Source organism: Methylobacterium sp. P1-11 (genome assembly GCF_008329595.1).
In the GTDB taxonomy this organism is placed as follows: Bacteria; Pseudomonadota; Alphaproteobacteria; order Rhizobiales; family Beijerinckiaceae; genus Methylobacterium.
Window position 1 is genome coordinate 1 of record NZ_NPKS01000042.1, and the last position, 46,965, is coordinate 46,965.

At 71.2% G+C, this 46,965-nt stretch carries 46 protein-coding genes and 3 pseudogenes; 31 read left to right on the forward strand and 18 right to left on the reverse strand.

Annotated features, from left to right (window positions below):
• Positions 1-186, reverse strand: a pseudogene (locus CIW48_RS28810) (porin family protein); the annotation flags it as partial.
• 423 nt (positions 187-609) lie between these two features.
• Here CIW48_RS28810 and CIW48_RS28815 point away from each other — a divergent pair.
• The 5 genes from CIW48_RS28815 (at position 610) to CIW48_RS28835 (ending at position 3,700) form a co-directional block, all read left to right on the forward strand.
• Positions 610-1,104 carry a GAF domain-containing protein gene (locus CIW48_RS28815; protein ID WP_149313887.1) on the forward strand — a complete coding sequence of 165 codons (495 nt, stop codon included), beginning with the start codon at positions 610-612 and terminating at the stop codon, positions 1,102-1,104.
• 123 nt (positions 1,105-1,227) lie between these two features.
• Complete coding sequence (locus tag CIW48_RS33570) at positions 1,228-1,377, forward strand: hypothetical protein (protein ID WP_173009436.1); 150 nt, start codon at positions 1,228-1,230, stop codon at positions 1,375-1,377.
• Between the two features lie 920 nt (positions 1,378-2,297).
• Positions 2,298-2,756, forward strand: a complete 459-nt coding sequence (locus CIW48_RS28825) for a MucR family transcriptional regulator (protein WP_149313854.1) — start codon at positions 2,298-2,300, stop codon at positions 2,754-2,756.
• A 369-nt stretch (positions 2,757-3,125) separates the two neighbouring features.
• Positions 3,126-3,392: a hypothetical protein gene (locus CIW48_RS28830; protein ID WP_244514185.1), complete on the forward strand. Its 267-nt coding sequence runs from the start codon at positions 3,126-3,128 to the stop codon at positions 3,390-3,392.
• Positions 3,393-3,421: 29 nt separating this feature from the next.
• Complete coding sequence (locus tag CIW48_RS28835) at positions 3,422-3,700, forward strand: adenylosuccinate synthase (RefSeq protein WP_149313855.1); 279 nt, start codon at positions 3,422-3,424, stop codon at positions 3,698-3,700.
• 9 nt (positions 3,701-3,709) lie between these two features.
• Here the strand turns inward: CIW48_RS28835 and CIW48_RS34635 are convergent, their stop codons facing one another.
• Entirely contained in the window at positions 3,710-3,838 is a 129-nt protein-coding gene (locus tag CIW48_RS34635; protein ID WP_280141091.1) for a hypothetical protein, read from the reverse strand.
• Between the two features lie 193 nt (positions 3,839-4,031).
• Between CIW48_RS34635 and CIW48_RS28840 the strand changes: the two genes are divergently transcribed.
• The gene (locus CIW48_RS28840; protein WP_149313856.1) at positions 4,032-4,568 is read left to right on the forward strand and encodes a DUF3016 domain-containing protein; all 537 of its coding nucleotides are present in this window, start codon (positions 4,032-4,034) and stop codon (positions 4,566-4,568) included.
• A gap of 84 nt (positions 4,569-4,652) precedes the next feature.
• Here CIW48_RS28840 and CIW48_RS28845 read toward each other — a convergent pair whose 3' ends face one another.
• Positions 4,653-4,925: a hypothetical protein gene (locus CIW48_RS28845; RefSeq protein WP_149313857.1), complete on the reverse strand. Its 273-nt coding sequence runs from the start codon at positions 4,923-4,925 to the stop codon at positions 4,653-4,655.
• A gap of 404 nt (positions 4,926-5,329) precedes the next feature.
• Here CIW48_RS28845 and CIW48_RS28850 point away from each other — a divergent pair, with 404 nt between their 5' ends.
• Positions 5,330-6,817: an HWE histidine kinase domain-containing protein gene (locus CIW48_RS28850; RefSeq protein ID WP_149313858.1), complete on the forward strand. Its 1,488-nt coding sequence runs from the start codon at positions 5,330-5,332 to the stop codon at positions 6,815-6,817.
• A complete protein-coding gene (locus CIW48_RS28855; RefSeq protein ID WP_149313859.1) occupies positions 6,814-7,179 on the forward strand; it encodes a response regulator in 366 nt (121 codons plus the stop codon). Before CIW48_RS28850 ends, CIW48_RS28855 begins: the two co-directional genes overlap by 4 nt.
• Before the next feature lie 206 nt (positions 7,180-7,385).
• Here the strand turns inward: CIW48_RS28855 and CIW48_RS28860 are convergent, their stop codons facing one another.
• Positions 7,386-7,583 carry a hypothetical protein gene (locus CIW48_RS28860; protein WP_149313860.1) on the reverse strand — a complete coding sequence of 66 codons (198 nt, stop codon included), beginning with the start codon at positions 7,581-7,583 and terminating at the stop codon, positions 7,386-7,388.
• 535 nt (positions 7,584-8,118) lie between these two features.
• Between CIW48_RS28860 and CIW48_RS28865 the strand changes: the two genes are divergently transcribed.
• Both CIW48_RS28865 and CIW48_RS28870 read left to right on the forward strand, forming a co-directional pair.
• Positions 8,119-9,174, forward strand: coding sequence for a helix-turn-helix domain-containing protein (locus CIW48_RS28865; protein WP_149313861.1), 1,056 nt, complete (start codon positions 8,119-8,121; stop codon positions 9,172-9,174).
• Position 9,175: 1 nt separating this feature from the next.
• The gene (locus tag CIW48_RS28870) at positions 9,176-10,354 is read left to right on the forward strand and encodes a transporter substrate-binding domain-containing protein (protein ID WP_246695465.1); all 1,179 of its coding nucleotides are present in this window, start codon (positions 9,176-9,178) and stop codon (positions 10,352-10,354) included.
• On the opposite strand, the gene CIW48_RS28875 is transcribed toward CIW48_RS28870, so the two are convergent.
• The 6 genes and pseudogenes from CIW48_RS28875 to CIW48_RS28900 form a co-directional block, all read right to left on the reverse strand.
• Complete coding sequence (locus CIW48_RS28875; protein WP_149313862.1) at positions 10,342-11,721, reverse strand: LLM class flavin-dependent oxidoreductase; 1,380 nt, start codon at positions 11,719-11,721, stop codon at positions 10,342-10,344. The genes CIW48_RS28870 and CIW48_RS28875 overlap by 13 nt on opposite strands.
• Positions 11,721-12,958 (reverse strand): annotated as a pseudogene (locus CIW48_RS28880) (SfnB family sulfur acquisition oxidoreductase). Before CIW48_RS28880 ends, CIW48_RS28875 begins: the two are co-directional and overlap by 1 nt.
• A 10-nt stretch (positions 12,959-12,968) precedes the next feature.
• Complete coding sequence (locus CIW48_RS28885; protein ID WP_173009437.1) at positions 12,969-14,213, reverse strand: SfnB family sulfur acquisition oxidoreductase; 1,245 nt, start codon at positions 14,211-14,213, stop codon at positions 12,969-12,971.
• 131 nt (positions 14,214-14,344) lie between these two features.
• Positions 14,345-14,998 (reverse strand): methionine ABC transporter permease, encoded by a 654-nt coding sequence (locus CIW48_RS28890; protein ID WP_091788758.1) that lies wholly within the window; start codon positions 14,996-14,998, stop codon positions 14,345-14,347.
• A 66-nt stretch (positions 14,999-15,064) separates the two neighbouring features.
• Complete coding sequence (locus CIW48_RS28895; protein ID WP_149313863.1) at positions 15,065-16,216, reverse strand: ATP-binding cassette domain-containing protein; 1,152 nt, start codon at positions 16,214-16,216, stop codon at positions 15,065-15,067.
• Positions 16,216-17,016 carry a MetQ/NlpA family ABC transporter substrate-binding protein gene (locus CIW48_RS28900; RefSeq protein ID WP_149313864.1) on the reverse strand — a complete coding sequence of 267 codons (801 nt, stop codon included), beginning with the start codon at positions 17,014-17,016 and terminating at the stop codon, positions 16,216-16,218. Before CIW48_RS28900 ends, CIW48_RS28895 begins: the two co-directional genes overlap by 1 nt.
• A gap of 566 nt (positions 17,017-17,582) precedes the next feature.
• Between CIW48_RS28900 and CIW48_RS28905 the strand changes: the two genes are divergently transcribed.
• From CIW48_RS28905 to CIW48_RS34315, 5 genes are all read left to right on the forward strand, one after another.
• Positions 17,583-17,774 (forward strand): hypothetical protein, encoded by a 192-nt coding sequence (locus CIW48_RS28905; RefSeq protein ID WP_149313889.1) that lies wholly within the window; start codon positions 17,583-17,585, stop codon positions 17,772-17,774.
• Positions 17,775-18,069: 295 nt separating this feature from the next.
• A complete protein-coding gene (locus CIW48_RS28910) occupies positions 18,070-19,293 on the forward strand; it encodes a metallophosphoesterase (RefSeq protein WP_149313865.1) in 1,224 nt (407 codons plus the stop codon).
• A 66-nt stretch (positions 19,294-19,359) separates the two neighbouring features.
• On the forward strand, positions 19,360-20,628 hold the full coding sequence (locus CIW48_RS28915) for an arsenic transporter (RefSeq protein ID WP_149313866.1): 1,269 nt from the start codon (positions 19,360-19,362) through the stop codon (positions 20,626-20,628).
• A 30-nt stretch (positions 20,629-20,658) separates the two neighbouring features.
• Complete coding sequence (locus tag CIW48_RS28920; protein WP_149313867.1) at positions 20,659-21,582, forward strand: DMT family transporter; 924 nt, start codon at positions 20,659-20,661, stop codon at positions 21,580-21,582.
• A gap of 599 nt (positions 21,583-22,181) precedes the next feature.
• Positions 22,182-22,688, forward strand: coding sequence for a hypothetical protein (locus CIW48_RS34315; RefSeq protein WP_246695466.1), 507 nt, complete (start codon positions 22,182-22,184; stop codon positions 22,686-22,688).
• A gap of 43 nt (positions 22,689-22,731) precedes the next feature.
• On the opposite strand, the gene CIW48_RS28940 is transcribed toward CIW48_RS34315, so the two are convergent.
• From CIW48_RS28940 to CIW48_RS28965, 6 genes are all read right to left on the reverse strand, one after another.
• Entirely contained in the window at positions 22,732-23,049 is a 318-nt protein-coding gene (locus CIW48_RS28940; protein WP_149313868.1) for a cytochrome c, read from the reverse strand.
• Positions 23,050-23,084: 35 nt separating this feature from the next.
• Positions 23,085-24,293 carry a molybdopterin-dependent oxidoreductase gene (locus CIW48_RS28945; RefSeq protein ID WP_149313869.1) on the reverse strand — a complete coding sequence of 403 codons (1,209 nt, stop codon included), beginning with the start codon at positions 24,291-24,293 and terminating at the stop codon, positions 23,085-23,087.
• Between the two features lie 96 nt (positions 24,294-24,389).
• Positions 24,390-25,331 carry an NAD(P)-dependent oxidoreductase gene (locus tag CIW48_RS28950; protein WP_149313870.1) on the reverse strand — a complete coding sequence of 314 codons (942 nt, stop codon included), beginning with the start codon at positions 25,329-25,331 and terminating at the stop codon, positions 24,390-24,392.
• Between the two features lie 115 nt (positions 25,332-25,446).
• Positions 25,447-27,855, reverse strand: a complete 2,409-nt coding sequence (locus tag CIW48_RS28955) for an EAL domain-containing protein (protein WP_246695467.1) — start codon at positions 27,853-27,855, stop codon at positions 25,447-25,449.
• Entirely contained in the window at positions 27,845-29,254 is a 1,410-nt protein-coding gene (locus CIW48_RS28960; protein ID WP_149313871.1) for a cytochrome P450, read from the reverse strand. The genes CIW48_RS28955 and CIW48_RS28960 overlap by 11 nt, the downstream gene beginning before the upstream one ends.
• Before the next feature lie 120 nt (positions 29,255-29,374).
• The gene (locus tag CIW48_RS28965) at positions 29,375-30,226 is read right to left on the reverse strand and encodes a serine protease (RefSeq protein ID WP_149313872.1); all 852 of its coding nucleotides are present in this window, start codon (positions 30,224-30,226) and stop codon (positions 29,375-29,377) included.
• Between the two features lie 368 nt (positions 30,227-30,594).
• Here CIW48_RS28965 and CIW48_RS28970 point away from each other — a divergent pair, with 368 nt between their 5' ends.
• The 14 genes from CIW48_RS28970 to CIW48_RS29035 all read left to right on the forward strand — a co-directional run bounded on the left by CIW48_RS28970 (position 30,595) and on the right by CIW48_RS29035 (position 42,984).
• Complete coding sequence (locus CIW48_RS28970; RefSeq protein WP_149313873.1) at positions 30,595-32,478, forward strand: methanol/ethanol family PQQ-dependent dehydrogenase; 1,884 nt, start codon at positions 30,595-30,597, stop codon at positions 32,476-32,478.
• 151 nt (positions 32,479-32,629) lie between these two features.
• Positions 32,630-33,538 carry a methanol oxidation system protein MoxJ gene (moxJ, locus tag CIW48_RS28975; RefSeq protein ID WP_149313874.1) on the forward strand — a complete coding sequence of 303 codons (909 nt, stop codon included), beginning with the start codon at positions 32,630-32,632 and terminating at the stop codon, positions 33,536-33,538.
• A gap of 98 nt (positions 33,539-33,636) precedes the next feature.
• Complete coding sequence (moxG, locus tag CIW48_RS28980; RefSeq protein WP_149313875.1) at positions 33,637-34,224, forward strand: cytochrome c(L), periplasmic; 588 nt, start codon at positions 33,637-33,639, stop codon at positions 34,222-34,224.
• A gap of 86 nt (positions 34,225-34,310) precedes the next feature.
• Positions 34,311-34,601, forward strand: a complete 291-nt coding sequence (locus CIW48_RS28985; RefSeq protein ID WP_149313876.1) for a methanol dehydrogenase [cytochrome c] subunit — start codon at positions 34,311-34,313, stop codon at positions 34,599-34,601.
• Between the two features lie 133 nt (positions 34,602-34,734).
• The gene (locus CIW48_RS28990; protein ID WP_149313877.1) at positions 34,735-35,766 is read left to right on the forward strand and encodes a MoxR family ATPase; all 1,032 of its coding nucleotides are present in this window, start codon (positions 34,735-34,737) and stop codon (positions 35,764-35,766) included.
• 11 nt (positions 35,767-35,777) lie between these two features.
• A complete protein-coding gene (locus CIW48_RS28995) occupies positions 35,778-36,617 on the forward strand; it encodes a DUF58 domain-containing protein (RefSeq protein WP_149313891.1) in 840 nt (279 codons plus the stop codon).
• A gap of 2 nt (positions 36,618-36,619) precedes the next feature.
• Positions 36,620-37,564: a nonribosomal peptide synthetase MxaA gene (locus tag CIW48_RS29000; RefSeq protein ID WP_246695468.1), complete on the forward strand. Its 945-nt coding sequence runs from the start codon at positions 36,620-36,622 to the stop codon at positions 37,562-37,564.
• Positions 37,561-38,613: a vWA domain-containing protein gene (locus CIW48_RS29005; protein ID WP_149313878.1), complete on the forward strand. Its 1,053-nt coding sequence runs from the start codon at positions 37,561-37,563 to the stop codon at positions 38,611-38,613. The genes CIW48_RS29000 and CIW48_RS29005 overlap by 4 nt, the downstream gene beginning before the upstream one ends.
• Positions 38,610-39,242 (forward strand): MxaK protein, encoded by a 633-nt coding sequence (locus CIW48_RS29010; RefSeq protein WP_149313879.1) that lies wholly within the window; start codon positions 38,610-38,612, stop codon positions 39,240-39,242. Before CIW48_RS29005 ends, CIW48_RS29010 begins: the two co-directional genes overlap by 4 nt.
• Positions 39,239-40,282: a vWA domain-containing protein gene (locus CIW48_RS29015; protein ID WP_149313880.1), complete on the forward strand. Its 1,044-nt coding sequence runs from the start codon at positions 39,239-39,241 to the stop codon at positions 40,280-40,282. The genes CIW48_RS29010 and CIW48_RS29015 overlap by 4 nt, the downstream gene beginning before the upstream one ends.
• 2 nt (positions 40,283-40,284) lie before the next feature.
• A complete protein-coding gene (locus CIW48_RS29020) occupies positions 40,285-40,839 on the forward strand; it encodes an SRPBCC family protein (RefSeq protein WP_149313881.1) in 555 nt (184 codons plus the stop codon).
• Positions 40,840-40,847: 8 nt separating this feature from the next.
• The gene (locus tag CIW48_RS29025) at positions 40,848-41,777 is read left to right on the forward strand and encodes a YncE family protein (RefSeq protein WP_149313882.1); all 930 of its coding nucleotides are present in this window, start codon (positions 40,848-40,850) and stop codon (positions 41,775-41,777) included.
• A complete protein-coding gene (locus CIW48_RS29030) occupies positions 41,774-42,295 on the forward strand; it encodes an MxaH protein (RefSeq protein ID WP_149313883.1) in 522 nt (173 codons plus the stop codon). Before CIW48_RS29025 ends, CIW48_RS29030 begins: the two co-directional genes overlap by 4 nt.
• Positions 42,292-42,984: a response regulator transcription factor gene (locus CIW48_RS29035; protein ID WP_149313884.1), complete on the forward strand. Its 693-nt coding sequence runs from the start codon at positions 42,292-42,294 to the stop codon at positions 42,982-42,984. Before CIW48_RS29030 ends, CIW48_RS29035 begins: the two co-directional genes overlap by 4 nt.
• A gap of 26 nt (positions 42,985-43,010) precedes the next feature.
• On the opposite strand, the gene CIW48_RS29040 is transcribed toward CIW48_RS29035, so the two are convergent.
• Complete coding sequence (locus tag CIW48_RS29040) at positions 43,011-43,376, reverse strand: hypothetical protein (protein ID WP_149313885.1); 366 nt, start codon at positions 43,374-43,376, stop codon at positions 43,011-43,013.
• A gap of 122 nt (positions 43,377-43,498) precedes the next feature.
• On the opposite strand from CIW48_RS29040, the gene CIW48_RS29045 reads away from it, so the two are divergent.
• Positions 43,499-43,768: a hypothetical protein gene (locus CIW48_RS29045; RefSeq protein ID WP_246695469.1), complete on the forward strand. Its 270-nt coding sequence runs from the start codon at positions 43,499-43,501 to the stop codon at positions 43,766-43,768.
• Positions 43,769-43,789: 21 nt separating this feature from the next.
• Here the strand turns inward: CIW48_RS29045 and CIW48_RS29050 are convergent.
• A pseudogene (locus CIW48_RS29050) lies at positions 43,790-43,888 on the reverse strand (glyoxalase); the annotation flags it as partial.
• A gap of 335 nt (positions 43,889-44,223) precedes the next feature.
• Here CIW48_RS29050 and CIW48_RS29055 point away from each other — a divergent pair.
• Positions 44,224-46,335 carry an EAL domain-containing protein gene (locus CIW48_RS29055; RefSeq protein ID WP_149313886.1) on the forward strand — a complete coding sequence of 704 codons (2,112 nt, stop codon included), beginning with the start codon at positions 44,224-44,226 and terminating at the stop codon, positions 46,333-46,335.
• Positions 46,336-46,965: the final 630 nt, after the last annotated feature.

Sequence of the window (46,965 nt, forward strand, 5' to 3'; positions counted from 1 at the left end):
GGTGTTGCGGTCGCTGGCGTCGAAGGCGTAGCCGGCGTTGATACCGAAATAGGCGCCGGTCCAGGTGAAGACCGGGACGGGGGTGAAGACAGGCGGCGGAGCGGCGCGGCGCGGAAGGTCGGCAGCCGAGGCGGCGCCGGTGAGAAGTGCGGTAGCAGCGCTCGCGAGAAGAAGCTTCTTGATCATCTGGTCCTCTGTCTCCCGTTGGACGGGATGTGTGCGGAGCGGACAGGACGTCAGGATGTGCGGGTGCGATAGTGCATTGTTGCAACAGCGTCGGCGGCGGTCCCGAGCCGATGATCTGGAAGGTGCGCTGGAGCACATCATCGCAGCGTTGTGATTGGGCGGTCGGAAACTATTCCGAGACGTCTGCGGGTCGTTGCGCTGCGATCACCAATACGTGCGCCCTTCTCCAGCTCTTCTGCACGTGGGCGCGCGATCCCGGCCCGATCCCCTGCAGTGAAACGCTTGATCCAGGTTGTTGCTGGCTATGGCCGCTGTGGTCAGGCTTGGGACAGTGGCAGGTTCCAGGGGATGTCGGACCCCGAGGCGACGCCGCTGGCAATGTGGCATCGCCTGAATTCGGAGTGCTCGCGCGACGCGCCTCGTATGGCTGAACTCTCCCTGGATCCCGCCGCGGGTCTGGTTCGGGCATCCTGCCGTTTGGCGACCGCCCGTTCCATCGCGGACATCGTCATGATCCTTCGGGAGACCGCACGGGAGATCGCCGGTTCCGACGGGATCGCCGTGGTGCTGCGGGAGGGCGACGTCTCATTCTACGCCGCCGAGGATGCCATCGAGCCACTGTGGCGCGGCCGCCGGTTTCCACTGACGACCTGCATTTCGGGGCGGGCTATGCTCGACGACGAGACCATCGTCGTGCCGGACGTCGAATGTGATCCCCGGGTGCCGATTGCCCTCTACCGCCTGACCTCGATGCGCAGCCTCGTGATGGTGCCGATCGGTTCGCCTGAGCCGGTCGCCGCACTCGGTGCCTATTGGTGTGCCTCGGTCATCCCGGATGACGGGACTGTGCGCCGGCTCGAAGGGCTGGCTCGACACGCAGCGGCGGCCTTGACCCGCCTCCGCCCGGACGGGCCGTAGAGCGGTCGGAGCCACGCGGATCGGCGCGCCCCGTCGGGGATCCTGCATGGGGCGGGATCGAACGGTCGGCCCGGCCGTTCCCAGCCCTCAGCTCCCTCCGCTCGGAAGTCTCAGACCGCCCCCATGAAGCGCCTCACCCTCATCGGCATCTTCGTCGCCCTGCTGCTCGCCATCGCGGCGATCGCGGCCACGTGGTCGAAGGTCACGCCCATCAATCCGGCGGTCGCGCCGGACACGTCGGCGACGCCCAATCCGACCGGGCAGCGGAAATAAGACCGCGATGACGTGTCGACCGGTACCTCAGGCCCGATCGGCCGGCCGATCCGTGCACGCGGCTTCATCCGCGACATCGGGGAAGTAAGCGAGGCCCGCCGCCATGTCCTCACCAGCAAGGGGGCGCCGGTCGATCTCTTGAGCCGCGGCCGCCAGGCCGTCGATGAGCCTCGGCCGCACCGCCGACGACCGGTCGGCCGGTGCTGACCGGATCCGGGTGACCGGAGGCCGCGCCCGGCCATGCCACCATCCGGGGAACATGCGGCCGCCTTCTGCCTTGGCCCTGCACGAAGGTCTGCACGGCTGTTGGGGGGACGCATGGGACAGGATGTCGACGCTGCACGCGAAGCGCTCGGAACGCTCCCACCGGACCGGCCGGCCAGCCCGGCGAAGCAGCCTGATCCCACATCCGGCGGCAGCGGTCCGCACGCACCCGGTCCGGTGAATCCAGGATCCGACGAAGCGCCCGAGAGCGGCGGCTACGACAGCCGGCCGCCTGCGCCGCAGCCGGATAACCGGAAGGGCGGGTACGGGGCCGGCTGAGCCGCTCAGGCTTCGTTCCCGGTCGTCGCAGCCCGCCGCGCGGCCGCCCTTTTCGCTGCGCAACGCACGAGCCTCGCAGGCACCCGATGGCGATCACCGGGACGGACCGGTGCTGTCGTACCCTTGGCCCGCCCGATTGCGCTCCGTCACGCCGGCGAGGGCGGCAGAAATCCCCAAGGATCCTCAGCGATCTTCGACGGTGAGCGGCCAATCGTCATCCGGCTGCACAGACGGAGGCAGATTTATCCCCTGCCGACTGCTACTCGACGCGAGAAAATTTGCAGTTATTCGTCGAGTCTTCGTTTCATATTTACTTTGTTTAAACCATTATTAAGCCCAAACGATCAGCACGTAAACCGCTATCTGAAAGCCCGACCATGACCGAAACCTTCGATGAGGTATCCGACACCTTGGCCGTGATGACCGCCGAGCTTGTTGCCGCCTACGTGTCGAACAATCCAGTGCCGGCCTCGGAGCTTCCGGCGCTGATCACGCGGGTGCACGGCGCGATCAGCGGGCTCGTCGCCGGGAGCCTGACGGCGGAGACCGGGCTGGCCCCACAGGCCGATGTCGAGAAGCCGAGCGCGACCCAGATCCGCAAGTCGGTCCGCCATGAGGGGATCGTCAGCTTCATTGACGGCAAGATCTACAAGACCCTGAAGCGTCACCTGGCCAGTCATGGCCTCGATCCGCGCAGCTATCGCGACAGTTACGGCCTGCCAGCTGATTATCCGATGGTCGCCCCAGGCTATGCCGAGCAGCGCTCCGCCCTCGCCAAGGCGATCGGTCTGGGTCAGCCCGGCGCCATGGCCCGCCGCGGCGGCGCGGATCGCTGATCCCCGCCAGGACCATCGCCGTCCAGGCGGCGATGGTCCTGGCTCTCCGGGGCGTCATCCACCTGCGCGAGGGGCCTCGATCCGGCGCGGCGCCCAGACGTGGCCCGCTTCCGTCCAGTCCCGGGCATAGTCCGGAGATGCCAGGCTGCCTTGCGGGGTGAGGCGCTGCGTCACCGTGCCGACGTCAGTCCGTATCCCCGTAACGGCCGCGATGCGCGCGTGTCGCCGTTCGCGGCCGGGCGACAGCGGTCGCTTCGGCGGCCCTGAGGCGAATCTCCGCAGGGGGCGTCTCGAGATCCGGGTGCATTGCGATCCCGGGTCATCTAGAACATATCATGAACGAAGCGGATTGCCGTGGAGCGCTGTGGCTTGATCGAGAGACCCTCAACACCGACGCGCCTTTACCGCTTCCATTGCACGGACGGCCACGAACTGGTGACCGATCTGCGCGGCAGACGGTTTCCGAATGCGGGCCAGATGCGGGCCCATGCCGACGGCGTCGCGCTCGCTCTGATGGAGCGGGTCGTGGAGCGGTTCGATTGGTCGGACTGGCAGGTCGAGGTCTACGACGCCAAGGGGCGCCGGGTCTGGATCCGGGCCTTTCCCGATGTCAGCGTCGACCGGGAGGCCGCCTGAGGCGGGCGGTCGTGCACAAGGAGAAGCAGATGGCCTTCAAGCCGAAATCCGCCGCGGAGACCAAGGCGCGGGATCTGGGGCTCGCCCTCGCCCGGATCGCGGAGGGCGCGGGCCTGCCCGCGAGTATCGGAGTCGACCAAGTGCGGCGCGCAAGTCCCCGGCTGACCCCTCTGGCGGTTGGCCAGATGGTGCGGAAGGAGCGGGACACCGTCGAGGCAACCCTGGCCGAGCGTGGCTTGGCGCTCGTCGATTATTCCGATCAGGGGCCGGGTCGCGGGATGGAATTCATCATCGACGCGGCAGCCTGAGCGGCGCGGTCAGGCCGCCGCCGGGCGGCTCCGCAGGAGACGGCCCACAAGGCGGAACGGCAGGAGCGGCAGCTTGATCAGCGCCGTGACCAGCAGAACCGCCACGACGGTAAGAAGCGCCAGAACAGAGTTCATCATGCGCATCGGACTCCCATAACCGGCTCGTCCCTCGGGCCGGGTGCGATACGAGGCGCCCGGAACACGGCGAGACTATGAACGGGCAGGAGCCATTCGGTCGCAGCCGGCCATGCGCGGCGACGCGGGATACGGGCCTTTGACCGGGCGGTTCCACCCGACAGGCCTGCCCGGATCGGGCGGGAAGGAGTTGGATATGCGCACGCGTTTCGCCGGCGGCTTGGCCGCCCTCGCGGTCATGGCCGCGCTAGCGATGGCCGGACCGGCCTCCGCCCAAGTCCCCGCCCAAATCCAGGCACGGGTCCAGGTCCGCTATGCTGCGCCGGACCGGTTCACCGATGCTGAGAACCGGTTCGGCTCCGGGCAGCCGCTCCGGCTCACCCTCGCCGAGCTGACGCGGATCTTCCAGGATCTCGGCACGGCACGGCTCCGCCCGGATGAGCGCCTCGACATTACAGTGCTCGACGTCGATCTCGCCGGCTTCGACCGCCCCGGCTTTGCAGCCCCGACGGGCGTGCGGGTCGTGACGGACGCGACGCCGCCGCGGATCCGTCTCGCCTACAGACTGCGCCGGACCGGACGTCTCGTCGCGCAGGGCGAGGACACGGTGACGGATATCAACTTCCTGCTGACATCCAATCCTCGCTTCTCCACCGGCGGCTTGTATTACGAGCGGCAGATCCTGCGCGACTGGTTTGCCCGGCGCTTTCCGGAGCCCATGGGGCGCGGCTAAAGTGCGTGCCCCCGTTGTCGGTCCGAAACTCCTCGGGTGGACTCGGGGAAGGCCGGGCCGGCACTGGGCCGGTCCGGCGCAATCCTAACGGCCGCTCGGGGCCGCCGTGCTCCCCGTGACGGCGTTGCCGCCGCTGTCACCGCCGATGGCGCCGCGTGTGACGTTGTTGAACCGGCTGCCGCTCGGCATCCGGGTGCTGCGCCGGGCGCGGTGGCGCTTGGCCCGCACAGTGGTCAGCAGGCCGTCAGACGCGGCGACGGACGGGGACGGACCGGTGGGCGCCGCGGTGGCGGGACCTGCCAACAGGGCCGTCGTGATCCCGGTCAGAAGGGCGGCGGCAATGGTCGATGCGCGCATGATGGATCGGTTCTCCCTGGGCCGTAGCAAGGCTGCCCCGGCCCTCCGCTGTAGAAGTCCGGCAGGCCGACGGAAGTTCACGGCGGCGCTCGCAGCCCTGCCGGGATCGGTCCTGCGGACCTGAAACCGCCATGCCCCGGGGTTCACGGCCTGAAGACCGCTCCACGCTGACGCATCCACCCATCCGAACCCGACGGATGATGTCGACCGCGCATCGCCGGCCGAATCGGTGAGACGGAGCGCCCCTATCAAGGGCCCGAGCGGTGTAGTAGCCTCGTCGTGGCGCGCCTGAGGGGCGGGCCGCCCGTGGGTCGCCCGTGGATCGCCCCTGGGCCGATCGGGGGAGGTCTCCCGCCATCCGCGCTGCCCTTGCCCGAGCCGCAGCCTCACGAGTCGGTCACCGCATGGGCGAGGCCTGCATCTTCTCGGCCGGCTGCAGCGAACTGGCCGACCTCGTCCGGACCTACGATTGGGCGGAGACGCCGCTGGGGCCACTGGCGAATTGGCCGCAGAGCCTGATCTTCGCGGTCAGCACGCTGCTGCAATCGCCTGTGCCGATCGTGCTGCTGTGGGGTGAGGACGGCATCATGATCTACAACGATGCCTATTCGGGTTTTGCAGGCGGGCGCCATCCTCAGCTCCTCGGCTCCAAGGTGCGCGAGGGCTGGCCCGAGGTCGCCGACTTCAACGACAACGTGATGCGCGTCGTTCTGGCCGGCGGGACGTTGTCCTACAAGGATCAGGAACTCACCCTGCACCGCTACGGACGGCCCGAGGCCGTCTGGATGAATCTCGATTACTCTCCGGTGTTCGGCGAGGATGGCCGGCCCGCCGGGGTCATCGCCATCGTGGTCGAGAGCACCGAGCGCGTCTTGGCCGAGCGCCGCCTGCGCGCGAGTGAGGAGCTGTTCCGCACCCTCGCCCAGGGTATTCCGCAACTCATCTGGCGCGCCGGAATCGATGGGGCCTGCATCTGGTCGAGCCCGCAATGGCACGCCTATACCGGCCAGACTAACGCGACGAGCCTGGGCTGGGGCTGGCTGGCCGCGGTCCATCCGGATGATTACGCGGCCGCCGCCACGGCTTGGCACGAGGCGCCGGTGAGTGGCCACCTCTCCTTCGAGCACCGGCTCTGCAACGCGGCCGAGCAACGCTTCTGCTGGTTCCAGACCCGGGCTGCACCGGTCCGCGACGCGCAGGGCCGGATCGTCGAGTGGCTCGGCACCTCGACCGACATCGACGATCTGCGTCAGCTTCAGGAGCGGCAGCAGGTCATGGTCGCCGAGCTGCAGCATCGGACCCGGAACCTGCTCGGCGTCGTACGTTCCATCGCCAAGCAGACGATGGCCCAGACCGGGCCCGGTGAGACGTTTCGCGAGCGGTTCAACGACCGCCTGTCCGCTCTTTCCCGGGTCCAGGGCCTGCTCTCGCGCTCGGACCAGGAACCGATCACGCTCCAGGCCCTGATCGAGACGGAACTCGCCGCCCTCAACGCGCCGGCCATGCGGGAGCGCATCCGTCTCCATGGGCCGGTGGTGCGGCTGCGCAAGGCCACGGTCCAGACCTTCGCGCTGGCCCTGCACGAACTCGCCACCAACGCGCTGAAATACGGCGCCCTCACCACCGCGCAGGGGCGCCTGACGGTGACATGGCGGACCTATCTGGCGGATGACGGCGGCCGGCTGCTGGTCGAGTGGATGGAGGAAGGTCTGGTCCGTAGAGCGGATCTGCCGGACGCGGCGCCGCGGGGCGGCTATGGCCGGGAATTGATCGAGCACGCCCTGCCCTATGCCCTGAAGGCGACCACCCGCTACGAACTCGGCGACACGGCGCTACATTGCTCGATCAATATCCCCCTCCCGGAGGGAGAAGTCGCAGGCAACCCCGCATGAATCCGACCCTACGCGCTCTGTCCGGCCGGCGGGTTCTGCTGGTTGAGGACGACTACTTCATCGCCGTCGATCTCAAGTCCGAGTTTGAGGAAGGTGGCGCACAGGTCCTGGGTCCGGTGCCAAGCGTCAGCGAGGCGCTGGCACTGATCGCCCATACGGCCGACATCGACGCGGCTGTCCTCGACATCAACCTGCAGGACGAACTCGTCTATCCGGTCGCCGACGCCCTGCATGCGCGGGGCGTCCCGTTCCTGTTCGTGACCGGCTACGATCCGGTCGCGGTGCCCTCGCTCCACGGGGCCGTGGCCCTGTGCCAGAAGCCGATCGACCCGCAGATCGTAGCGAGCCGATTGTTCGGCTGAGGTCGCGAAGAGGCGCGTCGGCGCCGGATGCCCGGCGCCTCAGCGTTCAGGCCGCCCAAGCGGATGTTTCCCGTGAAACATCCGCCCGGCGCACAGGCCCCGCGCTGGCGGCGCGACGCGTCTCGGAGACAGCGCCTCCCGGATTGATGGCGCGACGGACAGGAGGCGGCCCGAAAGACGTGACCAGCCGCGGATGCCGGCGCGGCTCATCGGTCACCGAAGAAGCGCACGATTGCCCCGGCGGCCAGCCACAATCCTCTCAGGAATAACCAGAGCAGCCGGCCGGCTTGGACCAGCATCTCAATGCCTTCGAGAAGGTCGAACAGCCGTCGCCAACGGCCGGGGCGGCGTGACGCCGGCTCCACCTGGATAGGCGACTTATCGCGGCTTTCGCTGCCACCCATCCTTGTCTCCAGCGGGGTGCCGATCGCGGCCGGGCGGCTTCAATCATCAGACGGCCTCCAGGCCAGTGGAGACGAGCTGTGCGGCGGCGCCAGGGGCGCAGGTCGCCAGTATGGCCCAGCGACAGCTGCACGCCGGGGGCGGCCAAGCCGATTAGGCGCCCGCCCAGGACCGCTCCGTCCCGCCACAGCCGGCTCGAAAACCCCGCTCCGAACAGACCCGAGCGCACCGCAGCGCCGGTGTCGTCAGCTTTAACAGACTCTCACCTGGCTGCCACAATGGGTGCCGCACGCACCGTTCTGGTACGGTGATCCCTCTGCCGGGGACGGAGGGAACCATTCCGGGAGCGCGGGCCGTGGTGATCCGATGCCGCGACAAAGGACAGTGTACAGCCGCGTCTGTCGTCGAGCGATGAGGGGATTGTCGGGATGGACACGGCTAACGTGCGGGACAACCCGACTGCGATGCCACATGTGACCTTGGGGTAGGCCCTCGTTCTTCGTCGGTCGCGGGAACAGCAGGTGTCAGGCTCTACGTATGTCTTCCGCGGATAGAAACCGGGACCCGGACGCGGCAACGGCCGGCGGCGATGCTCCGGGCGGAGAGGTCGCCTGTCTGCGATTTGACCCGCCGGTTGATCCCGAGGGGCTCGGTCGGGCTTGGCAGGACCATCTCGCGCCCATCTTCGACGTCAGCTTTCGCCCGGACACCGACCTCACCATTCCGATCGCGATGCGCAGCTATCATCTCGGCGACCTGCTGGTCGGCGACGTGGTGGCACCGGCCCACACCCTCGTGCGGACGCAGGCGATGATCGGACAGCAAGGCCTCGACCACATCCTGCTGCAGTTCTACCGGCGGGGGCAGAGCCTTGTGGAGACCGATCACGGCACCGGCCGCGTGAACGAGGTGCAGTGCATCGTCTTCGATCTCGCCCAGCCCGTGCGCATCGTGGCGGGCGCCGTCGATGCTACGAACGTCGTGATCCCCCGCGCCCTGCTGGAGAAGCAGGGCTGCCACCCGGACGCCCTGCACGGGCGTCCCCTCGACCATGACGGCGACCCGTTCGGGCGGCTGGTCCACAATTTCGTTGCCAACGTCGTCGCCTGCGGCGACCTCCTTGACCGCCGCGAGGCGTTGGCGGCCTCGGCGGCGATCACCCAGCTCTGCGCCAGCTGGCTGCGCGGACAGGAAGAGGGGCGCCCCTCGCAGCACCAGGATGTCCGGATCCGCGTCCGCCGCCTCGTCGAGGCGGAACTCGGCAATCCGAAGCTGACGCCCGCCCTGATCGCGGCGCGACTCGGCCTGTCGCGCTCGACCCTGTACCGCCTGTTCGCCCCCAACGGCATCGTGGCGTATATCCGCGATCGCCGCCTGATGGCGGCGATGCGGATGCTCGTGCGCGATGATGCCCCCAAGCCCCTGCGCATCTCGCAGGTCGCCTTCGCGGTCGGCTTCTCGGACGAGCGGACCTTTCGGCGGGCATTCAAGCGCCGGTTCGGTTTCATCCCGAGCGATGCGTCCCAACACCTGGGCACCGAGCCCGATCAAGCGCCCGGCGCCGTCCTGCGCAACTGGATCGAGAGTCTCTGACGTGCCGCGCTCATCCGTCGTCTCCGCGGCCATCCTGACTGGCTGTCTGTGCCTCGCCGCGGGCCCGGTCCGCGCCGAGACGCGGGAGACGGTTCAGGCGAGGTCCGAGGCGGCAGCCGACCGGGTGCCCCTCCCGCTCGGCACGAACGACCCCGAGACCTGGCGGGTCGCGACGCATCCGGTGCCGCCCCTGGTCATGGACGCGGAGGGCCGGTTGCGGGGATTCAGCATCGATCTCTGGAATGCCATCGCGCGGGACCTCGCTGTCCGGACCGCGTTCGTCCGCGTCGACGACCTGCCGGCACTGTTCGCGGCGGTCTCGGACGGGCGCGCGGACCTCGCCATCGCGGCGGTGTCGATCACCGCGGAGCGCGAGAAGCAATTCGACTTCTCCGTCACGATGCTGGAAACCGGCCTGCGCATCGCCGTCCGGGCGGGGCCGGACGCGACCGGTTCGGCCACGGCGCGGGCCCTCCAGGCGCTCCTGCGCGACGCCGCCTTCCTGCAGGTCCTCCTGGGGCTTGCCGCCCTCATCCTCGCGGTGGCGGCGCTGATCTGGTGGCTCGAGCGGCGCCATCCGGGCGGCATGGCCGCGCGGGCGCGGCCCGCGCACGGCTTCGCCCATGTCCTCTGGTGGGCGTTGAGCAGCCTCGCCGCGCAGGCGGACGAGATGCCGCGCAGCCCGCTGGCCCGGGCCGTCACGGTGGTCTGGCTGTTCACCTGCATCGCCCTGGTGGCGTGGTTCACGGCCGGTCTGACCAGCACGGCGACAGTGGAGCGCCTGCGCGGCGCGATCAACGGCCCGCAGGACCTGCCGGGCAAGCGGGTGGGCACGGTCGTCCACACTACGTCGGTCGCCTATCTGGCGGACCATTTCGCCACGCCGGTAGGCTTTGCGACCCTGGAGGAAGCCTGTGCGGCCCTGGAGGCCGGCACCGTCGCCGCGGTGGTCTACGATGCCCCCGCCCTGAGCTACTACGCGACGCAGCCCGACCATCCACCGCTGCGCCTGATCGGGCCGGCCTTCAACCGGCAATCCTACGGCATCCTGTTCACGGCCAACGATCCCCGGCGCAAGCGCGTGAACCAAGCCCTCCTCGGTCTGCGGGAGGATGGCCGCTACGACGAGATCTACGGCCGCTGGTTCGGCTCCGAGAGCGGCGAAGCTCAAACCCGCTGAGGCGGGTCGCGGTGGCGGTAGGAATCGGCCGGATGGCGCGCGGGCAGCCGGTCCCCCTGGCCGAACAGCTTCGCCCGGAGTGAGCCCTCGGCATAGGCGGTCTTGTAGAGGCCGCGATCCTGCAGTTCCGGGATTACGAGGTCGATGAAGTCGGAAAAACTCTCCGGCACGACGATCCGGCTGAGGTTGAAGCCGTCGACCTCCCCCTCCTCGATCCAGGTCTGGAGCGCGTCGGCGATGGCGACCGCGTCTCCGGTGAGCACCGCGTAGCGGCCGCCGAGCTGCAGCTCGGTCAGCAGGTCGCGCTTGGTCAGGCCGCGCTTGGCCGCCGCCGCGGTGGCCGACTGGATGGCGTTGCCCGGTGCATAGGGGATCGGCTCGTCGAGGCCGTAGCGGGCGAAGTCGATCCCCGTGGAGGCGGAGAAATGCGCGAGCCCCGCTTCCGGGCTCGCGTAGGACAGGTATTCGTCCCGCTTCGCCTCGGCCTCCGCCCGGGTCCGTCCGGGGATCACCGCGAGGCCGACGAAGACCTTCACGTCGTCGGGATCCCGCCCCGCCGCGACCGCCTCGGCCCGGATGGCGCGGACGGATTCGCGGGCGGAGGCCGGGTCGCGGGCCGAGATGAACACGCACTCGGCGTGGCGGCCCGCGAAGGCGCGGCCGCGGCCCGAAGCGCCCGCCTGGTAGAGGACCGGCGTGCGCTGACGCGACGGCTCCGACAGGTGGTAGCCCTCGATGGAGAAGAACTCGCCCCGGTGCACGACCTTGCGGATATGGGCGGGGTCGCTGAACACCCGGGCCGCCCGGTCGCGGCGCACGGCCGCGTCGTCCCAGCTGCCCTCCCAGAGCCGGTAGAGCACCTCGAGATACGCGTCGGCGTAGTCGTAGCGCCGATCATGTGCCGGCAACGTGCCGCCGCTCTGAGCGCGGTGGGCGCTGTCGAGATAACCGGTGACGATGTTCCAGCCGATCCGGCCACCGGTGAGGTGGTCGAGGGTCGAGAGGCGCCGGGCGAAGGTGTAGGGCGCCTCCTGGTGGACGTTGATGGTCACCCCGAAGCCCAGATGCTCGGTCACCGCCGCCATCGCGGAGATCATCACGGTCGGATCGTTGACCGGGAGCTGCACGGCCTCCCGGGCGGTCACGTCGATGCCGCCGCCATAGATGTCGTAGACGCCGATGATGTCGGCGATGAACAGTCCGTCGAACAGGCCGCGCTCCAGGAGCTTCGCCTGCTCGGTCCAGTAGGACAGCATGTTGTAGTCGGACGAGCGGTCGCGCGGGTGGGTCCAGAGCCCGTGGTTGATGTGGCCCACGCAGGTCATGTTGAAGGCGTTCAGCAGGATCTGCTTCGTCGTGGCGGCCATCAGAGCGCTCCGTGCCGGGGCGGCTGCCGGCCATCGAGGTGGTAGGCGCCGATCCAGTGGTACTTCCAGCGCACCGGATCGTGTAGGGTGTGGGTGCGGACGTTGCGCCAGTAGCGGTCCAGCGCCTCGGCCCGGTCGGTGGCGGAGGTGCCGCCGAGCTCGACCAGCTTGTTGGCCGCGAGCAGGCCGGCCCGGTGGCTCGCCGCCCGGGCCTCTGCCACCGCCACGGAGGCGGCCGCAACGGTCTCGGCGTCGGGGGCGGCCTGTGCGGCGTCCACGAAGCGACCGGCCCGCGCCAGCAGGGCGTCGGCCGCCGCGAGGCGCACCTGGACGTCGCCCAGCGCGTGGAGGGTCAGCGGATCCTCGCTGGCCCGGGCGACCCCGGCATCGATCCACGGCCGGGCGCGGTCGCGCACGAAGGGCAAAGTCGCCGCGAAGCGCCCGCGCCGATGCCGAGATCGATCCCGGCATGCAGGATCTGCGCGAAGGGGCCGATGGCGGTCGGCCGCTCCAGCGAGGCCTGGAACGGCACCACCCAGTCGGGCTCCACGGCGACGCGCTCGAACAGGACCGAGCCAGAGCCGGTGACCCGCTGGCCGAATCCGTCCCAGTCGTCGACCAGGGTGACGCCCGGCGCGTCCCGGGGGATGAAGACGAGGTAGGCGACCTCCCGGCCGTCCTCCTCGGCGTTGGCCAGGGTGGGGATGCGGTGGGCGTAGAGCGAGCCGGTGCAGTAGTATTTGCGGCCCTCGACATACCAGCCCGCGGGATCGCGCACGAGCCGGGTGCGGCGGGTGTGGTCCCGCGCGCCGATCTCGGCCAGCGCGTTGCCGAAGCGCTCGCCCGCCAGGACACGGCCGTAGAGGGCGCGCTTCTGGGCCTCGGTGCCGCCGTTGCGGAGCACCTCCAGGGCGTAGAAATGGTTCTGCGGGATCTGGCCCAGCGAGCCGTCCGCCGCGGCGATCCGGGCGATCACCTGGGCGACCGTGGCGCTGTCGAGGCCGGGGCCGCCATATTCCGTCGGCACCGTGATCGCCCAGAGGCCGGATTCGGTGAAGCGCGCGATCTCGGTGACCGGCAGGCGCCGCGCGAGGTCGCGCTCGACGGCGGCCTCGGCGAAGGCGTCCGCCAGCCGGTCGGCGACGGCCAGCGCGGCGGCGCCGTCGGGAAGGACCGGCACCGGGCGAGGCGGCGCGGGCGCCTCGTTGAAGGCGGTCTCGTGGGGCTGGAGCGGCATGGCCCGGTCCTCAGTTCCACTGGTGCCGGGCCGGCAGCACGCCGTTCAGGGCGTAATTGCCGAGGAGGTGGTATTTCCAGCGCACTGGGTCGTGCAGGGTGTGGACCCGGGCGTCGCGCCAGAACCGGCCGAGATTGTACCCGTCCCGGGTCGCCGAGGCGCCGGCGAGTTCGAGCAGCCGCTCGGAGGCCTCCAGGGCGATCTCGGTGGTGAGGATCTTGGCCACCGCCACCGCCACCGAGGCCTCGGCCGCGCTCTGGGCGGTGACCGGGGCCGCGGCGATCCGGTCCAGCGTCCCGCCGGCCCGGGCCAGGACCGCCTCGGCGGCGTGCAGGTCGACGGTGAGCCGTCCGACCTCGCCGAGGATGTGGGGATCCTCCGCGACGGTTTCGGCGGTGAAGGGATAGGGCCGGGTCCGGGTGCGCAGGAAGTCGAGGGCGGCGGCGACGGCGCCCCGGGCGAGCCCGGCATCGATCGCCGCGTGGATCAGCTGCGAGACCGGACCGAACAGGCCCGGGCGCCCGGCCAGGGGCGCGAGGTCGATCGTCAGATCGTCCGCGACCGGGGCGTTCTCGAAGATCACGCTGCCGCTCGCCGTGGTGCGCTGGCCGAAGCCCTGCCAGTCGTCCACCACCCGCACGCCGGGCGCGTCCCGGCGCACGAAGACCAGGAGCGGCCCGCCGTCGGGGCCGACCGCGCGCGTCGGGATCCAGTGGGCGAAGAGCGCGCCCGTGGAGTAGAAGCGCGTGCCGCTCAGCCGCGGGCCTTCCGGCCCGGCGGACAGCTGCGTGTCCACGCCGGTGATGGCCTTGCCGTTGCGGGCGGGGCCGGCATTGCCGATCCGGTGGCCGGCGAGCACGTCGCGGTAGATCCGCGCCTGCTGGGCGGGGCTGGCGGCGACCGCGACCAGCGCCAGGACGCCGAACTGGTTCTGGGGGATCTGCGCCGCCGAGCCGTCGGCGGCGGCGAGGATCGCGAAGACCTCCGCGAGCGTCGCGTGCGAGACCCCGACGCCGCCGTGGGCGCGCGGCACCGTGATGCCGCCGAGCCCGCTCTCCGTGAAGGCCGCGATCTCCGCCCAGGGCAGGCGCCGGTCCCGGTCGCGCTCGGCCGCGCCCGCCGCGAAGATCCGGGCCACGGCCCGCGCGGCCGCGATCGCCTCGGCGTCCGAGCGGATCCGGTGCGGTGGCGACGGCGGCGGGGGGAGCGGCTCGGCGGCCCCGGCGGCGACGGATCCGTCCATGTCCAGGCTCATGGGTGCAGGCTCATGGGTGCAGGCTCATGGGTGCAGGCTCATGGGTGCAGGCTCATGGATTCAGCCTCACGGGTTCAGCCTCAGGGAGGCGGCCCCGGGTTCGGGCCGCCTCGTGCCGGGGCGTGGGTCCGTCAGCGGGCCCGGAGCCGCCGCACCGCGGTGTCGCCCGCGAACTGGACCACGCACACGAGGGCGATCAGGATCGCGATCACCACCACCATCACGGTGGTGTCGAAGCGCTGGTAGCCGTACCGGATGGCGACGTCCCCGAGCCCGCCCGCGCCCACCGCGCCGGCCATCGCGGAGGCGCCGATCATCGCCACCACCGTGATGGTGAAGCCGGCGACGATGCCCGGCAGCGCCTCGGGCAGGAGCACGTGGGCGAGGATGTGCCGGCGCCGGCAGCCGATGGACTGGGCGGCCTCGATCAGGCCCGCATCCACCTCCCGCAGCGAAACCTCGGCGATCCGGGCGAAGAACGGGGTCGCGCTCACCGAGAGCGGCACGATCGCCGCCCAGACGCCGATCGTGGTGCCGGCCACCAGCCGGGTGAACGGGATCAGCGCCACCAGCAGCACGATGAAGGGCACGGCCCGGAAGCCGTTGACCACGGTCCCGACCACCCGGTTGGCCGTCGGGGCCGGGAAGATGCCGCCGGGCCCGGAGGTGACGAGGAACAGCGCCAGAGGAATGCCCGCGAGCACGGCGATCCCGGCCGAGACCCCGACCATGAGCGCGGTGTCGAGGAAGGCCTGCCAGAGGCGTTCGATCATCTGCGGTGACATGGCTGGGCTCCGGGTTCGGCGGCTTGCGCGGTCGGGGTGTCGGGCAGAGAGCGGTCCCGCATCGCCTCACCCCAGAGCCGCGTCGGCGGGGACGTAGCCGACCCGCTCCACGTCGCCGAGGGCCCGCAGCCGCGCCTCCGCGCCCGGATCCTCGGCCGGGACGGCCACCAGCATCCGGCCGACGGCGCGGCCCTGGATCCGCTCGATGCCAGCCTGGAGGAGCCGCACCGACGCCCCGGCGCCCGCGAGGGCCGAGAGATCGGGCGCGGCCTGGCCCGAGCAGGTGATCCGCAGGATCGCCGAGCCGCCTCGCGCGGGCTGCGGCTGCAGCCGGGCCGCCAGATCGGACGGCAGGCCGCGGGTCAGGGGTTCGAGCAGCGCCCGGGTGGTCGGGTGCTCGGGCGCCCCGAAGACGCGCCAGACCGGCCCGGTCTCGACGACCCGGCCGCCCTCCAGCACCACCACGTCGCTGCAGATCTCGCGGATCACGCTCATCTCGTGGGTGATCAGGATGATGGTGATCCCGAGGCGCCGGTTGATGTCGCGCAGCAGGTCGAGGATCGCCAGCGTCGTCTCCGGGTCGAGGGCGGACGTCGCCTCGTCGCAGAGCAGGATCTCCGGATTGCTCACGAGCGCCCGGGCGATGCCGACCCGCTGCTTCTGGCCGCCGGAGAGCCGCGACGGGTAGGTGTCGGCCTTGTCCTCGAGGCCGACGAGGCGCAGCGCCTCCGCGACCCGCGGGCCGATGTCGCGCCGGGGGACCCCCGCGACCGTCAGCGGCAGCGCCACGTTCTGCCGGACGGTCTTGGCCGCCAGCAGGTTGAAGTGCTGGAAGATCATGCCGATGCGCCGGCGCAGGGCCACGAGCCCGTCGGTGTCGAGGGCGTCGATCGGGGCACCGTCGACCAAGACCCGGCCCGAACTCGGCGCCTCCAGCCGGTTGACCGTGCGCAGGAGGCTCGACTTGCCCGCCCCCGAGCGGCCGATGATGCCGAAGATCGCGCCGGCGGGGATCGCGAGGTCCACCCGGTCGAGCGCCTGCACCGGTCCTGCGGCGGAGCGGTAGGTCTTCGAGACGGACTCAAACCGCACCGTCCCGGCCTCCCGGCCGGGCGCGGCGGCCGGCGCCCGGGCGGCAGTTGCGGCGTCCGAGCCCACCCGTCCGGCCGCGACCGGCGTGTCCGGATCGCGCAGGCTGTCGAAGATCAGGCCGACCATCAGTTCTGCCACGCCAGCAGGTAGAGCTTGTCGCTGTTGGCGAAGGACTTGCGGATCTGCTGTTTCACCGCCTCCGAGTTCTGGAAGAGCGTCACGAATTTCCGGATCACGGGGTCCTCCTTGCGGGCGGCCTTGGTGACGAAACTCACGGCGAAGCGCCGGTCCTCGATACCGGAATAGATCAATCCGCTGGTCGGGTCGAAACTGCCGGCCGCCACGATGAAGTGCGGGTAGCCGAGGGCGAGGTCGACGTCGCCGGTGATCCGCGCGAGCTGCGGCCCCTCGACCTCGGTGAATCTCAGTGTCTTCGGGTTCTCGACGATATCGTCGAGGGTGCCGAGGAAGCCGACACCGTCCTTCAGCTTGATCAGCCCGGCCTTCTGGAGCAGCAGCAGGCCGCGGCCCTGGTTCACCGGGTCGTTGGCGATCGCCACGGTGCCGCCCGCCGGGATCTGGTCGAAGCTCTTATGTTTCAGGGAGTACAGGCCTATATTGGACAGGATCCCGAGCCCGACGATGTCGAACGCGTAGCCCTTCTGCTTGGCGGCATTCTCCATGAAGGGGCGGTGCTGGAAGAAGTTCACGTCGATGTCGCCGGCATCGAGGGCGACGTTGGGCGTCGTCCAGTCGCTGAACTCGATGACTTTCACGTCGAGCCCCTCGGCCTTGGCCTCCCGGGCCGCCACCGTCACGGCATCGCCGTAGGCGCCGGGCACGACGCCGATCCTGAAGGTCTCCGCCCCGGCCGGCAGGGCGCCGAGGCTGAGCGCCGCGAGGGCGAGGAGACGCAGGAACTTCATCGGGCGGGACTCTGGCGGGGATGGGCGGGGGCACGTCCGGCGGTCTGGCCGCGATGGATCGCTCCGCATCCGAAAGCATGCGGACACTATCCATCAGGTCGACTGGCGCCGTCTCACGCGGAGGATTGTCTCGCGTCAGATTTAGATCAGCCCGGTCTGCCCCGAAATTCCAAAGATCGTCGTTCGGCGACACGATCGATCTCCCGATGCCCCGAGCCGGAGATGCGAATGCTGCGCGCTTTGCGGCGCGCCGGTCCGGTCCCGTCCCGCGGGAGGTCCGGTCGCGGGGACGGGACGCGGCGCCCGGGCGGCCCAGGTCGGCCGAGCGGGTGACCGAATACAGGTCGCACCGGCGCGCGGGCTGCCGGAACAAGCCTTGTCGGACCGGATTGAACCTGCAATTATCCAGTTATCGCAACGGCTTAGTGAAGATCATGCTCTTCCGCGAGCACTCCGCGAACGAAACCTTCTCCGCCGGCCTCGATCCGGGAGATGAGCCTTCCCGGGCCGGAGATATACCCCGCCACCCGGCCCCCGAGGCCTGGTCCGGCAGGGCCGACCCGGCCATCGCGCCGGGCGACGAGGTCGTCTTCGACCGGCTCGACCTCGCCGAGATCCTCGGGATCTGGCGCCATGCCCGCGGCCGGGTCGTGGGTCTCCACCGCCCGTGGGGCGCCGCCGCCACCGTGGACGTGAAGTTCGAGGGGCACGAGACCCTGGAACGCTACCTGCCGGATCTGTTCCGGCGCGCGCACTGATCCGCGCCGGTCCGCGCGCCGCGTCCTCACCGGCCGAAGTGCCGGAAACTGTCGGCTGAGACGACATCGAGTGTCTGCTTTCACGACACTTCCGATCGACCGGTCGCGGATCGGGCCGGCGCTCACGAAAATGTAGGGTTCCGCCGGCGGGCGCCCTCCCCCGCGGCCGGAACCCCGCCGTCTCCGAAACGTCGGGCCGGTCGCGACCACCGCGGCCGATTCCCGGCCGGGGCGGACGGGCCTGTCCGGGGGGCACGATGGCTCAGGGAAACCACAGACGGCGCACTAGCGCGCCATGACGGCGAAACACGGCGTGTTCGCCTTCGCGCATATCGGCGACCTCCACCTGGAGCGCGCCGAGGACCGCCACGCCGCCGACCTGCGGGCGATGCTCGCCGAGGTGGCGGGGCTGCACGACCGCGGTCTCCTCGACTTCGCCTACCTGCCCGGCGACCTCGCCGAGGACGGGCGGATGGAGCAGTACGCGGTGCTGCGCGAGGCCCTGGACCGGCACCCGGCCCTGCCGGTGCGCCTGATCGCCGGCGACCACGACCGGCAGCACGGCTCGATGGCGGATTTCGACGCCCTGTTCGCCGCGGTGGCGGGCAGCCCGCGCGGCGGCGGCCACGCGGCGCGGTGCCACGACCTGCCGCGCCCGCGCGACCCGGTCTCCGTGACGCACTACTACTTCGCCGAGACCTGGGCGGGCGTGCGCTGCCTGTTCCTCGACATGGTCAGCCCCGGCTACGGTCAGAAGGGCTTCGGCCTCGACTTCCGCCTCGGCCCCCACCAGCTGGCGTGGCTCGGCGAGGAGCTGACCCGGGCCGAGCGGGAGGGCCTGCCCAGCGCGGTCTTCGCCCACACCTACCCGGACGATCTCTGCGTGCCCGACGAGCGGGCATCGCTCGCCGGCTTGATCCGCCATCACGGCGTGCGCCTCGTCGAGATGGGCCACACCCACTACAACGAGCTCGCCCCGGACGGGCGCACCCTCTACGCCGCGGCCCGCTCGGTCGGCCAGAACGAGGACGGCTCGGTCGGCTACGCGGTCGCGGCGATCGACGGGCCGGTCACGAGCTGGCGGTTCAAGCCCCTCGACCGGGCGCTGCCCTTCGTGATGATCACGAGCCCGGCCGACCGGCGCCTCGCCACGGCGCCCCTCGACGCCGCCGACGGCACGATCTCGGTGCGCGCCCTCGTGCTGTCGGACCGGCCCCAGGCCGAGCGGCGCTGTCACCTGCGCGTCGATGGCGGCCCGGCCCACCCGATGGTGCCGGACGGCCCCCGGACGGTCCATGCCCGCATTCCCTGGCGGGCCGGCGCGCGCCGTCTCGCCGTCACGGTGACGGACGGCGCCGGCCACGCCGATACCGAGGTGATCGAGCCCGTGGACCGGAGCTTCGTGCCGCCGCCCGCGCACGAGCGCCCCGGCAGCGACTCGTTCCGCCTGCCCGCCTGGCCCGAGAAGGGGCTCCGGGGCGACCAGCTCGGGCCGAACCGTAACGGCCGGCCCTGGTAGCCGGTCCCGCCCGAATCGCTGCACATCGCACCGCACGATCCACCCACCAGAGGACCACCGCAACCGATGGGCGCGCTGACGCTGACCCCCAACATCACCACCTGGGCGATCGCCGCCCTCGCGACCCTCGGCGTCATCCTGCGGCCGTTCGCGTGGCCGGAGGCGATCTGGGCCGTGCTCGGCGCCGGCGCCCTCGTGGCCCTCGGCCTGCTCGCCCCCGCCACCGCCTGGGACGGCGTGCTGAAGGGGACCGACGTCTACCTGTTCCTCGTCGGCATGATGCTGATGTCCGAGGTGGCCCGGAAGGAGGGCCTGTTCGACTGGCTCGCCTCGATCGCGGTGCGCGCCGCCAAGGGCTCGGCGACCCGTCTGTTCACCCTCGTGTACCTCGTCGGCACCGTCGTCACGGTGTTCCTGTCGAACGACGCCTGCGCGGTGGTGCTGACGCCCGCCGTCTACGCGGCCACCAAGGCCGCCAAGGTGGAGAACCCCCTCCCCTACCTGTTCATCTGCGCCTTCATCGCCAACGCGGCAAGCTTCGTCCTGCCGATCTCGAACCCGGCCAACCTCGTGGTCTTCGCCGAGCACATGCCGCCGCTGGTGCGCTGGCTCGGCCTGTTCGCCCTGCCCTCCCTGCTCGCCATCGTGACGACCTACGCGGTGCTGCGGCTGACCCAGGCGAAGACCCTGCGCGGGCAGGAGGTCGCCACCGACGTCGAGGCTGTGTCGCTCTCCCGCACCGGCCTCGTGGCGGGGATCGGCATCGTGGCGACCGGCGGCGTCCTGATCGCCGCCTCGGCGCTCGGCCTCGACCTCGGCCTTCCGACCTTCGTGGCCGGGCTCGCCACCACGATCGTCGTGCTGCTGCTCAAGCGCGGCGGCCTCGTCGCGGTCGCCCAGGACGTGTCGTGGAGCGTGCTGCCGCTGGTGGCCGGGCTGTTCGTCCTGGTCGAGGCCCTGGAGAAGACCGGCGTGCTGGCGATGCTGGCGGACCTCCTCAAGGACTACGCCCACGCTGCCCCGGAGGCCACCGCCTGGGGCGCGGGCGGCCTGGTCGCGGTGCTGTGCAACCTCGTCAACAACCTGCCGGCCGGGCTGATCGCGGGCGCCGCCGTGCAGACCGCCCACGTGCCCGAGAAGGTGGCGGGCGCGATCCTGATCGGCGTCGACCTCGGTCCGAACCTGTCGGTGACGGGCTCGCTCGCGACGATCCTCTGGCTCACCGCCATCCGCCGCGAGGGCCAGGATGTCGGCGCCTGGACCTTCCTCAAGCTCGGCCTGCTGGTGATGCCGCCGGCCCTCGCGCTGGCGCTCGCCGGCCTGCTCCTCGTCTGATCCTCCCCCCGCCAACCCGAAGGTCCGCGCGTGACGGCAGCCCTCCTCTATCCCTTCATCCTGGTGGCGGGCGCGCTGCAGGCGATCGGCAACGCCATGAACGCGCAGCTGCGCGGCCGCATGGTCAATCCGTGGCTCGCCGCGACGGTGTCGTTCCTGCCGATCGTCTTCGTGTTCACGACCCTGTTCCTCACGATGCCGACGCCGCTGCCGAGCCTCGACTCCCTGGGCACGATGCCCTGGTACGCGCCGCTCGGCGGCTTGGCCGGCGCGGTCGCGGTGTTCGGCGGGCTCGCCTTCATCGACAAGGTCGGCGCCGGGCCGTTCAACGGCCTGACGCTCACCGCCAACATCCTCACCTCTCTGGCGATGGACGCGCTCGGCCTGTTCGGCCTGCAGGCCGCGGGCTTCAAGCCGATGCCCTGGCTCGGCGGCCTGCTGATGGCGGTGGGCGTGACCTTCATCGCGCGCTCGGGCGGCAAGAGCGAGGGCGGCGAGGGGCACGGCCTATCGGGCAAGCTGCTCTACCCGTTCATCCTCGTGGCCGGCGCCCTCATGGCGATCGGCGTCGTCTGGAACGCCCAGCTGCGCGGCGCCCTGGAGAATCCCTGGCTCGCCGCGACCGTGTCGTTCGTGCCCGTCGTGTTCGTGTTCGCGCTGATGTTCCTGCTGCGGCCGTCGCCGCTGCCGAGGCGGCAGGACATCGCGGGCGTCCGCTGGTGGATGCCGCTCGCCGGGATCACCGGGGCGGTGGCGGTCTTTGCCGGTCTGCTCTTCGTCGACAAGGTCGGGGCCGGCGCCTTCAACGGCCTGCTCATCACCGCGAACCTCCTGACCTCGGTGGCGCTGGACCATTTCGGCTGGTTCGGCATGAAGCAGGTCAAGGCCGGCCCGCCGCGCCTGATCGGCGCCGCCCTGATGGTCGGCGGCATCGTGCTGATCTCGTTGTTCTGAGCGTCCGGAGACGCCGCTCGCGAAAACCTCCGGCCGAGGATCCTGCTCTTCGACGACGTGCGCGAGAGCGCCGCCGCTCGACGGCAAGCGGCTCGGCATCGCGGCGCACCGGAACGCCGATCTCCGGCTGCTCCGGAACCTCCTCGGCTATTGCGGCCTCACCCTGGAGGAGGCCGCCGGCCCGGCCCGGGATTCGACGGTCCTGCTGGCCCCGGTCGACCAGGAGGCGGTGGCCGGCGCCTTCCGCGAGAAGTGGATCGACGCCTTCGTCAGCATCATCGCGCCCAAGGCGCTGGGCCTGGTCTCGGCCGTGCAGGGCGTCGCCCGCGGCGGCAAGGTGGCGTTCGTCGCCGTGGAGGATGAGGGCGCCGTGATCGAGCGTTTCCCGCGGCTCCAGGCGGTCACCGTTCCGGGCGGCCCGTTCGGGGGCGCCCGAAGCTGCCGGCCGCACCCGCGCCTTCGCCCGAGACCTCGTCGCGGTGATCGCCCGCCGGACCGACAGGACCGGACCCACGCAGACCGTGCGCATCGGGGCCGGTGTCCACTAAGGCGAGGTGTTCTGCGGGATCATCGGCGAGGAGGCGCGTTACGAGATCACGGTGCTGGGCGACGCCGTCAACGTCGCCGCCCGCCTCGAGCACGCGACCAAGCTCCACGACGTCCCGATCCTGGTCTCGGAGGCCGCGCGGCTTGCCGCCGCAGCGCCGGCCGGGAAGAAGATTCGCCGTTGCCGGCGATCGAACCGGTCCATTGAAAAGAACCTTGCTGCCGAGTGCTTCCAACAGAGAACAAGCATCTCCACGGACAGCGAAATACGAAAGACGCGTCCATTGCGGAGTGGCGTGCCGAGCGCGACATTCGCCATCATGCGCAGCGCCTTTGAAAATCAGTCGCCGGCCTTCGATCCGTTCGGCGAGCCCGTCGCCGACGGCGTCGCCCGCGCCTGCCCGGTCGCCACGGCCGGCGACCGCACGGCGCGGCGCGTCGGCGGTGCAGTCTTCTGGACGCTGGCCCTGGCGATCCTGGCCGGCCGCGTCTACGCCTACGATCTTCCGGCCGTGCAGGCCGTCGCCTCGCACGCGGCGCAGGCGCTCGCACTGCGCTGAAGCCGCGCGAGCGCGCGTCCGGTCGGGCCGTCGGTCAGACCCCTCAATACGTTCCTGCCAGATAGGCAGCGATCGCGCCCGCATCGGCCTGTTCGATTGGGGCGTGATAGGCCTTGATCATCTTGGCCACCTCCGCATCCCAGAACGCGTTCCCGCGGCCTGGCGGCTGCGTGGCGATGTAGTCCACCGAGTGGCAGGTCTGACAATTGGCCTGGGCTGCCTCGTAGCCCGCGGTGAGGCTGCTCTCCTTCGGCGGCCGCAGCTGAGCGGTCGGGTCCGGAACCGTGTAGGTCTGCGGTGCGCCCCAGGCCGTGCCGGCCGTCAGGCCCGCGAGCATTGCGCCAAGCGTAAGCGCACGCATCCCCTCAGTCCTCCCGTTCGCCCTCATGCCGCCCCTCATGCCGCCTGCACCCGGGTGGTCTCGACGCCGTTGCGCATGTAGCCGGACGGGTTCCAGTGCGATTCCATCGGCTGGGTGCTGCCGTCATTGGCGGTGGCCCGCACCCGGATGGCGTGTGCACCGGGCGTGAGCGCGGTCGCGACCGACCAGGTCCGGAATGCGTAGGGGCCGAGATCCTGGCCGAGGGTGGCCTGGATCCATGTGGCGCCGTCATCGGTGGAGACCGCCACGGCCTTGATGCCGGAGCCGCCGTCGAAGGCGATGCCGCGCAGGGAGACCGGCCCGGCGGCCACGCGCGCGCCGTCGATCAGGTTCGTGAGGAATGACCGGACGTTGAGGCGCCCGATCGGCACCGTGGCGGCGGCCGCCTGACCGGGCTCCGTGCAGGCGCAAGGGTTGTCGGGGATGCGGTAGGCGGTCTTCATGAAGAAGCCTTCGAAGGGCTTGTCCAGCACCGTGACCGTGTCGAGGTGCTTGACCCAGTAGGTCCCGTAATAGCCCGGCACCACAAGGCGAAGCGGGTAGCCGTTGAGCCAGGGCAGATCCGCGCCGTTCATGCCCCAGGCCAGCAGCACCTGATCGTCGCCGGCTTGGTCGAGGGTGAGCGCCTTGGCGAAGTCCGGCGTCTCGGGCAGGATCGGCCGGTCGAGACCCTCGAAGGAGACCTGCACGGCCCCTGCCCTCACGCCGGCCTTGTCGAGCACGCTCTTCAGCGGCACGCCGGTCCACCGGGCGCAACCCATGGCGCCGTTGGCGAGCTGGCCGCCGGCCATGCGCGGCTCGAAGAAGCCGCGGGAATTGCCTGAGCACTGGTTGACCGCGACGATCGCGGTCCGGCCCGGCAGCGCCTTCAGCTCCGCCAGCGACAGCGCGACGGGCCGCTCGACGTGGCCGCCCACGGTCAGCCGGAACGCCTCGGGGTCGATCTCCAGGGGGATGTCGGCGAGGTGGTAACGGACGAAGAAGGCGTCGTTCGGCGTGATCGCGCCCTCGTCGAAGACCGCGAACGGCGTCTCCAGCTGCGGCGGCCGGGCGGTGGTCTGCAGCAGCGGCCGCTTGCCCGGATAGGCGACGAGGGGGCGCTCGCCGTTGCCGAAGGGCAGATGCGCATCCTCTCCGGCCCGGGCAGGCCGCAGGCCGCTTCCCGCCGCCAGGGCGCCGAGTGCGGCGCTCTTCAGGAAGGCCCGCCGTGCCGGATCGGTCATCCTCTGCTCCTCCCGGCCCACACCGAAATCCTCGGTCTCGCAGTGCCGGCTCCGTTGGATAGCCCGTGGCGGGCGAAAGGCCCAGAACCCGTGCGTTCAGCCCTGTGTGAGATACCGGCGCACCGCAGCGGCGATGACGGCTGAGACCCGGACGTTCGACTCCTGCGTCACCCCGGCGATGTGGGGCGTGAGGATCAGGTTCGGCACGCCCGCGAACGGGGCGCCGGCCGCCGCGTCGAGGGGCTCGCGGTCGAACACGTCGAGGGCCGCGCCGCCGAGATGCCCGGACCGCAGGGCTGCCGCCACCGCGGCCTCATCGACGACGCCGCCCCGCGCCGCGTTGATCAGCACGGCGCCCGCGGGCATCCGCGCGAGGGCATCCGCGTCGATCAGGCCGCGGGTCTCCGGGGTGAGCGGGACGTGCAGGGAGAGGACGTCGCTCCCGGCGATCAGCGTGGCGAGATCCTGACGCTGCACCGGGCCGTAGGCGGGCGTCCAGGCCGGATTCTCGGCCGCGAGGAACGGGTCATGGGCGGCGATCGCCATGCCCAGGGCAGCGGCGCGGCGGGCGGTTTCCCGGGCGATCGATCCGAAGCCCACCAGTCCGAGGCGCTTGCCGGCGATCTCGCGTCCCATCAGGGCATTGCGCGGCCAGGTCCCGGCCGCGACCGCCCCGCTCGCCCCGTAGGCCCCGCGCAGCAGCAGCATCGCGGTGGCGACGACATATTCGGCGACCGCGCCGTCATTGGCGCCCGTTGCCGGCTGGACCGCGATGCCCCGCGTCCGGCAGGCCGGCACGTCGATGTTGTCGAGGCCGACCCCGAGACGTCCGACGATCCGCAGGCGCGGGGCGGCCGCGAGCAGGTCGCCGCGGACTTGCGTCCGGTTGCGCACGATCAGGGCGTCGGCCTCCGCCACGGCGGCGACCAGGGCCTCGGGCCGGTCGACGAGGCCGGGATCGTACAGGGTGTCGAAGTCCGACAGGTCGGCGGCGATCGCCGCCGGGTCCATGAATTCGCTGATGACGACCTTGGGCATGGTACGCCTGTTTCCCGGTTCCGTATGGTCGGTCCCCGCTAGAGCCGTTCCCGGCACCCTGGCAACACGGATCTGCGCCCGATCGCAGGGCGGCCGCGCCGTTGTCCGCGATCCCTCAGGCAACCGCGCGCACGGCGGGCTCCGCCGGAACGGCCGTTCGCGAGAGGTGCTCGATCAGCTCGGGGAGTTCCTCGGGGGGGCGGGCCGGGCTGTACAGGAAACCCTGCGCGCTGTTGCAGCGCCGCAGCCGGAGAAGCTCGGCCTGCTGCTCGGTCTCGACGCCCTCGACCGTGACGTCGATGTGCAAGTCGCGGGCGATGACCATTATCGCCTCGATCACCGTCAGGCATTCGGGGCGGCTGGTCAGGTCGCGCACGAAGGCGCGGTCGATCTTGATCTTGTCGACCGGGAACTGCGTCAGGTAGCTCAGCGAGGAGTAGCCCGTCCCGAAATCGTCGAGGGCGATCCGCACCCCGAGCGCCCGCAGGGCGCGGAGATTGTCCAGCACGTGCGGCGTGTTGGCCAGGAAGATCGACTCGGTGATCTCGATCTCGAGGCGGTCCGCCGCGAGGCCGGTCTCGGCCAGCACCGCCGCGACGTCGGCGAAGAAGTCGGGCCGGCGGAAATGGACCGACGAGATGTTGACGGCGACGCGCATCCGGGCGGGCCAGGTCAGCGCCTCCGCGCAGGCCCGCCGCAGGGCCCAGCGCCCGATCGTGAGGATGAAGCCCGTTCCCTCGGCGATTGGGATCAGCTCGGCGGGCGAGACGGGACCGAGGCCCGGCCGGGTCCAGCGCAGCAGCGCCTCGCAGCCCACCACTTGGCCGTTCTGCAGGCTCACGAGCGGCTGGTAGTGCAGCGCCATCTCGCCGCCGGCGAGGGCCTGGCGCATCGCCTCGTCGAGTTCGTGCCGGCGCTGGACGCGCACTTCCAGATTGCGGTCGAAGCCCCGCCAGCGCCCCTTGCCGGTCTCCTTGGCATTGTAGAGTGCGAGATCGGCCTTTCGGAGCAGGTCCTCGGGATCGGTGGCATCCGCGGGGGCGCAGGCGATGCCGATGCTGACGCCGATCTCCGCCCGGACGCCGTCGATCAGGTAGGGTTCGCGCAGGGCCTCGATCGTGGCCTCGGCCAGGGCCTGCGCGGCCGCGCCATCCCGGCCGCGCTGCAGGATCGCGAACTCGTCGCCCCCGAGGCGGAACGCCTGCGCGTCGGTGGGGAGTAGGGCTCGCAGGCGATCGGCGACCTGCCCCAGCAGGGCATCGCCCGCGGCGTGCCCGATGCTGTCGTTGATCGTCTTGAAGCCGTCGAGGTCGAGGTAGAGCAGGCTGACCGTCGCGTCCGAGGCCTGTGCGGCCGCGCAGGCCTCGGACGCGACCTCGTGGAACATGACCCGGTTCGACAGGTCCGTCATCGGGTCCCGGGTCGCCAGATAGGCGATGTGCGCCTCCGCCCGGCGGGCCTCGGTCACGTCCGAGCCGACGCCCCGGAAGCCCGCGAAGCGCCCACGCTGATCGAGGAAGGGCTTGCCGCTCAGCCGGAGCCAGCGCCGACCGGTACCCGTGTCGACGGCGATCAGGTGCTGGTGGAAGGCGGCGCCCCGCTGGAGGCGGTCCAAGAGGTCGGCGCTCTGATCGGCCTCGGGAGGTGCCTCCGCCCGACCGGCGAGCAGCGCCGGGAACGAGGCGTGCTGGAGCGTCTGCACCGGGCAGGCCAGCACATCGGCCATCCGGGTGGAGACGTGCTGGAACCGCCCGGTCTCGTCCGTCTCCCAGAGCCAGTCGCTGGCATTCGCCTCGAAGGCGTTGAGCAGCAGACCGATCGTCTCACTCTGATCCTCGACCCGCACGCGGTCCAGGATGCGCTGGCACGACAGGCGGCTCATGCGGCTCACGCTCGTCACCACGAAGACCGCGTAGACGGCGAGCAGGAGGCCGATGCTGAGCGCGATCGGCTCCCCGGACCGGGCCAGCCCGACGAAGCTGCCGACGATGACCGGGATCGCGAACAGGTACGAGACCGACAGGAGCGGACCGACCACGTAGGCGTCCGAGATCAGGCCGGCCATGATGGCGACGACGAGCAGCCGCGCGTTGCTGTCGGAGGGGGCGAACAGCACGACCGGCATGGTCGCCCAGGCGAGGCCCAGGGCGAAAGCCAGTCCGGCGGAGATCCGGCAGCCCCACCGGACGGTGTGCGCCGAGGCGGTGTCGCCATGGGTGCGCCAGTAGAGCCAGGTCGCGTAGGTCGCCGCCGTGATCAGCACCGTGACCACGGCGAGCAGGCCAACGAGGTAGGTATTCGACGCCGAACCCCAGAAGAAATACGCGACGGCCAGCGCGATGATCAGGTGCGTCACCGCCGAGTAGGTGGCGAGCTTCAGCGTCTCGTCGAGGAGCCCGGCGCGCACCTGCAGCCGGTAGCGGTTCGGCAGCGTGTCGTCGGCACCGGGGCCGAAGAGACGGTCGAGCAGCGATCCCAGCCGGCGGTCCAGCCAGCGCGCGCCTGCGGGCATCTCAAGCGACATGGCGGGGCGCGACCCTCATCGTCAGCCCCCCTTTGGGCCGCAGCGTCACGCGGAATTGCGCCGACGGCATCGCCTCCGTCACCGGCCTGAGGCGGAAGGCGGGCAGCAGCGTCGCCAGGATGACGAGGCACTCGGTCAGGGCGAGGCTCATGCCGATGCACACCCGCGGGCCCGCCCCGAAGGGTAAGTAGGCGTAGCGGTCGCGCGCGGCGGCCCGCTCCGGCGCGAAGCGATCCGGATCGAACACTTCCGGCCTGTCCCAGAGCAGCGCGTGCCGGTGCAGGGCATAGACCGGCACATGGACCGATTGCCCGGCCGGCACGATCGTGTCCCCGAGCCGGACCGGAGCCCGTGTCCGCCGCACGATCAGCGGCGCCGGCGGATAGAGGCGCATCACCTCGAGGAGCACCTGGCGGGTGTAGGGCAGTCGGTCGACGGCCTCGGGATCGGCAGCCGGATCGGCGCCGAGGCGCGCCATCTCGGCGACCACGCGCCGCTCCACCTCCGGGTGCTCGGCCAGGACCCGGAAGGTCCAGGCCAGCGCCAGCGCCGTCGTCTCGTGGCCGGCGGACACGAAGGTCAGCAGGTTGTCGATGAGGCTCGCCTCTGGCAGCGGCTGCCCGGTCTCCGGATCCCGGGCCTGCAGCAGGAGGCCGAGGAGATCGCTACCGGGCTCGCCGCGCGCCCGGCGGCGCGCGATCGTGCGGGCGACCTCGCCGCGCAGGTAGCGCACCGCGGCCGCGCCGGCCCGGGCCCCGGGATGCGGGACCCAGGTCGGAGCCCGCAGCATCTCGAGGGCGATCTTCCAGCTGGTCTGGCCGAGATAGGCGTCCATCGCGCGCCCGAAGGGCTCGACCTCCAAGTGCGGATCGCCTGACACCATCGTGGCGACGATGACGTCAAAGGTCGTGCGCATCATCGCGCGCAGGATATCCCGCTCCTCCCCGGCCGGATCGTCGGCGAGCCAGCGCGCCCGCGTCGCTGCAGCGGCCCGGGCCATGGCCGGCACGAAGCTCTGGACCCGGTCCGGACGGAACATCGGGGTCGCGGCCCTGCGCTGCCTCCGCCAATGGGATCCGTCCGCAGTGAGGACTCCGGACCCGAGGGCGGGCGCGAGGGCTCGCAGCATGAATGGCTCCCGCTCCAGAGCCTCGGCCTGATCGACCATCAGGCTGCGGATATGGCCGGGGTCGCAGACATAGGTGGTCCGCTGGCCAAGAAAGCGCGTCGTCACCAGGGGGTGTGTGTAGATCTGCCGGGGCCAGGCCTCGATCAGGCTGCTTAGCATCGTGACGAGCACGGATGGCAGCGTGACGGCCTCCGCCACCGCCTCCGCCACCGCCTCCGCGAAGGGCAGCCGACCCGGCTCGCAGACCCTGAATGTTCCGACAGCGGGCATACCGGCTCCCTCACGGGAACAGATTCGAGGATCAACGTTAAGTTTTGGCGCGCGGCCGCGCCGCCGTCGAGGCATTCCCTCCTGACTGGGGCGGAAACCGCGGCCTTGCTTAGCGGGGGCTTACCGGGATTCCCCAGGGACGCCCTGGGGCGGGACCGCACTGTCGGACTTGCGGATCTGGGCCTTGAGGGCCTCGTGGAGCCGGCCCTCGATCAGCAGGGCCGAGCCGTAATGGAACTCGATGTCGAAGGCGTGGCGCTGGTTCATCGACAGGGACGCGCTCTGCATCGCAACGAGACGGCCGGCCTCGTCGAACAGGCCCGAGCCCGATCCGCCATAGCCATCGTTGCAATCGTGGCGGGCGCGACGGATGGCACCCTCGCTGGGCGGATCGATCCGCCGGACGGCACAGGATTCCCGGCTGCTCTGTCCCCGGTAGTTCTCGTGGCCGGCCGGTGAGACCATCGTCACTGGGAGCGTCAGATCGCCGGTCGGAAGGTTGGGCGGGTCCGGGATCGGCTGCGGCCGCGCCTCGGCCGGCTCGGCCAAGCGCAGGAGCGCCCAATCGTCGGTGATGTGGAGGCGACGGGCCTCCGGTTCGACGCCGAGTTCCAGGACGTCCGGCACGAAGGCGTAGTTCCGGCCGGCGATCTGAAAGTAGCAATCGGCGACGGTCCGGGTGACCTCAAGCTGGCGATTGCGGAAATTGTGCGCGTTCATCAGCACGAGGGAAGGATTTCCGATCAGCCAGGCGGCTGCCGCCTTCTGGGGGATTCCGTCCGGGCGGCGGCACCACAGCACGCCGGCGCCGGGAAAGCGCTCCAGATCCGCTCCGGTCAGCTCGCGCCGCCCGTCCTGCAGGTAGAGTGCGGCGAGGCGCCGTCCTCCGCCGGTCCCGGACGCCGGAGCCGCCGTCACGAGGCAGGCGGCGAGCGCCAGAGAGCGGGCCGCGCCGCCCGTGACAAGACCCATCGCGTCCTCCCGTGGCGGGGCGGCGGGCGGCTCCGCGCCCACGCGCCCGCCTGTTGTTCCTGCTTGTCTGGGATGGGCATCCGCCGTCGGTCAAGACCCGTCTGATCTTACCAAATCTCCTGTAGCGTATTGCCGGATCATCCCGAAAAGAAATGTTTCGTTTTGCAAAGACACGCATTACAAGCCGTGCGAATAATCAAGTGGCGCACAACGATAATAAGTCTTTCATAAGCTTAGCGAATACTGGAAATCATCCGGATTTCGTGATGCTAGGTGCGGATTTGTCGTCGAAAGACGTGTCGCCATTGGATGAACACCACGATGACTGCGAGGCCAAAGGGCGTGGCAGTCCGGCGAGGAGACGCAGGATGATCAGGCTCCGGAATTCCGTCTCGGCATTGGCGATCATGGCGCTCGCGCCGGTCGCCATGGCGGGCGTGGCGCAGGCCAACGACAAGCTCATCGAGAAATCGAAGAGCGACGAGAACTGGGTGATGCCCGGTAAGAACTATGACTCGAACAACTACAGCGACCTGACGCAGATCAACAAGAGCAACGTCAAGCAGCTCAGGCCGGCCTGGACGTTCTCGACCGGCCTGCTCAACGGCCACGAGGGTGCGCCGCTCGTCGTCGACGGCGTGATGTACATCCACACCTCGTTCCCGAACAACACCTTCGCCCTCGGTCTCGACGATCCGGGCAAGATCCTGTGGCAGGACAAGCCCAAGCAGAACCCGGCCGCCCGCTCTGTCGCCTGTTGCGATCTCGTCAACCGCGGCCTCGCCTACTGGCCGGGCGACGGCAAGACACCGGCGCTGATCCTCAAGACCCAGCTCGACGGCAACGTCGCCGCCCTCAACGCCCAGACCGGCGAGACGGTGTGGAAGGTCGAGAATTCCGACATCAAGGTCGGTTCGACCCTCACGATCGCCCCCTACGTGGTGAAGGACAAGGTGATCATCGGCTCCTCGGGCGCCGAGCTCGGCGTGCGCGGCTACCTGACCGCTTACGACGTCAAGACCGGCGCGCAGGTCTGGCGCGCCTACGCCACCGGCCCGGACGAGGACCTGCTGCTCGCCAAGGACTTCAACATCCACAACGCCCATTACGGCCAGAAGGGCCTCGGCACCTCGACCTGGGAGGGCGACGCCTGGAAGATCGGCGGCGGCACCAACTGGGGCTGGTACGCCTACGATCCGGGCACCAACCTGATCTACTTCGGCACCGGCAACCCGGCGCCGTGGAACGAGACCATGCGTCCCGGCGACAACAAGTGGACGATGACGATCTTCGGCCGCGACGCCGACACCGGCGAGGCGAAGTTCGGCTACCAGAAGACCCCGCACGACGAGTGGGACTACGCCGGCGTCAACGTGATGATGCTGTCCGACCAGAAGGACAAGGACGGGAAGATGAGGAAGCTCCTCACCCATCCGGACCGCAACGGCATCGTCTACACCCTCGACCGGACGGACGGCACGCTGGTCTCGGCCAACAAGATCGACGACACCGTCAACGTGTTCAAGTCGGTGGACCTGAAGACCGGCACGCCGGTGCGCGATCCGGAATACGGCACCCGGATGGACCACCTCGCCAAGGATATCTGTCCCTCGGCGATGGGCTACCACAACCAGGGTCACGATTCCTACGACCCGAAGCGGCAAGCCTTCTACATGGGCATCAACCATATCTGCATGGATTGGGAGCCCTTCATGCTGCCCTACCGGGCGGGGCAGTTCTTCGTCGGTGCGACGCTGAACATGTATCCGGGTCCGAAGGGTGATCGGCAGAACTACGAGGGCCTCGGCCAGATCAAGAGCTACAACGCCATCACCGGCAAGTTCAACTGGGAGAAGATGGAGCGCTTCGCGGTCTGGGGCGGCACCACCGCGACCGCCGGCGACCTCGTCCTCTACGGGACGCTGGACGGCTTCATCAAGGCGCGCGACTCCGACAACGGCGACCTCCTCTGGAAGTTCAAGCTGCCGTCGGGCGCCATCGGCTACCCGATCACCTACACCCACAAGGGCACGCAGTACGTCGCCATCTACTATGGCGTCGGCGGCTGGCCGGGCGTGGGCCTGGTGTTCGACCTCGCCGACCCGACCGCCGGCCTCGGCGCGGTGGGCGCCTTCAAGAAGCTCGCCAACTACACCCAGATGGGCGGCGGCGTGATGGTGTTCTCGCTGGACGGCAAGGGCCCGTACGACGACCCGAACGTCGGCGAGTACGCGCAGCACGCCGCCAAGTAAGGGCTGCCAAGTAAGGGCCGCCAAGTAACGGCCGCCTGCCCCTCGGCCGGCGGGCCCGGGATCGGATTCCGACGGGCGGGGCCCTCCGGCGCCCCGCCTGTCCCTCCGGACACGCCATCAAGAAACGCTTCGACAACAGGGATCAACGTCCATGCCGCGCCCGCGCGCCCGCATCCTGGCGGCCCGTCTCGCCGCCGTCCTGACGCTCGCCACCCTGGCCGCCGGGCCGGTGGCGGCCCAGGAATCCGAGGCCCAGGCCATCCAGTCGGATCCCGGCAAGACGCCGGCCGCCCCGCCGGCCGACCCCGCGACCCTGCGCATCTGCGCCTCCGAGAAGCAGCCGCCGCTCTCGATGAGGGACGGCTCCGGGCTCGAGAACCGCGTCGCGGCTGCCGTCGCCGAGGCGATGGGGAAGAAGCCCGTCTTCGTCTGGCTTCCGAAGCCCGCGATCTACCTGGTCCGCGACGGCCTGGAGAAGCGGACCTGCGACGTGGTCGTTGGCCTCGACAGCGACGACCCGCGGGTGCTGACCACCAGGCCGTATTACCGGAGCGGCTACGTCTTCATCACCCGCGCCGACAAGGATCTCGACGTGAAGTCCTGGTCCGACCCGCGGCTCAAGACCCTCGACCACATGGTGGTGCCGTTCGGCTCCCCCGGCGAGGCGATGCTCAAGGATATCGGCCGCTACGAGGAGGACATGGCCTACCTCTACTCGCTGGTGAACTTCCGCTCGCCGCGCAACCAGTACACCCAGATCGACCCGGCCCGCATCGTCAGCGAGGTCGCCAACGACAAGGCCGATGTCGGCGTCGCCTTCGGCCCGGACGTCGCCCGCTACGTCAAGGAGTCCCCGACGCCCCTGCGCATGACGCTGGTGCCGGCCGACACGGCCGGCAGCGACGGCCGCAAGGTCCCGCAGGTCTTCGACCAGTCGATGGGCGTGCGCAAGGACGACGAGGCCCTGCGCAAGGCCTTGGACGCCGGGATCGAGAAGGCCCGGCCGGCGATCGCGGCGATCCTCAAGCAGGACGGGGTGCCGGTCGTCGCCTCGAACTGAGGTTCGCCCGCCCCGCCTCCGCCCGGCCCGGCGCGACCGGGCCGCCGACCCAGACATCGACCAAGACGTCGATCACGACATCAGGATCCGCTCAACAGATGCTCATCGTACGTTCGGCCCGCGTCGCCCTTTTCACCCTCGCCGTGGCGATGCCCGTCGCGGCCCGCGCGCAGCCCCAGTCCGGCCCGCAGACCGGGATCGTCTTCCGCAACACCATCACCGGCGAGGCAATGGACACGGCCGAGGGCAAGCCGGGCGGGCGTGACACGCAGGCAGTCAAGACCTTCTTCCAGACAGGCAAGAATCTCTACATCGACGACAAGTCCTGCCTGCGCAACGGCGAGAGCCTGTTCCTGACCTCGTGCTCCGGCTGCCACGGCCATCTCGGCGAGGGCAAGGTCGGGCCCGGCCTCAACGATGATTACTGGACCTACCCGGCGAACACGACCGATGTCGGCCTGTTCTCGACCCTCTGGGGCGGCGCCAACGGCATGATGGGCCCGCACAACGAGGATCTCAATCCCGACGAGATGCTGCAGGTCATCGCCTGGATCCGTCATCTCTACACGGGTCCGGTGAAGGATGCCGAGTGGCTCACCGACGAGCAGAAGAAGACTTACAAGCCCTTCAAGGAGGGCGAGACCTTTGCCAAGGACGCGACCGGCCAGTGCAAGCCCCTGGACTAGGCGTTCTCGGCAAGTCGCGCCCCGCGGAAGACGGGGCGAACCGGCGGCCCGACCGGCCGGCCAAGGAAGAGACGGAGGAATCAACAATGCGCACAGTGATCACGACGGCGATGCTGATCGCGGGGGCGGCCTTCGCGGTGCCGGCGCTGGCCTATGACGGGCAGACCTGCAAGGCGCCGGGCAATTGCTGGCAGCCGAAGCCCGGCTTCCCCGAGAAAGTCGCCGGGACCAAGTACGATCCCAAGCACGACGCGAAGGAGGTCAGCAAGCAGGCCGAATCCATCAAGCAGATGGAGGAGCGCAACAGGAAGCGGATCGAGAATGCCAAGAAGACGGGCAAATTCGAGTACGACGTCGCCAAGATTTCTTCGAATTGATCCCCGCCAACTGAACTCGGCCAACTGAACTCGGCCGACCGATCCGGCCGTCCTGGGGCCGGCCCGCGCCGCGGCGCCGGCCCGCAGCGACGCTCGGCAGCGCACGCCGCATCGACACCGCAGGCACCGCCTCATGAACACCCTCCGTCCCGGAGACACGATGCTCACCGACTGGCGGGCGGCGGCGGCCCGCTTCGAGGCGGAGGTCGCCAAGGCGGTGGTCGGGCAGGAGCGGGCGATCCGCCTCGTGACGATCGCGGTCTTCGCCCGCGGCCACGTGATGCTCGAGGGCGATGTCGGCGTCGGCAAGACCACCCTGCTGCGGGCGGTGGCCCGGGCGCTGGGCGGCGCCTACGAGCGCGTCGAGGGCACGGTCGACATGATGCCGACCGACCTGATCTACCACACCTATCTCGGCCCCGACGGGCGGCCGCGTGTCGATCCCGGCCCGGTCCTGGCCCGGGCCGAGGATCTCTCGGTGTTCTTCTTCAACGAGATCAACCGGGCGCGGCCGCAGGTCCACGCCCTGCTGCTCCGGCTGATGGCCGAGCGCAGCGTCCAGGCCTTCGGCCGCACCTACACGTTCCCGAACCTGCAGGTCTTCGCCGACCGCAACCGAGTCGAGCGCGAGGAGACCTTCGAGCTCCCGGCCGCGGCCCGCGACCGCTTCCTGATGGAGATCGGGCTGGAGGCGCCCCGGGACGCGGCGGTGCGCCGGAGCCTGGTCTTCGACCCGCGCTTCCACGACACGGACGCCCTCGTCGGCGCGGTCGCGGAGGGCGTGCTCGACCACGCCCGGATCGGCGGCATCGCGGCCGCGATCCAGCACGCCGTCCGCGCGGAGCCGTCGATCGAGGCCTACGTGGTGGCCCTCTGGGACGCGCTGGTCCGCCCCGCGGAGGCCGGGATCCGGCTCCCGGGCCTCGACACCGCCACCCTCGTGCAGGGGGGCGCCTCGCCGCGCGGCGTCGCCTTCCTGGTGCGCGCCGCCCGGGTGCGGGCGTGGCTGGAGGGCCGCGACTGGCTGGTGCCGGAGGATGTGCGGGCGGTCTTCACCGAGGTGATGGCCCACCGCGTCTTCCTCGAGCCCGTCCACGAATTGCAGCGCGGCGTGATCGTGCCGGCCCTGTGCCGGGCCGCGTTCGAGACGGTGCCGGCGCCGTGAGCGACCCACGCATGGCCGACATCGTCTACCTGCCGCGCTGGCGCCCGCGCGGCAGCCGGGCCGGCCTCCATCGGGGGCGCGACGCCGGCGGCTCCGGCCGGTTCCGCGATCAGGTGCCGTTCCTGCAACTGCCGGACGCGCGTCGCATCGACCTGCGCGCGACGCTGCGCGACCCGTTCGAGGGCGTGCATGTCCGCCGCTTCGAGGCGCGGACCACGGTCGAGACCTGGGTCCTGGTCGATCTCTCGGCCTCGATGGGCTTTCGCGGCACGGCGGACCGGACGCGGCTCGCGGGCGATCTCTGCCGGGCGCTGGCCGTCTCGGCGACCCGGATCAGCGACGGGTTCGGCCTGATCGGCTGCGACGAGACCCTGCGCGACGACCTATACCTGCCGGCCACCCGCCACCGGGGCGCGGCCGTCGCCGCCGCCGAGCGGGTCGCGGGCGCGCCGCGCGCGGGACGCGGCTGCGCCGGCATGCGCGAGGCCGCGCGGCGGCTCGCCGGGCGGCCGAAGCTCGTCTTCCTCGTCTCGGACTTCCGCTGGCCGGAGGCCCTGATCGGGCAGGTCTTCGCCGCACTGGCGCCGCACGACACGGTGCCGATCCTGCTCGCCGATCCCGCCGAGGCGGAGGCGCTGCCGGCCTTCGGCCTCGTCGAACTCGACGATCTCGAGGGCGGCGGCCGCCGCGTGGTCCTGCTGCGCCCGAGCCTGCGCCGGGCCTGGATCGCCCGGGAGCGGGACCGGATCGCCGCCCTGGAGCGCGCCGCCGCGCCCTTCGCGCGCCGGGTCTTCCAGCTCGCCGGGCGCTTCGACGCCCAGGCGCTCACCCGCCACCTGATGACGACCTGAGCATGGGCGCGCGCGTTCCCGCCTTCCTGCTGGCCGGTCTCCTCGCCGCGCCCCTCGCCCTGACGGCCGGCACGGCCGCCGCGCAGGTGCGCTCCGTCGAGGTGCGCAGCCCCCGGCCCTTCGGAATCTTCCTGGGCGACTTGGTCGAGGCGCAGGTGGAGATCCTGGCCGATCCCGATTTCCGGCTGCAGCGCGCGACCCTGCCCCAGCCCGGTCCCGTGACCTACTGGCTCGACCTGCGCGCCGTTGCGGTCGACGAGGCCCCGGTCGCCGGCGCCCGGCGGGTGCGCCTGCGCCTCACCTACCAGAGCTTCTACGCCGCCCTCGACGCCCGCACCCTGGAGGTGCCGGGCTTCCCGCTGACTCTGGCGAGCGAGGCGGCGACCGGCCTCACCACGGCCGCCGTCCAGGTGCCGGGCTGGAGCCTCGGCGTCTCGCCCCTGCGCGAGGTGCAGCCGCAGCGGCGCGAGGATCCGGCCGAGTACCTGCGCCCGGACGGAAGCGGCGGGCGGATCGATCCCGGGCCGGACGTCGCGGCGGCGGCGGGCCTCGGCGCCCTCGCAGGCCTCGCGGTGCTGGCGCTGGCGCACGACCGCGCCTGGGGGCCGTTCCGGCGGCGGCGGGGCCGCCCCTTCGCGGCGGCGCTGCGCGCGTTGCGGCGGCAGGCGGGGGCTGAGCCCGATCCGGCCTACCGGGCGGCGCTGCTGGCCCTGCACCGGGGCCTCGACGAGACCGACGGAAGGCGGGTTCTGGCCGACGATCTCGGCGCCTTCCTCGCGCGGCACGGGGCCTTCCGGGGCCAGGGGGCGGCGCTTGCGCGCTTCTTCGAGGCTTCGCGCCTCGCCTTCTTCGGCGGCCGCCTGCCGGCCGCGCGCGCGGCCTGGCCGCTGTCCGAGGCCGAGGCGCTCCTGGCGCGCCTCGCGGCGGCGGAGCGCGTGATGCCGTGACCGATCTCCTCGCCCGCCTCGGCGCGACCGAACCCTGGATCCTGTGGCTGCTGCCGCTGGCGCTGCTGCCACTGGCCCGCTCGGCTCTGCGCCGGACCTCCGTGCCGGCGGTCGCCGCCGCCCCGGCCGATCCCCTCTCGGCCTGGTTCGGCCGGGCGCTGACGCTCGCCGGCATCCTGGCCGTCGCCGGCCTGATCGTGGCCCTGGCGGGCCCCTACCGGACGGGGGCGCGGATCGACCGCCTCGGCATCGGCGCGCAGGTCTCGCTGCTGATCGACCGCTCGGGGAGCATGAACGAGACCTTCGCGGGCCGGCAGCCCTCCGGCGCCGAGGAATCGAAGGCCGCGGCCTCCCGGCGCCTCCTGGCCGATTTCGTCGGCGCGCGGGCGCACGACCTGTTCGCCGTGACGGCCTTCTCCACCGCGCCGATGCTGGTCATGCCGATGACCGACCGCCACGACGCCGTGCGGGCGGCGATCGCCGCCATCGACCGGCCCGGCCTCGACTACACCAATATCGGCCGGGGCCTCGGCATGGCCCTGTCGCAGTTCGGGGTCGATGTCGGCGCCTCGCGGGTGCTCCTGCTGGTCTCCGACGGCGCCGCGGTGATCGACCCGCGCATCCAGGACCAGCTGCGCGCCGCCGTCGCGCGGATCCGGCCGAACCTGTACTGGCTGTTCCTGCGCACCAAGGGATCGCCCGGCATCGCCGACCGGCCGGCCGGCGAGGACACGCCCCAGGCCGCGCCGGAGCGCCACCTCGACCTGTTCTTCAAGAGCCTCGGCGTGCCCTACCGCGCCTTCGAGGCCGAGGGCGCCGAGGCGGTGGAAGCCGCCATCCGGCAGATCGAGGCCCTGGAGCGGGACCCGATCCCTTATGTCGAGGAGCGCCCGCGCCGGGACCTGACCGGACTCGCCGCCGCGGTCGCCGCGCTCGGCCTCGCCGTGCTCGTCCTCGCCAAGCTCGCGGAGGCGGACCTCGCGGCCGCACCGGCCGATGCGGAGACCGCGACGGAGGCCGCGGACGCGGCGGCGCGGAGGGCGGCATGAGCTCCGGCGCCCTCCTCGACGGCCCGGCTTCCCGCCGCCGCGCGGCTCGCCCCCGCCTCGGCGTGGCCGCGGCGTGGCGCCGGGTCCGGCCGGCCCTGCTGGTCGCCCTGCCGGTGGTCCTCGCGGCCGCCGCCCTGTGGTTCGCCGTCTCGGGCTGGAGCGCCGCGCGCGACGACGACCGGATCGCCGCCCTGGAGGCGGGCCGCGACCGGCCGGTCGACCCGAACGCGCGGCCGGCCCTCCTGGCGGCGCGGATCGGCTTCCTCGCCGCCCGGGACCGTCTCGGCGAGACCGAGCCCCTCCTCGACGCCCTCGACCGCGCCGGCGCGGTGCGGGAGGTGGCCCGGGCGCGGTACGTCATCGGCAACGCGCGGATGCGGCAGGCCTTCGTGCTGATCGGCCGGGGCGATCTCGACAAGGCCGCGCCCCAGGTGACGCTGGCGCGGCAGGATTACCGCCGCGCCCTCCAGGCCCGGCCCGAATTCTGGGACGCCAAGTACAACCTCGACGTCGCCTCGCGCCTCGTCCGCGACTACCCGGAATTCGACCGCAAGACCGGGGACGAGCTGCGCGCCGAGCCGAAGAAGATCTGGACCGACATCCCCGGCCAGCCGCGGGGCGGCCCGTGAGACCGCGCCCCGTCCTGCCCCCCCTCGTCGCCCGCACCCTGCGCGACGGGCGGTTCCGCGCCCTGGCGGCCGCCCTGGCGCTGGCGCTTGCTGCCCGCGTCGCCCCGCCGATTCCGTTCACCCGCACCGGCGTGTCGGTGCTGGCGGTGGTCGACATCACCGGCAGCATGGCGGTGCGCGACTATCCCGCCGCCGCCGGCTCCGCGAGCCGGCTCGAGACCGTCAAGGCGGCGCTCCGCGCGATGCTGCCCGACCTTCCCTGCGGCTCGCGGGTGGCGCTCGGCCTGTTCACCGACCGGCGGCCGTTCCTGCTGTTCACGCCGGTCGAGGTCTGCACCGACTTCGCGCCGCTGGACGGCGCGATCGCGGCCCTCGATCCGCGCATGGCCTGGGAGGGGGACAGCCGCATCGCGGCCGGCCTGTTCCGGTCGATCGCCATGGCGGGCGAGATCGACGCCGATCTCCTGTTCCTCACCGACGGCCAGGAGACGCCGCCCCTGCCCGCCTCCGGCGGCCCGACCTTCGACGGCAGGCCCGGCGCGGTGCGCGGGCTGATCGTCGGCGCGGGCGGCTACGGCCTGTCGCCGATCCCGCGCTTCGACGATCGCGGGCGCGAGACGGGCTTCCTCGGCGAGAGCGACGTCCAGCAGGAGAACCGCTCCGGGCCGCCCCCGGCCGACGCGGAATCGCGCGCGGGCTACAACCCGCGCAACGCCCCCTTCGGCGCCCAGGCCGCCCGCGGCACCGAGCACCTCTCCGCGGTCCGCGAGCCCTACCTGAAGCGCCTCGCCGCCGAGACCGGCCTCGGCTACGTCCATCTCGACGGCCCGGGCGGTCTCGCCGCCCCCCTGCGCGCCGCGGCGACGCCGCGCCCGCTGCCCGGCCGCCTCGATCCGCGGCCCGCCCTCCTGGCGGTGGCCTTGGTTCTGACGCTCCTGGCCCTCCTGGCGAGCCCCCTCGCCCGCTCCCTTCGCGCGCTCCGCGGGCGCGCGGCCCACCCTGTTCCAACCCCCGTTCCAACCGGACCGATCAGGACCTGACCATGCGGATGCCCCTCGCCCTCGTCCCGGCCGCCGCCGCGGGCCTCGCCGTCGTCGGCCTCGCCACCGCGGCGCTGGCCCACGGGCCGACGCCGCAGAAGATCGACCAGTCGATCACCATCCAGGCCCCCCCGGAAGCGGTCTGGAAGGTGGTGGGCGATTTCGGCGGCATCGGGCGCTGGCACCCCGACGTGGCCAAGGCCGAGGCCAGCGGCGGCAATGTCGAGGGCACGACCCGCCGGGTAACCCTCAAGGCCGGCGGCACCCTGGTCGAGGGGCTGGACGAGTGGCTGGCCGACGGCCGGACCTACGCGTACCGGATGTCCGACCCGGACCTGAAGGCGCTCCCGGTCTCCTCCTACTCGGCGACGCTCACCGTCACCCCGGACGGGACCGGCTCCAAGGTGTCGTGGATCGGCCGCTTCTACCGGGGCGACACCGGCAACGAGCCGCCGGAGAACCTCAGCGACGAGGCCGGGCGGACGGCGATGAACCGCTACTTCGCGGACGGGCTCAAGGGCCTGAAGGCGGCCGTCGAGGGCCGGACGACCCATTGAGGCCCCGCATGCGCGTCCTCCAGCTGATCGCCGCGCTCGCGGTGGCCCCCGGGACAGGTGGCGCGGCCGCCGCCCCGGTCTGGGTCGTCAGCCAGCAGGGGGCCGAGCTGGCGCGGATCGAGGCCGGCACCGTGGCCGGGCGGATCCCGCTCGGGCCGGCGCCGGTGGCGGCGGCCACCGACCGGGCCGGCCGCCTCTATCTGACCCACCCGGACGGGCGCGCCGTGACCGTCGTCGAGCCCGGCAAGCCGCCCCGCCGCCTGCCCGTCCCCGGCCAGGCCTTCGGCCTCGCGGCAAGCCCGGACGGCGCGAGCCTGTTCGTGGGCGACTGGTCGGGCGACCGCGTCCTGCGGATCTGTGCGGCGACCGGCGCCGTCGAGGGCGCGGCGGCGGTGGGCCGAGACCCGGCCCACCTCGTCCTCGACCGGCGCGGGCGGCTCTACGTCGCCGATCGCGAGAGCCGTCAGGTCAGCGTGATCGACACCGGGACGATGGCCCGCGTCGCCGTCGTCCCGACCGGCGAGGCGCCCTTCGCCCTGGCGCTCGCTCCGGACGAGGCCAGCCTCTACGTCGCCAACGTGCGCAGCGGCGATCTCACGGTGATCGACACGGCGACGTTGCGGGCCCGCGCCACGGTTCCGGCCGGCCGGATGCCCTACGGCGTCGCGGTCACCGGGGACGGCAGCCGCGTCCTGGTCACCAACCAGCACGCCGCTGCCGTGACGGTGATCGACGCGGCCCGGCTCGAGATCGTCGCCACCGTGGCGGTCGGGCCCTATCCCGAGGGCATCGCGGTGGCCGGTTCGCTTGCCTACGTGGCGAACTGGTTCTCGGACGATGTCTCGGTGATCGATCTCGCCACGTGGCGCGAGACGGCGCGCATCAAGGTGGCGGAGGGCCCGCGCACGGTCTTGGCCGCCGGGGAGCCCGCGCGATGAGCCGCGCCGGCCGCATCCGGATCGCGTCCGGCCTGGTCCTGCTGGCCCTCGGCGCCTGCGACCGCGGGTCGGACGAGCGCGCGGACGAGGCCGGCGCGGTGGTCGCCACCACCGCCGAGGGCACCCCGCCGGCCTGGCTCGCGCCGACCGACGGGACCGACCCGGCCCGCTGGCTCGCGGGACGGGAGGCCGGCAAGGCCCTGCCGGCCGACGATCCCCGCGTGCGCGCGATGGCGACGGCGCTGGCAGGGGCCCGCGACGGCTTCATCGAGGACCCGCGCATGATCGCCAACCGCACCGTCCAGCTCGGCCAGATGCTGGCCGAGGCCGGCACCGGCGAGGGCTACGGCGCGATCCTCGACGGTCTCGGCGGCATCGCGGCGGGACGCGGCCGCCGCAAGAGCCTCTACGGCGAGATGTGCCAGCACTACTACAATGCCCGGATGCAGGGGGCCGACCACGCGGCGGCGTTGGCGCGCCTCGCCGCGCCGCACCCGGTCCTCGAGGGAGCGCCGTGACCGCCGCCCGGGCCTCGGCCGACCGCCCCGCGGGGCGGGATGCTCCGCGCGGTCTCGACGCGGTGCTGATCGTCGACGACCATCCGGTCGTGCGGCGGGGCTTCCGCCACCTCGCCGAGGATGCCGGCCTCCGGACTGTCCACGAGGCTGCCGACATCGTGTCGGGATACCGGACGTTCCACCGCTACCGACCGGGGTTGGTCGTGACCGATCTCGGTTTCCGCGACCAGGGCCTGTCCGGCCTGTCGCTGATCCGCCGGGTACGGGCCCTGGAGCCGGCGACCCGGATCCTCGCCTTCAGCATGCATGACGACCCGGTGATCGTCGCCCGTGCCATCGAGGGCGGGGCGCACGGCTTCGTCCTGAAGGACACGGCGGTGACGCGCTTCCACGAGGCGCTGGCGGCCGTCGCGGCCGGGCACAGCTACCTGCCGCACGAGGTCGCGACCAAGATCGCCATGCTGAATGCCGGCCTGCTGGAATCGCCCCTCACGCGCCTGACCGCGCGGGAGGTTCAGGTCCTGTCGCTGATGGGCGCGGGCAAGTCCAACGCGACGATCGCCGACAGCCTGTCGATGAGCCAGCGGAGCGTGTCGGCGGTCGTCTCGGGCATGAAGCAGAAGCTCGGCGCCGGCAGCCTCGCCGACCTCCTGCACATCGCCCTGTCGCGGGACGGGCGGCCGGTGTGAGGCGGACCGCCGACAGCGGGCCAGCGCTACCGTGGCACGATCAGGCCGGGAATGATGGAGCCGTGCGGCCCGAACGTCGCCTCGGCCTTCCGGCAATTCGCCGCCACGTCCTTCTGGTAGGCCGCGATGTAGCGGGTCGCGGTCAGATGCAGGTCACCGGTCTCGAGGCTGGCGGCATCGACGCCCAGGGCCTCGACGGTCTGCTTGAGGCGCAGGGGATCGCTCCGAAGCGCCGGACATTCAAGGTTCACGAAGCCGGCGAGCCCCGCGAGCTTCGCCGCCTGGTTGCGCCTGGGGTCGCCGGCCGCCGAGTCCGGCGACTGGGCCTGGACTGCCGCCAGGCCCAGAAGAAGACCGGCCGGGACCAGACCGGAAAGACGGGCTACGCGCATGGCTTTTCTTATCCTGTCCGAAGAGCAGCGCGTCCGTCGACCGTCACGGCTGCGCACATTCAAGCAAGTTTACGCCGCAGGACCGGAGATTTTCAATGCAAGCCAAGCTTATAATCGTCTTAATGGCTTTGACATGCGCGATCCCGCCGGCGGAGGCCGCGCGGCTGACCGTGGACGACAGGGCCTCGCTATGGCCCCGGGCGAGCACGACTGACAAGATCGATTTCTCGAGCCGGATGGGCCGGGCCTTCCACACGCTCTCGCCCAAGCTGGACGCAGCGTATTTCATGCGCTGTCTGGAAGAGACCGCCAATATCGGCGACACGAAGGACCTTCGGCTCGAGGAGATGGTCCGGACCTGCATCTCCCTCATCCGCGACGAGGGTGAGTGAGCGGCCGATCCGGCCCCGGCTTCACGCGACAGGGGCGAGAATGTTGACCAGCCGGTCGAACGGGTCGCGGTTGTAGAACCGCTTCACGCTCCGGGGCTCCCGGGTCGGCCCGTACACGATGAGCGAGCGGGCCGGCGTCACGCGCCCGGGGCCATCCGCTGAAGCGTCGGCCCCGGCCGAGATGTCGATCACGATCCGCTTCACGGCCCTGGCGCGCTTCCCCGGGCGCCGTGCATCGGAAGGCTCCGCAGGCTGACCCGCGCGGGCTGAGGCGGCGCGCCGGAAGGCCGATCCCTCGGAGACGTCCCTGTCCGCCATTCCCGATTGCACGCAACGATTGAAATCATGTCCTTCGGAAAGGAACCGGAAAGCTCCCGATGTTAACGTCCCCCTCGGTAGGAGCTTGCACCGCTTATTAGAATGTTTGCGCAGGCGTACGATTGGGATCCCCGAGCATGAACAGTGGGACGGTCGCGCTGCGCGAGAAGGCGAAGCTTCTGGACACCGTCCTCGACACGATGGATCAAGGGCTCATGATGATCGACGCCGCTGGCGTCGTTCAGGTCTGTAACGCCCGCGCCCTCGCGTTGCTCGACCTGCCCCCGGCCTTGATGCGGTCCCGCCCGGCTTTCGAGGCCGTCCGGCAATATCAGATCGCGCAGGGTGAATTCGGAACGGCGAGCGACGCGCTGAAGCGCTGGGTGGCCGATAGCGGCCTGGAGTGCCGCGCCCACACCTACGAGCGCGAGCGCCCGAACGGCACCGTTCTGGAGATCCGCACCGTGCCGCTGCCCGACGGTGGCGCGGTGCGGACCTTCACGGACATCACGGCGCGCAAGCGGGCCGAGGTGACGCTGCAGGTCAGCGAGACCCGCCTCGCCCTGGCGCAGGACGCCGGCAGCGACGGCCTCTGGGATTGCGATCTCACGACCGGGGAGGCGTGGTCCTCCGACCGCTGGTGGGGGGTGCTGGGCTACGAGCCCGGCGAGCTGGCGAGCCACGCCCATACGTGGCGGGCCCTGCTCCACCCGGAGGATGCGGGCGCGGCGGAGCGGGCGCTGATCGAGCATCTGAGCGGGCGGGCACCGACCTTCGCGTGCGAGCACCGCATGCGGCGCAAGGATGGCTCCTGGGCCTGGATGATGACGCGCGGCAAGGTCGTGGCCCGCGCCGCGGACGGACGCGCGCTGCGCTTCATCGGCACCCAGATCGACATCAGCGCGCGCAAGGCGGCCGAGGGGCAGGTCGCCCATATGGCGCGCCACGACGGCCTCACCGACCTGCCCAACCGCGCGCTGTTCCACGAGCGGCTCGAGATCCGGCTCGCCGACCTGCATCTCCACGGCGGTGCCTGCGCGGTGCTGTGCCTCGGCCTCGACCGCTTCAAGGCCGTCAACGACAGCCTCGGCCACGCGGCCGGCGATTTTCTCCTCCGGGCAGTGGCCCATCGCATCCGCGCGGTACTGCGGGCGGAGGACACGGTGGCGCGCCTCGGCGGCGACGAGTTCGCCGTACTGGTGGCCGATGCCGGCGATCCCAGCCACGCGGAGACGCTGGCGGCACGCCTGATCGCCGCGATCCAGGCGCCGATTCCCTTCGGCAAACATCGGCTGAAGGTGGGCCTGAGCGTCGGCATCGCGCAGGCACCCAGCCACGGTTTCGACAGCGAGACGCTGTTCCGCCACGCCGATCTCGCTCTCTACCGGGCAAAGTCGGAGGGCCGGAACACCCACCGGGTGTTCGAGCCCGCGATGGACCAGGCCGAGGCGGCCCGGCGCGACCTGGAGCGTGACCTGCGCCAGGCGATCGAGGGCGATGAACTCATTCTGCACTATCAGCCGCAGGTGAGCACCCGCACCGGCCGGCTCCTGGGGTTCGAGGCGCTGGTGCGCTGGGAGCACCCGACCCGTGGCCTGGTGCCGCCCAATGCCTTCATCCCGCTGGCGGAGGAGAGCGGGCTGATCCTGGCGCTGGGCGAGTGGGTCTTGCGGGCTGCCTGCCGCGAGGCGGCGCGCTGGACGCGCCCGCTGAAGGTGGCGGTCAATCTGTCGCCGCGCCAGTTCCAACAGGCGGACCTGCCCGAGCGCATCCTGGCCATCCTCACCGAGACGGGCTTGGCGCCGACGCGGCTCGAACTCGAGATCACCGAGACGCTGATCATCAACGACATGGCGCGGGCGCTCAACATCCTGCGCCGGCTGAAGGCCTTCGGCGTCGCCATCGCGATGGACGATTTCGGGACAGGCTATTCGTCGCTCGCGACATTGCAGGCCTTCCCCTTCGACAAGATCAAGATCGACCGGTCGTTCGTGGGCCATGTCGAGGTCAGCCCGCAGGCGGCGGTCATCGTGCGGGCGGTCCTGGGGCTCGGCCGCAGCCTGGGGATGAGCGTCGTGGCGGAGGGCGTCGAGACGGATGCGCAGATGCGCTTCCTGGCGACGGAAGCCTGCGACGAGGCCCAGGGCTACCTGATCAGCAAGCCGCAGCCGATCGAGCGCTTCGCCGAGCAGATCGGCGCACCCGAAGGCTTCGTGGCACCCGGCAGCCCGGACGCGGCGGTCGCCTGAGGTCCGCAGCGACGCTCCGGCGGCCCGACGACGAGACCCAGGAATTCAGAAACCGACACGGTCGGTGGGGCGCCGGATCGGGCCCCTGTGGCGCGGCCGCGACACCCGACGGCGACCGCCTGTGGATGACGCGGCCTGCCCCCGATCCGTCACGGTTCGGGCGCCAGCGTGAACGCGCCCCTCCGATCCGGCTCTCCCAGCGTCCCATCCCATGTTCGCCCAGCCCCACGCCCTCATCCTCCGTCATCGCGAGCGCGTCGCCGTGCTCATCTCCTCCGCGCTGTTCCTGGCGGGCGCCCTGCCGCTCTTCTGGGCGATCGGCTGATTCTCAGGCCCGGACCGGCAGAGCCATCGGCTGCATGCCGACAGTCGCGGGCTCGCGACGTCTTGCGCCGCCGGTGTGGCGGGCGACGCGATACGGGGTCCGCCTGAAGCCTTCGGACGACACCGCTCTCCCGGTCCTCACGCGCGTGGCGAAGTGATCCCCGGGCAGCGGCCTTCGTCCTTGGTATGGGCGCGCGGTCCTGGTGCGGTCCTCATCCGGTCCTCCCGCACTCCTGGCGCATCAGGGATGGCCGCAACGGCGAAGGGGCCGCCTCCTCGCGGAAGCGGCCCCTTCGGAGGCCGGAT

Coding starts and splice junctions, on each gene's coding strand:
- CIW48_RS28815 (WP_149313887.1), top strand. CDS start 610: ATGGCTGAACTCTCCCTGGATCCCGCCGCGGGTCTGGTTCGGGCATCC.
- CIW48_RS33570 (WP_173009436.1), top strand. CDS start 1,228: ATGAAGCGCCTCACCCTCATCGGCATCTTCGTCGCCCTGCTGCTCGCC.
- CIW48_RS28825 (WP_149313854.1), top strand. CDS start 2,298: ATGACCGAAACCTTCGATGAGGTATCCGACACCTTGGCCGTGATGACC.
- CIW48_RS28835 (WP_149313855.1), top strand. CDS start 3,422: ATGGCCTTCAAGCCGAAATCCGCCGCGGAGACCAAGGCGCGGGATCTG.
- CIW48_RS34635 (WP_280141091.1), bottom strand. CDS start 3,838: ATGATGAACTCTGTTCTGGCGCTTCTTACCGTCGTGGCGGTTCTGCTG.
- CIW48_RS28840 (WP_149313856.1), top strand. CDS start 4,032: ATGCGCACGCGTTTCGCCGGCGGCTTGGCCGCCCTCGCGGTCATGGCC.
- CIW48_RS28845 (WP_149313857.1), bottom strand. CDS start 4,925: ATGCGCGCATCGACCATTGCCGCCGCCCTTCTGACCGGGATCACGACG.
- CIW48_RS28850 (WP_149313858.1), top strand. CDS start 5,330: ATGGGCGAGGCCTGCATCTTCTCGGCCGGCTGCAGCGAACTGGCCGAC.
- CIW48_RS28855 (WP_149313859.1), top strand. CDS start 6,814: ATGAATCCGACCCTACGCGCTCTGTCCGGCCGGCGGGTTCTGCTGGTT.
- CIW48_RS28860 (WP_149313860.1), bottom strand. CDS start 7,583: ATGGGTGGCAGCGAAAGCCGCGATAAGTCGCCTATCCAGGTGGAGCCG.
- CIW48_RS28865 (WP_149313861.1), top strand. CDS start 8,119: ATGTCTTCCGCGGATAGAAACCGGGACCCGGACGCGGCAACGGCCGGC.
- CIW48_RS28875 (WP_149313862.1), bottom strand. CDS start 11,721: ATGGCCGCCACGACGAAGCAGATCCTGCTGAACGCCTTCAACATGACC.
- CIW48_RS28885 (WP_173009437.1), bottom strand. CDS start 14,213: ATGAGCCTGGACATGGACGGATCCGTCGCCGCCGGGGCCGCCGAGCCG.
- CIW48_RS28890 (WP_091788758.1), bottom strand. CDS start 14,998: ATGTCACCGCAGATGATCGAACGCCTCTGGCAGGCCTTCCTCGACACC.
- CIW48_RS28895 (WP_149313863.1), bottom strand. CDS start 16,216: ATGGTCGGCCTGATCTTCGACAGCCTGCGCGATCCGGACACGCCGGTC.
- CIW48_RS28900 (WP_149313864.1), bottom strand. CDS start 17,016: ATGAAGTTCCTGCGTCTCCTCGCCCTCGCGGCGCTCAGCCTCGGCGCC.
- CIW48_RS28910 (WP_149313865.1), top strand. CDS start 18,070: ATGACGGCGAAACACGGCGTGTTCGCCTTCGCGCATATCGGCGACCTC.
- CIW48_RS28915 (WP_149313866.1), top strand. CDS start 19,360: ATGGGCGCGCTGACGCTGACCCCCAACATCACCACCTGGGCGATCGCC.
- CIW48_RS28940 (WP_149313868.1), bottom strand. CDS start 23,049: ATGCGTGCGCTTACGCTTGGCGCAATGCTCGCGGGCCTGACGGCCGGC.
- CIW48_RS28945 (WP_149313869.1), bottom strand. CDS start 24,293: ATGACCGATCCGGCACGGCGGGCCTTCCTGAAGAGCGCCGCACTCGGC.
- CIW48_RS28950 (WP_149313870.1), bottom strand. CDS start 25,331: ATGCCCAAGGTCGTCATCAGCGAATTCATGGACCCGGCGGCGATCGCC.
- CIW48_RS28955 (WP_246695467.1), bottom strand. CDS start 27,855: ATGTCGCTTGAGATGCCCGCAGGCGCGCGCTGGCTGGACCGCCGGCTG.
- CIW48_RS28960 (WP_149313871.1), bottom strand. CDS start 29,254: ATGCCCGCTGTCGGAACATTCAGGGTCTGCGAGCCGGGTCGGCTGCCC.
- CIW48_RS28965 (WP_149313872.1), bottom strand. CDS start 30,226: ATGGGTCTTGTCACGGGCGGCGCGGCCCGCTCTCTGGCGCTCGCCGCC.
- CIW48_RS28970 (WP_149313873.1), top strand. CDS start 30,595: ATGATCAGGCTCCGGAATTCCGTCTCGGCATTGGCGATCATGGCGCTC.
- moxJ (WP_149313874.1), top strand. CDS start 32,630: ATGCCGCGCCCGCGCGCCCGCATCCTGGCGGCCCGTCTCGCCGCCGTC.
- moxG (WP_149313875.1), top strand. CDS start 33,637: ATGCTCATCGTACGTTCGGCCCGCGTCGCCCTTTTCACCCTCGCCGTG.
- CIW48_RS28985 (WP_149313876.1), top strand. CDS start 34,311: ATGCGCACAGTGATCACGACGGCGATGCTGATCGCGGGGGCGGCCTTC.
- CIW48_RS28990 (WP_149313877.1), top strand. CDS start 34,735: ATGAACACCCTCCGTCCCGGAGACACGATGCTCACCGACTGGCGGGCG.
- CIW48_RS28995 (WP_149313891.1), top strand. CDS start 35,778: ATGGCCGACATCGTCTACCTGCCGCGCTGGCGCCCGCGCGGCAGCCGG.
- CIW48_RS29000 (WP_246695468.1), top strand. CDS start 36,620: ATGGGCGCGCGCGTTCCCGCCTTCCTGCTGGCCGGTCTCCTCGCCGCG.
- CIW48_RS29010 (WP_149313879.1), top strand. CDS start 38,610: ATGAGCTCCGGCGCCCTCCTCGACGGCCCGGCTTCCCGCCGCCGCGCG.
- CIW48_RS29020 (WP_149313881.1), top strand. CDS start 40,285: ATGCGGATGCCCCTCGCCCTCGTCCCGGCCGCCGCCGCGGGCCTCGCC.
- CIW48_RS29025 (WP_149313882.1), top strand. CDS start 40,848: ATGCGCGTCCTCCAGCTGATCGCCGCGCTCGCGGTGGCCCCCGGGACA.
- CIW48_RS29030 (WP_149313883.1), top strand. CDS start 41,774: ATGAGCCGCGCCGGCCGCATCCGGATCGCGTCCGGCCTGGTCCTGCTG.
- CIW48_RS29040 (WP_149313885.1), bottom strand. CDS start 43,376: ATGCGCGTAGCCCGTCTTTCCGGTCTGGTCCCGGCCGGTCTTCTTCTG.
- CIW48_RS29045 (WP_246695469.1), top strand. CDS start 43,499: ATGGCTTTGACATGCGCGATCCCGCCGGCGGAGGCCGCGCGGCTGACC.
- CIW48_RS29055 (WP_149313886.1), top strand. CDS start 44,224: ATGAACAGTGGGACGGTCGCGCTGCGCGAGAAGGCGAAGCTTCTGGAC.